Genomic DNA, 57,671 nt, shown 5'->3' on the forward strand with positions numbered 1-57,671 from the left:
CTCGCTTGAAGGACTTGAACAGCGGACTGGCGTCTTATACGGCGATTGCCCGCGCATCGTGGAAATTAGCGAAAATGGCTTGAAGATGGAAGTCGATATCGTGGAAGGCCAGAAGACGGGTTATTTCTTTGATCAACGGGAAAACCGGGCATCCATCGAACCGCTGATGAAGGGCTGGGGAGGTCGAAGCGGCATCCGTCTGGAGGAGCGTCCGGCAGAGGACACTGAAATTATGCAGCTCGTTCCCGTTAACGCGAATGGCAAGGAAGTGACTTTCCCTTATTGGGATGGCGCAACGGTGCTGGAATGCTTCGCGCACACGGGCAGCTTCACGCTGCATGCCTGCAAATACGGCGCAAAAAAAGTGACATGCCTCGATATTTCGGAGCATGCGATCGATACGGCGCGCCGGAACGTCGCACGCAATGGCTTCGATGACCGGGTAGAGTTCGTTGTGGCTGATGCCTTCGATTATTTGCGCCATCAAGCCAAAGGCGTCGATGACCGTCTTGCCCGCGCAGCGGTTAATCAGGAGGAAGGCCGCAAGGTCGATACGTCCAAGAAGCTGCAAGCAGGAGGCGGTCGGACTTGGGATGTCGTCGTGCTTGATCCGCCGGCGTTTACCAAAACGCGCGGTGCGGTGAGCGGTGCGGTACGCGGCTATAAAGACATTAACCTGCACGGCATGAAGCTGGTAAATGACGGCGGATATCTGGTGACGGCCAGCTGCTCATACCATATGAAACCGGAGCTGTTCTTGGAGACGATCCAAGAGGCAGCGCGGGATGCAGGCAAGCTGCTGCGTCTCGTGGAATGGCGTGCGGCTGGCAAGGACCATCCGCAGCTGCTCGGCGTCAGCGAAGGCCATTATTTGAAATTTGCTATCTTCGAAGTGCAAAGTCGGCGGTAAGCTGAAACAGCCTTCAAGCCGACGTCCGAGACGAAGGCTTGGAGGCTGTTTTTGTAGATTTGTGCTAGAATGGAGTCACTTATGCAATGATCGACATGCAAGGAAAAGGTGGTGCAAACGATGGCTCTTCGATTTGTTCTTGGCCGCTCCGGGGCGGGGAAAACCCGGCATAGCCTGGATGAAATCCGTGCCAAGCTGCTGACGAATCCCGATGGACCGCCGCTCATTATGCTCGTGCCTGAGCAAGCGACGTTCCAAACGGAGTATGAGCTGCTTCGGGAAGCGGGAAGCCGCCGAGGCACTGTGCGCGCACAGGCGCTCAGCTTTCGGAGGCTGGCGTTTCGCGTCATGCAGGAAACGGGCGGAACGGCGTTGGTGCCTATCGATGAGAATGGCAAGAACATGCTGCTGTACAAGCTCATGCATCGGCTGGAGCCCGAGCTTCGGCTATTCCAAGGCGCCGGAGGCCAGCCGGGATTTATAGAACGGTTAGGCGAGCTGCTGACCGAGTGGAAACGCTATGGCGTCGACAACGGTCGGTTAGCCGATCTGGTCGGGACCGCCAGCGCTTCTGAAGGCGGGGCGGCATCGCCGCTTCTCGTGCGCAAGCTTCATGACCTTAGGCTGATCTATGAGGCGATGGAGCTTGAGACGGCGCATCTCTACGCAGACGCAGAAGATTATTTGACTTATTTGGCTCGCGGCTATGCATTAAGCCCGTCCTTGCACGGCGCTGAAATATGGATCGACGGCTTTCACGGCTTTACGCCCAAGGAATACGAAGCGCTGGCTGCGATTATCGGTTCGGCCGCGAATGTTACCGTAAACTTGACGCTGGATCGGCCTTACGATGGCGGAGATCGCCCTCATGAGCTTGAGCTGTTCCATCCATCGGCACAAACCTATATCCAGTTAAGGGAGCTTGCTGAGGCAGGCGGCGTAGACATTGCTTCGGTCACATCGCTGGACGAAGCTCTGCCTCGCCTGCCGAGATTTGCCCATAGCCCGGTGCTGGCCCATGTCGAGCGGCACTATGCCACTCGTCGCCCGATGGCTGATACGAAGGCCTCGATGTTTGATCCGCAGCGACCAGAGGGCCAAATTTCGCTGCATGCAGCGCCGAATCGGCGGGCAGAAGCGGAAGCGGCTGTGCGCGACATGGTGCGGCGAGCGCGTGAAGAGGGCTACCGCTGGCGCGACATGGCCATAATGGTGCGGAATGCGACGGATTATACCGATTATTTGACTGAACTTATGCAGGATTATCAAATTCCTTATTTTTTGGATCAAAAACGTACCGCATCCCATCATCCGCTCGTTGAGTTTATCCGTTCTTCCCTTGAAACGGTGCTGCATGGCTGGAAGTACGATGCAGTGTTCCGGTGCATGAAGACGGAGCTGCTGTTCCCCGGCGAGAATGAGGCTTCGAGGCTGACGCGGGAGTCGTTCGATCTGCTCGAAAATTACGCGTTAGCCGCAGGCATTGACGGCTGGCGTTGGCTGGAGATCAAAAGCTGGAGGCCGCTCGTACGCGAGTCCCTTGAGCAAGCGGAGGCAGCGGAAGCGACCCGTACGGAGCTCGAACGGTTCCAAGTTGTGCTGGAAGCAAGGGAAGCGATCGTCGCGCCGCTGCGCCAGCTAAGCGATGCTTTGCAAGGAGCGCGAAATGTCCGAACGATGTGCGAGGCGCTATACGTGCTGCTGGACCAAGCTGGCGCGGCAGACCGGCTTGAGCGGTGGAGCCGTGCAGATGCGGAAGCGGGCCGCGTGCGACAGGCAAGGTCGCATCGTCAGCTATGGGATAGCGTGATGGCGCTGCTCGATCAATTGGTGGAGATGACCGGAGACGAGCCGCTTAGCCCGGAGCTTTTTGCAGGAATGATTACGACGGGGTTAGACAGCCTGAAATTAGCTTCGGTTCCGCCTTCCCTGGATCAAGTGCTGATCGGGAGCGTTGACCGAACGCGTTCCGGCGAAGTGAAGGTTTGTTATGTGCTGGGCGCCAATGACGGCGTTCTGCCGATGCGCATGCAAGAGGACGGCGTGCTGACCGAGCAGGAAAGAGATATGCTAGCGGATGCCGGCATGCAGCTTGCTCCAAGCGTGCGGCGCCGATTGTTGGACGAGCGGTTCATGATCTATAACGCCTTGTCGGCCCCGAGCCGCCATTTATGGGTCAGCTACGCGATGGCGGATGAGGAAGGGAAAAGCTTGCATCCCTCGGAGCTGATCCGCCACTTGCGGGCAATGTTTCCATCGCTTGCCGAGCGGGGGATTTACAGCGACCCTCTCGCAGCGATGTCGACAGAGGAGCAGCTTTCGTTCGCGACGCGTCCGCATGCGGCACTGCCGCATTTGATCGCCAAGCTGAGAGAATGGCGTCAAGGAGCCGCCATTCAGCCGCTTTGGTGGGATGTGTTCAGCTGGTATGCCATCCGGCCGGAGTGGCAGGAGGCGCTGCGCCGCCGAACGGCTTCGCTTGATTATCGCAACGAAGAGCCGCCATTGCCGCCAGAGACAGCCACTATGCTGTATGGCGAACGGCTCCGCGCCAGCGTTTCGCGCATGGAACGATTCGTATCGTGTCCGTTTCAGCATTTTGCGTCCTACGGGCTAAGGCTTCAAGAGCGTGCGGTCTATCGGATCGAAGCGCCGGATATCGGCCAGCTGTTCCACGCGGCCCTTAGCCGCGTTGCGGACAAGTTCGGCCGCCGCTGGGGCGCCGTTACGGATGAGCAGGCGGCAGCCGCCGCCTCTGAGGTTGTAGACGAGCTAGCGCCTCGGCTGCAGTCGGAAATTTTGCTCAGCAGCGGTCGCCATCGGTTTATGCTCGGACGGCTGAAAGCGATCATCTCGCAGGCCGCAATCATGCTGGGCGATCACGCAAGGCGGGCATCTTTCCACCCTGTTGGGCTGGAAATCGATTTTGGCCCGGAAGGCACGCTGCCTTCGCTCGTTGTTCCGCTGCCTGATGGCGGCGAAGTGGAGCTGGTGGGCCGGATTGACCGAGTGGATGCCGCAGAGACCGAGGATGGCCTGCTTCTGCGCGTGCTTGATTACAAATCGAGCGCTACGAGCTTGCGATTGGAGGAGGTTGCCTTCGGGCTGTCGCTCCAAATGCTCGCGTACTTGGATGTCATTCTGACGCATGGTTCGAATTGGCTAGGCAAAGAAGTGAAGCCCGCAGGCGTGCTTTATTTCCATGTGCACAATCCGCTGCTTCAAGCTTCGAGCGGCATCCAAGCAGCTGAAGCGCGCAAGCTTCGGCTTAAGAAATTCAAGACGAAGGGATTGCTTATCGCTGATGAACAGGTCGTTCGCTTAATGGATGGCGAGCTGGAATCCGGGCATTCGGAGGTGCTGCCGCTGGCGCTCAAAAAAGACGGCTCCTTCTACAGCAGCTCGTCGGTTGTGCCCGAGGAGGGCTGGGATACGCTTCGCCGAACGGTTCGCCGGACGATCGGGCAAATCGGCGGCGCGATCGGCTGCGGCACGGTGGCGATTTCACCGTATCGACTCGGGGGCAAATCGCCGTGCACGTTTTGCTCGTTCAAGCCGGTGTGTCAATTCGATCCGCTGTTTGATGGGAATGACTATGTAAAGCTGCCCAAGCCGGCGAAGGATGACATTTGGCGCATGCTCGATGCCGATGAATCCGGTGAAGATCGGATGGGCAGGGCAATGGCGGATACAGCAGAAGCATTCATGACGAGGAGGGACGCACATGACAGGCGTAACGTTTAGCCCCAAGCCGGCAGGCGCGTCCTGGACGGATGACCAATGGCGCGCGGTTTCGGCGGAGGGCGGCAACGTTTTGGTTGCTGCTGCTGCCGGCTCTGGCAAGACGGCCGTGCTGGTTGAGCGCATCATTCGCAAAATATCGGCGGATACCGATGTAGATCGGCTGCTCGTCGCAACGTTTACGAAGGCGGCGGCGTCCGAAATGAAGGAGCGGGTAAGGATCGCGCTGGAAGGCGCGCTTGCCCGCGACCCGGAATCGGAGCATTTGCGCAGGCAGCTGGCGTTGATTAACCGTTCCTCGATAACGACGCTTCACTCGTTCTGCCTTGAGGTGATTCGAAGCTATTATCCGTTAATCGGATTGGACCCCGGCTTTCGAATGGCGGGCGAGACGGAGAGCGAGCTGCTTCGCATGGAAGCGCTGGATGAGCTGTTTGAGCGCAAATATGCCGGTGAAGATGAAGACAGCGGCCAGTTTTTGAACCTCGCGGAGCGATATGGCGGAGAACGCGGAGATGAGCCGCTGTATCGGCTCGTCCAGAAGCTATATGATTTCTCGAGAAGCAATCCATGGCCGGAGCATTGGCTTCGCGCGACAGCGGTCAAATTCCGCCTTCCCTCCGATATGCCGCTCAGCGCAACGGATTGGGTGGAAGCAGCCCGGGCGGATGTTCATCTGGCGCTGCAGGGAGCGGCAGGGCTATTCGAGCAAGCGCTGGCGCTTACTCGGCTGCCTGCGGGGCCTGCGCCTTATGGTGATACGCTGGATGAAGACCGGAAGGTCGTTGCGCAATTGGCGAATGCCGTTGCGTCGGAGCCTTGGGAAGCTTGGCCGGAAGCGTTCGCTTCTGCTTCATTTGGCCGATTGAAGGCGATGCGGGGCGATGAATTCGACAAGCAGCTGCAGGAACGGGCGAAGGAGCTGCGGGACAAAGCCAAAACGCTCATCGCGGGACTGACGGACAAATGGTTCCGCCGCACGCCAGAGCAGCTGCGCGAAGATTTGGAAGAGCTTGCACCGCTCATGGAGGCGCTGTCTGAGCTCGTGATTGCATTCGGCCATCGTTATGACGAGCTGAAGCGGGAGAAGGGGCTGCTTGACTTCAGCGACCTTGAGCACAGCTGCCTGCGCATCCTTCGGGCTGCTGAATCTTCGCCTGAGCAAGAGTTGCCTTCCGCTGCGGCGCTGGAATACCAGCAGCGCTTTGTTGAAATTTTGCTGGACGAGTATCAGGATACGAACACGGTGCAGGAAGCGATCGTTTCGCTCATTGCGAAGCCTGGCAACCGGTTTATGGTTGGCGACGTAAAGCAGAGCATTTATCGTTTCCGACTAGCTGAGCCGAACCTGTTCCTCACCAAATATAAAACCTATGTGCCAGCCGATCAGATCGGGGAGACTGCAGATAGTCCATCTATTTCTACCGCTTCGCAATCAGGCGTCCGCATCGATCTGGCCCGCAATTTCCGCAGCCGAGCGGAAGTCGTCGATGGCGTGAATGGCATTTTTCGTGCGGTTATGCGGGAGACGGTCGGAGAGCTGGAGTATGATGAGCGAGCGGAGCTCGTATGCGGCGCAGCCTATCCTTCGCCTGACAGGGCGGATCGTTTTGCTGCAGAGCTTGTGCTGGTCGACCGCAAAGGCACAAGCGACGTCTCAGGCATGGATGCTGGCGAATCGCTGGCGGATGAGGATTCCAGCGGTGACGCAGATGGGGAGGGCTTAACGCCAGCGATGGAAGCGGCAGAGCTGCAGACGGCGCAGCTGGAGGCGCGGGTCATTGCAAGGCGGATACGCGAGCTGATGGACGAGGGATATCCCGTATGGGACGGCAGGCGCAAGGAAACGAGGCCGCTCCAGTTCCGCGATATCGTCATTTTGCTGCGCGCTACGCAGCAATGGGCGCCGATCATGATCGAGGAGCTGCAAACGTTCGATATTCCGGCTTACGCCGAGCTAGGCACCGGCTATTTTGATGCGACCGAGGTTGAGGTGATGATGTCGCTGCTGCGCATCATCGATAATCCGTATCAGGATATCCCCCTTGCAGGCGCATTGCGGTCGCCGATCTTCGGGCTTACGGCTGAAGAGCTGGCGAAGGTGCGCATTGCGCTGCGAAGCGGCAGCTTCTACGAGGCGATTCGTTATTCGGCTTCAGCTGAAGCGCTGCCAAGCGGCGTTCAGGCCAAGCTGGAGCAGTTTCTGAGCCAGTTGGACAGGTGGCGGGAGCTTGCCCGTAGAGGCTCGCTCGTTGAGCTGCTGGCGCTGCTGTATCGCGAAACTGGCTATTATGACTTCGTCGGCGGGCTGCCAGGTGGCGCACAGCGGCAGGCGAATCTGCGTGCGCTGATGGACCGTGCGCGGCAGTATGAAGCGACCTCGTTCCGGGGGCTGTTCCGATTTTTGCGCTTTATCGAGCGAATGCGCGATACCGGCGGCGATTTAGGCTCTGCCAGAGCGTTGGGCGAGCAGGAGGACGTCGTCCGGATCATGTCGATCCACAAGAGCAAAGGGCTGGAGTTTCCGGTCGTGTTCGTAGCGGGGCTTGGCAAAATGTTCAATATGCAGGATTTGAATGCGCCCTTCCTTCTCCATAAGGAACTGGGCTACGGGCCGAAATTCATCGATGCCCAGCTGCGCGTCAGCTACCCGACGTTGCCTTACTTGGCAATCGGACGACGCATGCGGATGGAACTGCTAGCGGAAGAGATGCGAGTGCTGTACGTAGCGGTGACGAGGCCGAAGGAGAAAATGATCCTGATCGGCTCCGTATCGGATGCGGAAGCCAAGCTGGCGAGCTGGAGCGGAGCCGCTGATTTGGAAGGGCGGCTGTCGGATGACCGGCTTGCTGCCGCGCGCGCCTATTTGGATTGGGTCGGTCCGCTTGCAGTCGGCAGCGGCATGCTGACGACGATAAGCGCAGAAGGCGTCACGGCGCTGAACGAGGTGGAGCAGATCGTGTCAGACGATCGTGCGGGCGCTGACGGGGCGAGACACGTCCCGACATTAGATGCGGTTAGGCCGCCGGCGTCAGAGCAATCGGCTGCCGCAGCCGTCATTCCGCTGCAAGGCTGGCGATTTGGCGTATTGCCTGCCTCCTTGTTCGTTGATGAAGCCGCTGTAAGCGCGGAGGAGGCTGTAAGCGAGCAAGAGCATGAACTAAAGGACAAGCTGGCTGCTATCGCAGAGCTTGCCGTTATGGAGCCGTCTGATGCGTCTGACGAGGTAAACCGTCTGTTGTCTTGGACATATGGGCACACCGCATCGACAATCGTCCCGGCCAAAACCTCGGTAACCGAAATGAAACGGCTCCACGCGGAGCGCGAAGCGCTCATTTATCCGGATGCGGAGAACCCCGCAATTGCGCCAATGCTTGGCGATAACCGATTCAATGGCGCGCCAGCGTCAGCCGTTTCATCAGCCGAGGATTATACGTTCAGGCTTCGCCGCCCTCGGTTTATGGAGGAGCGCGCGCTGACGGCTGCGGAACGAGGGACGGTCAGTCACTTGTTCATGCAGCATATTCCATTAAACGGCCCAATCGATGCTGCTCTGTTGCAGCAGACGCTTGATGGATTGATTGCAAGGCATATCATGACCGCCAAGCAAGCGTCGGTCATTGACCTGCCTGCTATAAGCAGCTTCTTCGAAAGCGCCATCGGACGCCGCCTGCTGTCAGCCAGATGGATGAAGCGCGAGCTGCCGTTCAGCTGCGCGCTGCCTGCGTCCCGCATTTATGAGCAGCAGGCGGATCTGACCGACGACGAGCCGATCCTTATTCAAGGGGTTGTAGACTGCCTCTTTGAGGACGAGGAAGGCATCGTGCTGCTTGACTACAAGACAGACCAAGTTTACGGCGGCCAATGGGAAGAAGCGGCGGAGCGCCATCGATTCCAGCTTGACGTATACGCAGAGGCGTTGGAGCTGTCGATTGGCAGGCCTATCGAGGAATGCCATGTCCATTTTCTAAGCGGAGGAACGACCGTTCGGCTGCGATAAACAACCATGGTGAGCAAGTCATGATCGGAGGACATTGAACGTGAACAAAGAAACGACGAAGAAAAGATCTTATACGGTACCTGTTTTGCTGGTGCTCCTTACCTTTTGCCTGATTGGCAACGTGCTTCTGTACTCGCTGAAGCTTCAGAACGGACAGGACGACAAGCGGGCTGAAGGCGAAGCCATTATCGCCGCAGGCATGGAAGCCAAGCAGCATGTCCAGTTGGTCGCGGCATCACTGGGGCAGCTGGCTGCATCGACGGATGCAGCGGACCGTACAGCGACGATGTACGCACTAGGACAAGCGTTCCAGCACGCACCGAAGCTTTCGGTGTTTATTGAAGCGGCGCAAGCGCGTACGCTGCCCCCGCATAAGCCGGCGGTGCAAACGGCTGAGGCGTTTGTCGCTGACGCGGAACAGTCGCTTTCGAAGCTGGGAACGCATGCGGGCGCTTTAACGGAGCAAGAGAAGCGGTACGTAGCTTCGTTAGCGGATGCTTATAAGCAGCTTGGCGCAATATTGGAGTCGTTCGACCTGAATCCAACGGATAAAATGGTGGCGATGTCCACGCAAAGCGGCGGAAGCTGGGTGGAGATTGGCCAGAAGCTGCAGCAAATTATTGATCAATCGAACCCGAAGCTGTAAGGTTCTTTACACCGCGGCAATGTTTCGGATAAACGCCTAGTCCAGTTGTAGCCGAACGCCTATTTCTGCATACAGTGTAGGAAATAGGAGGGTGATTCTGTATGGAGCTAGGAAAAACAATTCAGAAACTATCGCCGCTCAAAACGGATGCGTCAGCGAAGCCAGGCGCATCGGTGAAGCCAGCTGCAACTGGGAAGCAAGGCACGCACGTCAAAACGCCGACGAATGTTATGCCGATGCCTTTGCCAGCGCCTGTGAAGCCGGAGGTTACGGCGCCGGCAGCACCGAACAAAATGGAAATGAAGCACTGGTGCAATCAGCATATGCATCGTTATGTATTGGCACGGACGTATAATGGCTGGTGCACGGACGGCATTGTCGAGCATATCGATGATGAATTTGTTTGCTTGGCGGTGCCATGCGGAGTCATGATGGTTGATTCGCGCGGCTTTGGCCCTTTCAGCCCGTTTGGCGGACCGTTCGGCGGACCGTTCGGCGCACCATTTTACCCGTATCCGTACTACCCAAGACGCCGCTTCATTCGTCAGACGCTGCCGCTGGCTGCGCTTGTCGGCTTGTCGCTGCTTCCGTTTTATTGAGCTTGATAGCTTGATGCACAGCCCTTAAGTAGCGCCTAGTGCCTTCCGTGCGTGCAGTACGGCAGTGTGCTTGGCGCTTTTTGGTTGCTTAGGATTGGACGAGCGTTCCATATTTGAATTATGATAGAGATAACCATAATTGCCGCACAGGCAAAGGAAGGGAGTTTCGATCATGTGTATTTTTTGTAAAATTGTCCAAGGTGAAGTGCCGTCCCGTAAAGTGTATGAAAGCGAACAGGTTGTTGCCTTCCACGACATCACGCCGCAAGCGCCAGTACATATCATCATTATTCCGAAAAAGCATATTGTTACGATGAACGAAGTGGAGACAGGCACGGATGATGCGGTCATCGCCGAGCTGTTCGCTGCGGCCCGCAAAATCGCGCAAGAGCTTGGCATTGCTGAGTCTGGCTACCGTCTCGTGAACAACTGCAATGAGGATAGCGGCATGGAGGTTAGCCATCTGCACTTCCACTTGCTGGGCGGCAGAAAATTGGGATCGATTGTTTCGAATACTGTAAGTTGACACTGCCTTTCCTTTTCATCTATAATGAAATTTGATTACGGTCAAATTCTCTGGACGGTCTGTTTCGGAGGGAGGGAAAACTGGTGTCTGAAACGAAAGTTCGCAAAAATGAGACAATCGATGCTGCACTCCGCCGCTTCAAGCGCTCCATCGCGAAGGACGGCGTTCTTGCTGAGGTTAAGAAACGCAAGCATTACGAGAAGCCTAGCGTGAAACGCAAGAAGAAGTCCGAGGCTGCGCGTAAAAGAAAGTTTTAGGAGGATCATTCCACAATGAACCTTAGCGATCGATTGAACGACGATATGAAGCAAGCGATGAAGAATCAGGACAAGTTCAAGCTTACAACGATTCGCATGATTCGTGCTTCCGTCAAGAACGCAGAGATTGATTTGAAGCGTCCCTTGGAGGATAGCGAAGTGCTTGATATACTGAGTCGGGAGATCAAACAACGTAAAGATTCCCTCCAAGAATTTGAAAAAGCGGGCCGCGACGATCTTGCAACAACTGTTGCCGCAGAAATCGATATTATTGGTGTATACCTTCCCGAGCAGCTGACAGAAGTAGAAATCAAGTCAATTGTACTGCAGGCCATCCAGGAAACCGGTGCTTCTTCAAAAGCCGAGATGGGAAAAGTCATGAGCGCTCTCATGCCAAAGGTAAAAGGGCGAGCGGACGGTAAACTAGTAAACACGATTGTGCAACAATCATTGCAATAGCATTCGTACGGACAAGTAACACTCCCTATCTTAGGGAGTGTTTTTTCTATGCGCTCATGTATATCGAGCAGAAAACGCAACGTAATGGTAAAATATGCGTATGGATGGTTACGATGACGAGGCTATGCCATGAAGGGGGAATACAGGTTTGTTCCAACCAGGCAATAGGTTACAAGCGCTGCAGCTCGCCAAGGTCTGGGCAGTAGGGCTGCTGGCTATGCTGCTGCTGCCGTGGCTGTTTCAATCGGTTGCGCTTGCCGAGATGAAGCCTGCGCCTGCCGCAGGAGGCGCCGTGTATGTGATTCATGCCAAGCAAACGGTGCAGGCGGGGCTCCAATCTTTCTTGGAGCGCGCATACAAGGAGGCAGAGGAGGCGCGGGCTGAGCGAATCGTCCTCGTCTTGAACACGTATGGCGGACGCTTGGACAGCGCTGAGGAGATCGGCGGCTTAATAAAAGCAAGCAAGGTGCCGACTACGGTGTTCGTTGAAGGGAAAGCGGTATCGGCGGGGACGTATATCGCGCTGAACGCCGAGCAGATCGTTATGCAGCCAGGCAGCACGATCGGAGCGGCAGCCGTTGTAGATGGGTCAGGCGAGCTGGTCGACAATCCGAAGACGGTATCGTTCTGGACCAGCGAGATGATGGAGGCGGCTCGTCTTCATGGCCGTGATCCAAATTATGCAGCGGCGATGACGGATGTGAATGCTGAAATTAAGTTAACGGCAATCGGGCGGACGAAGGAAAGGGGAGATATCCTTACCCTTACCGCATCGGAAGCGTTAAAAGCAGGCTATGCCGAGCATCTCGCTGCGAATGTAGATGAAACGCTGAAGTGGCTGGGGTTGAATGAGCGCTCCTTAATTGATGTTTCGCCTTCAGCGGCGGAACGAATCGCGGGCTGGTTGACCTCGCCGCTAATGATCACCGTCCTGCTAGTACTGGGCATTGCGGGGATTGCGCTGGAAATGATTCTTCCAGGCTTCGGCATTCCGGGAATTATCGGCATCCTATCGTTCGTGCTGTTCTTTACGGGGCATTATATCGCAGGCTTCGCCGGCCGAGAGTCGGTGCTGCTCTTTATACTAGGCATCGTCCTGCTTGTGCTGGAGCTGTTTATTCCAAGCTTTGGCATACTAGGTATACTCGGGGCTATTGCTCTGGTCGCAGGCGTAGTCACCGCAGCCCAAAGCGCCCTCGTAGCGTTGTATGCGCTCATGATCGCTATGGCGGTAGCTGCTGCCATCGTGTACATCATTGCGAAGAAATACAGCCATCGCGGAATCTGGAACAAATTTATTCTTCGCGATAAGCTTTCGACCGAGGAAGGGTATGTATCCAGCCCTTCGCGCGTAACGTTAATCGGACAGCAGGGTCTGACCATAACGCCGCTGCGTCCGGCAGGCGCGATCGAGCTCAATGGCGAGCGCGTTGACGTTGTAACGGATGGGCAGTTCGTCCCTGCGGGCACGCCGGTCGAAGTTGTGCTGGCAGAAGGAACTCGAATCGTCGTCAAACCAACGTCCCACACATCTAATCCAAATGGAGGGGTTTAATTTCATGGAGCCGCAAGTGGTAACTTTTTTGGTCATAGCTGTAGTCGCTGTCATTTTGCTATCCATCTTTCTTAGTTTTTTCCCCATTATGCTATGGGTTTCGGCACTCGCATCGGGGGTTCGTATAAGCATCATTACGCTGGTTGCCATGCGCCTACGCCGCGTCGTGCCTAGCCGTATTGTGAATCCGCTCATTAAAGCGACCAAAGCAGGCTTGGGATTAACGATCAATCAGCTGGAAAGCCACTTCCTTGCAGGCGGTAACGTGGATCGCGTCGTCAACGCACTTATTGCTGCGCAGCGCGCGAACATTCCGCTCGTATTCGAGCGGGCAGCGGCGATCGACCTTGCAGGCCGTGATGTGCTGCAGGCTGTACAAATGAGCGTAAATCCGCGCGTCATCGAGACGCCGATTGTCGCGGCTGTCGCTAAGGATGGCATTGAGGTAAAGGTTAAAGCTCGGGTAACGGTTCGCGCGAACATCGAGCGGCTCGTCGGCGGCGCTGGCGAAGAGACGATTATCGCGCGCGTAGGCGAAGGGATCGTCACGACGGTAGGCTCCTCCAATTCGCATAAGGATGTATTGGAAAATCCGGATCTGATCTCCCGCACCGTTCTTGGCAAAGGCTTGGATGCAGGTACGGCATTCGAAATTTTGTCGATCGACATCGCGGATGTGGACGTAGGCAAAAACATTGGCGCACATTTGCAAACAGAGCAAGCGGAGGCAGACAAGCGGATTGCGCAGGCAAAAGCGGAGGAGCGCCGCGCAATGGCTGTCGCGCAAGAGCAAGAGATGAAAGCCAAGGTCGTAGAGATGCGCGCACGCGTGGTGGAATCGGAGTCTCAGGTTCCGCTGGCAATGGCTGATGCGCTGAAGAGCGGCAAGCTAGGCGTAATGGACTATATGAACATGAAAAACATTGAAGCCGATACCCATATGCGCAGCTCCATCGGCAAACCAGATTCGCAGCCTGACGATAAGGCGTAATGAGCGCGATGGAAGATTTAATTTCGTTCCTGCTTCATAACATTTACATCGTCGTGGTTGTCGTTGGCTTCTTATTCTCGATGTTGAACAAGAGCAATAAAAGCAAGGGAAGAAACAGAAGAATGCCGGATTTCGGCAATGGCGGGGACCAGCCTTCCGGTCAACCGGCTCGCACGGGGCGCGTGCAGCGGTCAGACGAGAGCGATCCGCGTCCAACGATGGCGCAGCCGCTCGCCGAGCCTAGACCCCAGCAGCGCCAGCCAGCGCCAGCAGAAGCGTATGAAGCGCCTGCGGCGGTTTCTGCTGGCGTAAGGGCGGCTGAACCCGTGCAGCGCGTTGGCGCACGGTCAGAGCGCCCGTCCCGCCTATCGACCGCAGCGGATTCCTCTCAGCCTCCCCTTGCTTCAAGGGAGCGGCAGAACGAGCTGAAGCCGACAGCGGAGACGCTCAGGCAAGCTGTTCTCTGGTCCGAGATATTAGGACCGCCGAGGGCGAAGCGTCCGTTTCGCCGATAATTCGTTTCACGATAGTCCGTGTTGATGCTGGATCTTGCGATCCTCTTCAGCACGGGCTTTTTTATTTGGCTTCATAATCCGAAGGGGTGCCGCATAGTTTGGTAAAGTACGGGAAGGGGGAACGGGAATCGGATGCGCCGCATGAACCGTAAGTTACAGAAGTTAACAGCCGATCTGTTAGAGCTGCCGCAGGATGTCGTTTACGACCTTCCCCGTCTGACGATGATCGGTGACCGGCAGCTCTATATCGAGAACCATCGCGGGGTGCTTCATTTCTCAAGCGACCGGTTGCGATTGGCGCTTAGCAAGGGCGAGCTGGAAGTGACGGGAGCGAATCTGATTATCCGGACAATCTGGACGGAGGAAGTATTCGTGGAAGGCGTCATTAAACATATCGAAGTGCACGGCATGTAAGGCGATCTGAACCGGCGAGCCTGCCGGTTCGCTATCGGGGGACAAGAGAGGAGAGGGCGGCGTGAAAGGGACTTGGATGCAATGGGTAAAAGGGATCGTGACGGTGCAGGTTCGCGGCGACGAGCCTGAGTCGTTCGTTAACCGAGCGCTCGCCGGCGGGCTGGAGCTGTGGTCGATTCGCCGGACAAGCGGGGGCGAACTGGAGTTCGAGACGACGGTAGGCCATTTTTTCCGTATGCGGCCTTATTTGAAGCGGACGAGCTGTCGTGTCCATGTCGCGGGGCGCGAAGGCATGCCCTTCTGGGTCGTTAAGCTTCGCCGCCGCGTATTTTTTGCGATGGGGCTGCTTATTTTCCTCATTGGCATGTATGTGCTCTCCTCTCTAGTCTGGAGCGTTCAGGTGAAAGGGAATATCCATATCTCGGATGATCAAATCTTGCAAGCGGCTGAAGCGGAAGGCATCCATCAGCTGCAATGGTCGTTCAAGCTCGAGGAGCCTGCTTTGCTCGCCAAGCGATTGGCAGCCCGGCTGCCTGATGCCGCGTGGGTTGGCGTACAGAAGAAGGGAACCTCGATCGTCATCAGCGTCGTCGAGTCGACCAAGCCGGAAGCGGGCCCTTTGCTTAACCCTCGACATCTTATCGCGTCGGCCAATGCGGTCATTACTGAAATTCAAGCGGATGCTGGAAGGCCTGTCGTCAAACGAAACATGCGCGTCCAGAAAGGGGATATTCTGATCTCCGGGACGATTGGCGGCGAAACGGACACGCAAACCGTCGTTGCGAAGGGCAAGGTCCGCGGGCTGGTTTGGCATGAATATACGATCGTTTCTCCTTTAACAGAAAAGGTTAAAGTATATACAGGGGAATCCAAAATCAAATGGCATCTCGTTCTTGGCGACCGCGCGCTGCAGGTCAGCGGGTTCGGAGACAGCCCCTTTGCAACATTCGAGACCGTGCAATTGGAAGAGAAGGCTTCATGGCGCGGGCTCCATCTGCCCGTAGGACGCTTGAAAGAAACGGTGCTGGAGGTGCGTCTGGATGAGCGCGTATTGTCCAAAGAGGAAGCGATATCCAAAGGGATCCAGCAGGCAAAAGCCGATTTGATGACCAAAGCGGGGTCGGATGCCGTCGTTCTAGCCGAAAAACTTTTGCATGAAAAGACGGAGAATGGTAAAGTTTATTTGAAAGTGCTTCTGGAAGTCGAACAATCAATTGTTGCAGAAATGCCACTAGTACCCATGCAAGGAGAATGAGTCTATTTGCACAATGAGACGAAGATCGTAAAATTGACGCTGCGCAACGCAGCGGAGGGACTTGCCGTATTCGGCCCCCAAGATCGGTACTTGCGGCTGATAGAAGGCCAAATGAACGCATCAATCCAGTCGAGAGATGCTGAGATCGTCATTACGGGCGAACCCGCGGAGGTTGAATCGCTGGAGCAATTGTTCAGCGTGTTGCTTCAGCTTATCCGCGGCGGCTTCACGCCAACAGAGCGGGACGTAACGTATGCGCTCGAGCTGGCTCGCCAGCTGCAGGCAGATCAGCTGCTAGACCTGCTGACCTATACGATTACGACAACTTACAAAGGAAAGCCGATTCGGGTTAAGACGATTGGCCAACGGCATTATATTCATACGATCAAAAAGAAAGATATCGTCTTTGGGATAGGGCCTGCGGGAACGGGCAAGACGTATCTGGCGGTAGTTTTGGCTGTCGCCTCGCTCAAGGAAGGCGCTGTTAAGAAAATCATGCTGACGCGCCCTGCCGTAGAGGCTGGCGAGAACCTAGGCTTCCTCCCTGGCGATCTGCAGGAGAAGGTAGACCCTTACTTGCGCCCGTTATATGATGCGCTGCATGATGTGCTCGGGCTGGAGCAGACGACGAAGCTGTTCGAGCGCGGCATGATTGAGGTAGCTCCACTGGCTTATATGCGCGGGCGTACGCTGGACGACTCTTTTATCATTTTGGACGAGGCGCAGAACACGACGCCCGAACAAATGAAAATGTTTTTAACACGCCTGGGCTTCGGCTCACGGATGGTAATCACAGGCGACGTAACGCAGATCGACTTGCCTCGGGGCAAGAAATCGGGCCTGATTGAAGCGTCGCGCATTTTGCAGGGCATTGACGAAATCGGATTCATTACCTTCTCGGAGCAGGATGTCGTACGCCACACCTTGGTGCAGAAAATTATAACGGCTTACAACCATGACGCGGAAAACCAAGCATAGAGAGGATTGTACGCTGCATGAACCGGAATAAGGACAACCGACCAGGATATTCTTCAAGGACGACAGGATGGAAGCAAAGCGCGGGCGTACGCTACGCGCTGCTTTTTCTGTTCATGCTGCTGTTTTATTTTAACTTGTCTCCTTATCTCGTGCCTCAGACGTACGATGTGAAGAAGGGGGCCGTAAGCGAAAAAACAATTGAGGCGCCTAAGCCGATTTTTGACGAGAAAGCGACGCTTCAAGCGCAGGAGAAAGCGGCCGAAGCGGTCGAGCCGATATACACATACGTCGCGCTTCGCGGCGATCAGCTGGTGGATCAAATATTCGCGCGCATGGATCAGTTGAATCTGGATGATGGCGTAAGCACTGCTGACAAGATCGAAATTTACCGCAATGAGATTCCCGGCAAATATGACGAGTACCTTGATCGGTTCGCAAAATCGAATAATGGTCTGGGCGCTTATAATGAATCGCTGCTGGAAGAAATGCTTCGCGCAGCGAAGGAGCAGCGGTATACGGTCCCGGAAGAGACCTATTATAAGCTGCCGAAGCTGTCGCAAGACCAGCTTGCCGATATGCGCGGCATCGCGATGGAAGTCGTCCGCAAGCTGATGTCGGATCAGCTTCGGGATGCAGAGACCGCTCGTACGCGAGTTGCGGAGCTGATCAATGCCAGCTCTCTCTCGAATCGTTCGGCACGGGAAATTGTGCAGGAGCTTGCTCGTTATGCGATCATGCCGAACAAGTTTTATGACAAGGAAGCGACCAACAACGCGAGAGCAGCGGCGCGCGAGCAGACGCAGCGGGTCGAGATCGCCGAAGGCGACGTGATCGTAGCCAAAGGCGAGTTAATAACGGCTGAGAAATATGAGCTGCTGGAAAATGCGGGGCTGCTTCAGGACAAACGTTCCTATTGGCCGCAGCTAGGCGCATTTCTGCTGGCGCTGTTATTCGTCGTCGTCCTGTTCAGCTACATGGCGCAATCCGGCGGAATAAGCGGTTCCAAACCTAAATTCGGCAATCCGCAGCTGCTGATGCTGCTGCTTATCTTTTTTATTAATTTGACGATTATGCAGATCGTCAGCCTGGCTCAGACATCTTCGACCTCGTTCGTGGGCTATCTTGCCCCGGTTGCAACGGGTACGATGCTCATCGCGCTGCTGCTCGATATGAACGTTGCAATTGTAAGCTCGTTTCTGTTTGCAATCGCTGGCAGCATCATTTTCAATGTAAGCCGGGAGCGCTTGTTTGATTTCAATTACGGGTTCGTGATTGCCGTGGTATCGTTTTCTGCTATTTTTGCGGTGCATCGCGCCAGTCAGCGCTCGACGATTTTGAAAGCGGGCATCATGGCGAGCTTATTCGGCGCAGTATCCGTGCTGGCTATTCAACTGCTAGGGGAAAAGATCGATCAAACGGAGCTCATATATGCGACGGGCTTCGCTTTCGCCAGCGGATTGATAACGGCCGTATTGGTGATTGGAATTGTGCCGTTCTTCGAGGTGACGTTTGGCATCTTGTCGGCGCTCAAGCTCATTGAGCTGTCGAGTCCGAATCATCCATTGCTGCGGAAGCTGCTGACCGAGACGCCGGGCACTTATCATCATAGCGTAATGGTCGGCAACCTGTCCGAAGCGGCAGCCGAGTCGATTGGAGCAGATGGGCTCCTATGCCGGGTCGGCTCCTTCTACCACGACATCGGCAAGACGAAACGGCCGAACTATTTTATCGAAAACCAGACCAATATCGAGAACCCGCATGATTCCATCGAGCCGAAGCTGAGCAAGTCGATCATTGTCGCGCATGCGCGCGATGGCGTGGACATGCTCAGAGGCTACAACATCCCGAAACCGATCCGGGACATTGCGGAGCAGCATCATGGCACGACTTTTTTGAAATACTTTTACCACAAAGCGTTGAAGCAAGCGGAGGAGCAAGGCGTAGAGGCGGATTTCACGGCTGACGATTTCCGTTATCCAGGACCGAAAGCGCAATCGAAGGAAGCGGCGATCGTCGGCATCGCGGATTGCGTGGAGGCAGCCGTTCGAAGCTTGCGCAAGCCTACGATGGAACAGATCGAAACGATGATCCACAAAATTATTAAGGACCGTTTGGATGACCATCAATTTAACGAATGCGACTTGACGATGAAAGAGCTCGATAAAATCGCGCAGACGCTGAAAGAAGCGGTAATCGGCATTTTCCATTCGCGGATTGAATACCCAGACGATGTCAAACCGAAGGAGCGGCTAGCATGAGCTTGCAATTGGATTGGAGCAACGAGCAGGACAAGATTGAAATTCCCGAGGCGTGGATTACTCGACTGGAGCAGCTTCTGCAGATCGCCGGCGAGCAGGAGGGACTGACCGAGGGCGATGTTTCGCTTACGTTTGTGGATGACGAGGAAATCCACCGGTTGAACCGCGATTTCCGACATATCGATCGGCCAACGGACGTGTTGTCGTTCGCGATGCAAGAGGATGGCGAGGATGAGCCGGAGATCGTATTCGAAGTGGAGTCGGAGGATGAACCGGACCCGTTCTCGGGCATGCTCGGCGATATTATCATTTCGACAGAGCGCGCGCTTGCGCAAAGCGAAGAGTACGGCCACTCGTTGGAGCGCGAAATCGGCTTTTTGTTCGTGCACGGTTTTTTGCATTTGATCGGTTATGACCACGAGGATGCAGAGGGTGAAGCGGAGATGACGGCGAAGCAGGAAGCGGTGCTCCAGAAGGCCGGCTTGCCGCGATAATGCGGACGTTTATGCGCAGCGTGCATTATGCGGTTGAAGGAATTGCATATGCCGTGCGTACACAGCGGCATATTCGAGTTCATCTTACAACAACCGTCATTGTCTGTATTGCAGCAGCGTGGGCGCGCCTATCGCCTCTGGAATGGACGGCGCTGCTCATCATGTGCGCTGTCGTTATCTCGCTTGAAATGCTGAATACGGCTATTGAGCTGACGGTTGATCGAATGGGATTGGAGCGACATCCGCTAGCTAAAGCCGCTAAGGATGTCGCAGCTGGCGCTGTGCTGTTAGCCGTTGTTTTTGCAATCGTAGTCGGCATCCTGCTGCTCGGTCCGCCAATTTGGCAGCGCGTATTCGGAGCCTGATCGGTTCGGCCAGAGACGGCGATGTGCGGAAGAAGAGGGGGAGCGGGCATGAGTGGAACGGAGGAACAGCTGATTAAGCCGGAATGGCGGCAGCTTATGAATGCGGCACGGGAGGCTCGCGAGCGGGCGTACGTGCCGTATTCCCATTTTCAAGTTGGGGCAGCTTTGCTGGATGCGAATGGCCACATCCACTATGGCTGCAATGTGGAAAACGCTGCGTACGGCCCGACGAATTGCGCGGAGAGAACGGCTTTGTTTCGGGCGATTGCAGATGGATGCGGGCCGCAATCGTTTCGCGCGATTGCAGTGATTGGCGATACGGCTGCGCCGATCACGCCATGCGGCGTTTGCCGACAGGTGCTTATTGAGCTTGGCGGGCCGGCACTGCCTGTTATTATGGGCAATTTGAACGGCGATATTGTCGTCAAAACCGTGGGCGAGCTGCTGCCTGGCGCTTTCACCTCTTCAGATTTGAATGAAAATACGAACTAATCGAGATACGACAGGAAGGAATTAACGAATTAATGAAACAGGACAATCAGAACGGGAAAAAGAAGTTTCACTCCGGCTTTGTAGCGATCGTAGGCCGCCCGAATGTAGGCAAATCGACGCTTATGAATCATATTATCGGTCAAAAGATCGCGATTATGTCGGACAAGCCACAGACAACTCGGAACAAAATCCATGGCGTGTACACGAAGGATGACAAGCAAATCGTATTTCTCGATACGCCAGGCATTCATAAGCCGCAATCCAAGCTAGGCAACTTCATGGTCAAGTCGGCCGTGAACGCCCTTGATGAGGTAGAAGCGGCGCTGTTCCTGATCGACGTGTCTGAAGGCATTGGCGGCGGCGACCGCTTTATTATTGAACAGTTGAAAAATGTGAAAAACACGCCGGTATTCCTCGTCATGAACAAAATCGACAAGGTAAAGCCGGAAGAGCTGCTCAAAATCATTACGCAGTATAAGGATTTGTATGATTTTGCCGAGATCATTCCGATCAGCGCGCTTCAAGGCAACAATGTCGAGACGCTGCTGGAGCAGCTTGGCCGTTACTTGCCGGAAGGGCCGCAGTATTATCCGGCTGACCAAATTACGGACCATCCGGAGCAATTCGTATGCGCGGAGCTCATTCGCGAGAAAATTTTGCACCAGACGCGGGAAGAAATCCCGCATTCCATTGCGGTTACGATTGAGGATATGCGCGTACAGGAGAATGGCGTCGTTTACATCGGCGCAGTCATCTTCGTGGAGCGTGATTCGCAGAAGGGGATTATTATCGGCAAGCAAGGCGCATTGCTGAAGGAAGTAGGCAAGCAAGCTCGCCGCGATATCGAAACGCTGCTGGGCTCGCGTACATTCCTTGAGCTATGGGTTAAGGTGAAGAAGGACTGGCGCAACTCGGAACGAACGCTGAAGGATCTCGGGTTCCGCCACGATTAGGCTGCCATCGCTCGATTAACGAATTTTGTCACGGATACCGTTTCACCCTTTATCGCATCCTACGAAGGTCAGGGCAATGTGTTTGCGATTTCTGACAGGGCGGAAAGGGTGAATACGGAATGCGAGATTTTTCGTGGAAGTATTTTGCGTTAACCGGCAATGTTGACGCGTTTTTGCTCTACAAGGAAATGCACCAATTCAGTCAAGATGAGCTAGCTAGTGACGGTATTCCAGACGAGTTGCAGGAACAGGGCGAGGAAGGAGCGCCGTCACTGGTGTAGTGACGTGCGGCAACGGGCATCCGCTGCTTGCGGCTGGAGAGGCGATAGCAGCGATTGCCTGCGATGGGGGAAATGGGGATGCTTTACCGGACCAACGCCATAATTATTCGAAGCATGGATTATGGGGAAGGCAACAAAATCGTGACCCTGCTGACAGAGGGCGGGAGCAAGGCCGGCGTCATTATTCGAGGCGCTAAGAAAGCTCGAAGCCGGCATGGCTCGCTCGCTCAGCCGTTTACATACGGTGAATTCGTTTTTTTTCGCGGCGGCGGAGGCGGGCTAGGCACGTTGAATCATGGGGAAATTATGGAGTCGAATCATTTGCTCCGAGAGCGGCTTGAATTAGCTGCTTACGCATCCTATGCGGCGGAGCTTGCGGATCGAACGCTGCAGGATGACGAGGCGGACCCGTTCCTATATGCGCAGCTCAAAGCGTGCTTTGAAGCGATGCAGCAGGATAAGGATCCGCAGATCGTCAGCCATCTTTTCGAGATGAAGGTGCTGCAGCGCGCAGGCTACGATCCACAGCTGAATGCATGTATTTCCTGCGAATCGGAGGAAGGGCCGTTTGCGGTAAGCGCAGGTGGCGGGGGCGTTTTATGCAGACGCTGTATGCATCGGGACCCTTACGCGATACGGCTATCCGAAGGCGCGATGAAGGTGCTCCGGCTGTTTCGTTCGCTTGATTTGCGTCGTCTAGGCAATGTGACGTTAAAGCAAGAAACGAAAACAGAAGTAAAGAAAGCGATGCGGCGACTGTTGGATACGCATATTGGGCTGCAGCTCAAATCGCGGAGCTTTTTGGATCAAATGGACAAATACGAGCTCTAAACAGAATAATAGGCTAAATGGAAGAGATGCCCGCATAATGCGGGTGTCTCTTTGTTTATTTCAGCGTTTTCCGTCTTATAAAGCGGAATTTGCTCGGATATGCGGTTTGACCAACGTTGGTTATGCGCTTACAATGGTTCGGAGACAGGGGGGCATTGACAGCATGGTTAATAAAAAGCAGTCGTCCGCCACGCTTCCATCTATATCCATATGGGCATTAACTTGGCCGATTATGATCGAGATGATGCTGCAATTTATGCTGGGAACAGCGGATACCGTTATGGTTAGCCGGATCTCAGATGATGCAGTTGCCGTGGTAGGGATATCGAATCAATTTTTTAATGCCGTCATTATGATGTTCTCGCTCGTATGCAGCGGAGCAGGCATTTTGATCGCTCAGAAGCTTGGTGCAAACAAACGCTATGAGGCGCGTCAAATTGGCATTATGTCCGTTTCCATAACAGCTATGTTAGGCGTCGTCATATCGCTTATTTTAATTTTTGCAACGAATCCGATTATCGCCATGCTCCAAGTGCCTGAAGCTATTCGGCCGCTGGCGCATACCTACATGTCGATCGTCGGCGGCGGCATGATCGTTACGGCGCTTAACCTGTCCTTCAGCACGGCGGTGCGCAATACGGGCGACACGCGCTCGCCTATGCTCATTGCAGTCGGCATGAATGTGCTGCATATTGCACTGAACTACGCGTTTATTTTTGGGGCGTTCGGGTTTCCGAAGTGGGGGCTGTTCGGCGTTGCCATCTCGATGATTATTGCACGGAGTACAGCCATGCTGTTTCAGTTCCGACTATTCCGTCATGCGTTCGGGGAACGGATACGGTTTGGCGAGTTTACTCGCTTCAACGGCAAGCTGTTGAAAGAAGTGCTGAAGCTGGGATGGCCGCTTAGCATGAACGGCGGCTCTTGGACGCTTTCGCAGCTGGTCATCTATTCGATTATTGCGTCGATGGGCGCGGAAGAGCTTGCCACACGTACGTATATGAATACGATTGAATCGTTTGCTTTTTTGTTCGGCTGGTCGCTTGCGATGGGCGTACAAATTCGAATCAGCCACCTGTTTGGCGCCGGTCGCTATCGCGAAGTTTATTATGATGCGTTCAAGGTACTCGGCTGGGGCGTTGTGATCGTGCTTGCGAACACGGTGCTTATGCTCTTATTCCGGCGACAGCTGTTAGGGCTGTTTACGGAGGATCAATGGATCATCGACACGGCGATGACGCTGCTCTGGCTTAATCTGGTGCTGCAGCCGGGGAAAATGCTGAATATGGCGCTGGGGCAATCGTTAAGCGCAATCGGCGATAGCCGAGTGATCATGCTCTACTCGCTGCCGATCATGTGGGCGCTGTCGGTCGGCTTATCCTATATGCTTGCTGTTCCTGTCGGGTTCGGCTTGCTTGGCATCTATGCGGGCATGATTGCGGACGAATATGTCCGGGGCATTTCAAGCCTATTCCGTTGGCGGCATCATCGTAAAAAAGCGTTTGCGAGCGAATTTCCCGAGCTGCAAAATGTGAAAGCTGCCAATACGGCATCGATTTGACATTGTGAACAAAAACGAATACTATATTTCAAGGCAATACGAAATAAGGACGTTTTATATGCGCGTTGAAGGAGAAAGTAATCGATCGTGATCGACAGCCAAGCGATTCGGGGACAGTGCGAGCCCGAGCGGATCAATCGATGAAAGGCGCTCTGGAGTGCACACGATTCAGCAAAAGAGGGCGTGAACGCACGGCAGCCGACGAGCTGGCGGTGGCGAACGGCCAAGTAGGGTGGAACCGCGGGAGCATGCTCTCGTCCCTACGTCTGATTTATCAGGCGTGGGGGCGGGAGCTTTTTGTGATCTTTACATACCGGCACCTCTTGCTTGCAATTACGGAAGAAGGAGAGAATTTCATGAAAATGAACTTTCAAAACATGATCTTGACGCTGCAGCAATTTTGGGCAGAGCAAAACTGCATTCTCGTACAGCCTTACGATGTTGAAAAAGGCGCGGGGACGCTGAATCCAATGACATTCCTTCGCGTTATCGGTCCAGAGCCGTGGAATGTAGCTTATGTAGAGCCTTCCCGCCGTCCGGCGGATGGCCGTTATGGCGAGAATCCGAACCGACTGTATCAGCATCACCAGTTCCAAGTTATTATGAAGCCTTCGCCAGACAATATCCAGGAGCTATATTTGGAAAGCTTGAAGCGTCTGGGCATCGATCCTGCGCATCATGATATCCGTTTCGTCGAAGACAACTGGGAGCATCCAGGCCTTGGCGCATGGGGCCTTGGCTGGGAAGTATGGCTGGACGGCATGGAGGTCACGCAGTTTACTTACTTCCAACAAGTTGGCGGCATCGATATGAATCCGGTCGCGGTCGAAATTACGTACGGCATGGAGCGCCTTGCTTCATATATTCAAGATAAAGAAAATGTATTCGACCTGGAGTGGGTTGGCGACGTGAAATACGGCGACGTATTCCTGCAGCCGGAGTTTGAGCATTCCAAATATACGTTCGAAACGTCAGACAGCGCGATGCTGTTCAAGCTGTTCGGCATGTACGAGGAAGAGTCGAAGCGCGCACTGGAGGGCAACCTCGTGTTCCCAGCGTATGATTATGCGCTCAAATGCTCGCACGCCTTTAACCTTCTGGATGCACGCGGGGCAATCAGCGTAACGGAACGAACGGGATACATTATCCGTGTCCGGAACCTTGCCCGCGCTTGTGCGGCGACGTACTTGGAAGAACGCGAACGGCTTGGATTCCCGCTGTTGAAGAAAGGGGATGAGCGCTAATGGCTAAGGATCTATTGTTCGAGATTGGCCTTGAAGAGGTGCCGGCGCGGTTTGTGCGCGCTGCCGTTAATCAATTGCGTGACAAGCTGGCCAAATGGCTGGATGAATCCCGTATTTCGCATGGCGAAGTTGAAGCGTACGCTACGCCTCGCCGATTGGCTGTCCTCGTGCGCGAGGTTGCCGAGAAGCAGTCCGATGTAAACGAGGAAGTAAAAGGCCCTTCGCGCAAAATCGCGCAGGATGCCGAAGGACAATGGAGCAAAGCTGCATTGGGCTTCGCCAAGAGCCAAGGCGTTGAGCCGGAGCAGCTCTTCTTTAAAGAGCTTGCTGGCGTTGAATATGTATATGGCAACAAAAGCAGCGTAGGCGTTGAGACCGCATCCGTGCTGACTGAAGGGCTGACGGCTATCGTAACGTCGATGACCTTCCCGAAAAGCATGCGTTGGGGCAGCTATGACTTGAAGTTCGTTCGTCCGATCAAATGGCTCGTTGCGATGTTCGGATCCCAGATTGTACCGCTAGAGCTTGCAGGCGTACAAAGCGGCAATGTGACGCGCGGACATCGCTTCCTAGGCGCCGAGACAACGATTGAAACGCCAAGCAGCTATGTAGAAGCGCTTCGTGCACAGCATGTTATTGCTGATATTGCAGAGCGCGAAGCAGAGATCGTTCGCCAGATCGAAGCACTGGCCCAAGAACAAGGCTGGGAGATCGCTGTTAAGGAAGATCTGCTCGAAGAGGTATTGTTCCTCGTAGAGACGCCTAGCGTTTTGTTCGGCACATTCGATCCTTCGTTCCTTCAAATTCCGCAGGAAGTGCTCATTACGTCGATGCGCGAGCATCAGCGGTACTTCCCGGTGCTGGATAAAGCAGGCAAACTGCTTCCATTCTTCGTAACGGTGCGCAACGGCGACCGTACTTCGCTGGATGTTGTAGCAAAAGGCAATGAGAAGGTGCTTCGCGCCCGTCTATCCGACGCTAAGTTCTTCTACGCTGAAGACCAGAAGCTCGCGATCTCTGATGCATTGCAGAAGCTGGAAACGATCGTGTACCACGAGGAACTCGGAACAGTGGCGGATAAGGTCCGCCGTATTCGCGCTATCGCTGACCAGATGGCTGCGCATGTGCAGGCAGACGCGTCGGCCGTAGCTGATATCAGCCGCGCTGCTGACATTAGCAAGTTCGATTTGGTAACCCAAATGGTCTATGAATTCCCTGAGCTTCAAGGCATTATGGGGGAAGATTATGCGAGAAAAGCTGGGGAACGCGAAGCGGTAGCCGTTGCGATCAACGAGCATTACCAGCCGAGGTTTGCCGGAGATCGCGCTCCTGCTTCACTGGCTGGCGCTGTGATCAGCCTTTCGGACAAAATCGATACGATTGTCGGCTGCTTCTCGATCGGCATTATCCCTACCGGCTCGCAGGATCCATACGCGCTTCGTCGTCAGGCGGCAGGCATCGTTCAAACGATTCTTGCGCAAGGGCTTCCGCTCGCGCTTGGTGATTTGTTCGATATCGCGCTCGCTGTGCACGAACAGCGCGGCTTGAAACGTCCGGCAGCGGAAGTGCGTAAGGAGCTGTATGAGTTCTTCGGTCTCCGCGTTAAAAACGTATTAACGGAGCAAGGGGTTCGTTATGATGTCGTTGACGCGGTCATGGCGGCAGGCTTTGATGATCTGAAGCTGACGGTCGAGCGGGCATCAGTATTGATCGGACGCGCTGCAGGCGAAGAGAAGAATGAGTTTAAGACGGTTGTTGAGGCCTTTAACCGCGTCAACAATCTTGCTGCTAAAGCCGAATCGGAGGTTGTGGATCCGGCGTTGTTCGCAGAACCGGCGGAGCAAGCTTTGTACGAAGCATGGAAAACGGCTCATCCCGCGTATGCGGAGCGTTTCCGGAACGGAGACATTGCAGGGGCGCTCGAACTGCTGGCCGCATTGAAGGAGCCGATCACGGCTTATTTCGATTCCGTCATGGTCATGGCTCAGCAAGAAGATGTGCGCCGCAATCGATTGGCGACCCTTGCAGGGCTTTCCAGCGATATCGTGAAGCTTGCGGATTTTGCTAAGCTGGTCTGGTAGTCTAGCGTTGCTTTAAACAGAGTGCAGGAGGGATGGAACATGGCAAGTGACGAACGCAGCTTAGTCGTATACGTCGTGTCTGATTCGGCAGGTGAAACAGGTGAATTCGTCGTTCGTGCGGCAGCCGCTCAGTTCCATCCGATCCATGCCGACATTAGGAGAGCGCCATTCATACAGGATGTTTCCGCTTTGGAACGGGTGGTGCTCCGCGCCAAGCAGACGGGCGGCATCATTTTATTTACTTTGGTTATTCCAGCGCTGCGAGATGAGCTGAAGAAGCTTAGTCAAACCTATGAAGTGGAGTGTATCGATCTGCTCGGATCGCTAGTGTCCAGCTTCGAGCGTCAGACGGGCCAATCCTCTCGTCAGGAGCCTGGACTTAATCACGTGCTGGATGCGGATTATTTTCGTAAAGTTGATGCGGTGGAGTTTGCCGTTAAGTACGACGATGCCCGCGATACGACAGGCGTTCTCAAAGCGGACATTGTGCTTGTCGGCGTTTCCCGAACATCGAAGACGCCATTATCCATGTACCTTGCGCATAAGAAATATAAAGTAGCCAATGTGCCATTGGTCCCCGAAATCAAGCCGCCTTCCGAGCTGTTCCATGTTAGGAAAGAAAAAATAGTCGGTCTGACCATCGGCGTGCCCTACTTGAATATCATTCGGAAGGAAAGGCTAAAGGCACTGGGCTTGCCGGACAGTGCAGCCTACGCATCGACAATGCGCATCGAACAAGAGCTGGCTTATGCAGAGCAAATTATGAAGCAGCTTGGGTGTGCGGTTATTGATGTTTCGTTCCGAGCAGTCGAGGAGACAGCAAGCCTCATCATGGAGCAAATTCGTCTGCAATCGTAACGAAGGCAGGAATTTGCATTTGCTTGCCGTATATACTTATCGAATATCATTTTCTGGAAAAAGGGAAATGGTGATGGTAGCGATGGGGGCACGATTTTGAATATGCCGGTAACAGGATTTACAATTTTGGTTGATGGCGATGCATGTCCTGTGAAACGAGAAATTACGACAACCGCAGCACAGTTCCATGTGCCTGTGTTAATGGTATCCTCTTATGACCATCGACTTGAGGCGGCTGAAGGGGTGCAAGTGCTGCAAGTGGATCGGGGCGCCGATTCGGTGGACCTGCATATCGTTAACCGAACCAAATCCGGTGATATTGTTGTGACACAGGATTTGGGCCTTGGGTCGCTTGCGTTGGCCAAAGGCGCAATCGTACTTTCCCCGCGAGGCGAGCAGATCGTCGAGGACGAGATTGGCCATTTGTTGGAGCGGCGCCATGAATCGGCCAGAAGGCGCAGAGCAGGCGGGAAAACGAAGGGGCCGAGAGCGCTTACGGAAGACGATCGTCGTCGATTTCAGCAAAAACTGACAAAACTTTTAATGGAACGGCAGGAGTTTAGTCAATTTTAGCGAATAGTTATTAGGTGTATTAAGATAAGGGTGAGTAATGTGGCATACGGAAGAATTCCGGACTCCGCCATCGATGCGGTACGCAATGCGCATGACATCGTGGAAACGGTAGGTAAATACGTTCATCTCACCAAAAACGGCAAATATATGAAAGGGCTTTGCCCGTTTCATTCTGAACGAACGCCGTCTTTTACCGTAACGCCTGAGCTGCAAATTTTTCATTGTTATGGCTGCGGCAAAAGCGGCAATGTCATCCGGTTTATCGCAGAAATCGAAGGGTATTCCTTCCCCGAAGCGGTACGCCTACTGGCAGAAGAAGCTGGTATTCCAGTCACTTGGTCAGATCCTGCCGATGCAGGTCCGCCAGCAGATCCGAATCGCGACAAGCAGATTGAGGCCCATGAGCTCGCGGCCAAGCTGTATCATTATTTGCTAATGAATACGGAGCAAGGCCGGTCAGCTTTAAGCTATTTGCGTGATCGCGGCATGTCGGATCGACTGATCGACCAGTTTTCGATTGGATATGCGCCAGAATCCTGGGATACATTAGCCCGTTTTCTCGAATCCAGGCAATTTGCTTTGCCGTTGATGGAGAAGGGCGGGTTGCTGTCTGCCAAGCAGGACGGAAGCGGATATGTCGACAGGTTTAGAGGGAGAGTCATGTTTCCGATTTGGAATCGTGACGGCAAAGTTATTGCGTTTGCTGGACGTGCTTTAGGCGATGGACAGCCTAAATATTTGAATTCGCCTGAATCACCGCTGTTTACGAAGAGCCGAACGTTGTACAACTTCAATAATGCGCGACCGGATATACGAAAGCGGCGCAAGGTTGTGTTGTTCGAAGGTTATATGGATGTCATTAAGTCATGGAGTGCAGGTGTCCATAACGGCATCGCTACGATGGGGACGGCGTTAACGGATGAGCATGCGGTCATCCTTAGTCGATCGGCTGAGGAGGTCATTATCTGTTACGACGGAGACAACGCTGGCCGAGCAGCTGCGATGAAAGCTATTCCAATGTTTGAGAAAGCGGGCATGACGGTAAGCGTAGCAATGCTTCCAGGCGGGATGGATCCGGATGAGACGATCGACGCATACGGTCCTGATGCCTTTTTGCGCGATGTCATGGATCACCCTGTGTCCGCCGTGAAATTTAAGCTTATATATTCGCGAAAAAACCATATGCTAGAAGAAGATGAGGGTTTGCGCAAATATTTGCTGGAAGCGGCGCGAATCATAGCGGAAGTGCCTTCTGCCATGGAGCGTGAAGTGTACATGAAAGAGCTTCATCGCGAATTCGAGGTTTCGCTCGATTCGTTGAAGCAAGATGTGCATGCTGTACGCGAAACGATGCAAAATTTGCAAGCCCCAAGGGATAATAACGGGTTTTCGTGGAATAATGGTAGGAATGAAAAGCGTTCCTCGTCCTCTGGGCCTCCTACGCTGCTTCCTGCATATCAGCAGGCAGAGCGGAAGTTGCTGTCCGTCATGATGCGGGATGTGGAAACAGCCCGAGTTGTACATGATCGATTGGGTGATGCTTTTAATGTGGAGGATCACGCAGCGCTTGCTGCTTATTTATATGCATTTTATGCGCAGGGTCATGATCCTGATGTCCAACGGTTCATCTCCACGCTCCAAGACGATCGGTTGGAAAGTACAGCCGCTTCGATTCTGTTAATGGACGGCGATTTCCCATTTAATGAGCAATTGCTGGATGATTTTATTCGGGAAATACGGAAGCTGCCGCGCATGCGCGAGCTTGAACAGAAGAAGGAGCAGTTGGTGCGAGCGGAGCGATCCGGAGACATTGCGCAAGCTGTGCAAATTGCAAGTGAGATTATAGCCCTAGAGAGACAGCTGAAAGGACGGCAGGACGATCGTTTCTAGGGAGGAGGGAGTCGGAATATGGCGAATGATCAACATACTGAACTAGATACGGAGCAAAAGCTGGAGCTCATAAAAGATCAACTGATCGAACATGGCAAGAAAAGATCCTCCTTAACCTACAAAGAAATTATGGAGAAACTGGCTCCATTCGATCAAGATCCGGAACAGATTGATGAATTTTTCGAACAGCTCGATGATCTTGGAATTGAAGTGGTCAACGAGAATGACGAGTCACCAATAAGCCGTGATGATCATGATCGAGATCGGGACCAGGAGAACGACGAGTTTAACTTCGATGACGACTTGGCATTGCCGCCGGGCATTAAAATTAATGATCCCGTTCGCATGTACTTGAAAGAAATCGGACGGGTACCCCTGTTGTCGGCTGATGATGAGGTGGAGCTTGCGAAGCGGATCGAGAAGGGTGACGAGGAAGCGAAGCGCCGTCTTGCTGAAGCGAACTTGCGTCTCGTCGTTAGTATTGCGAAGCGTTATGTCGGACGTGGCATGCTGTTCTTGGATCTAATCCAGGAAGGCAACATGGGTCTGATCAAAGCGGTTGAAAAGTTCGACCATACGAAAGGTTACAAATTCAGTACGTATGCAACGTGGTGGATTCGTCAGGCGATTACGCGGGCGATTGCAGACCAAGCACGTACGATTCGGATTCCGGTTCATATGGTGGAAACGATTAACAAGCTGATACGCGTTTCTCGTCAGCTGTTGCAGGAGCTTGGGCGTGAACCAGCGCCAGAGGAAATTGCGGCAGAGATGGAGCTTAGCACCGATAAAGTCCGTGAAATTATGAAAATCGCTCAAGAGCCTGTTTCCCTTGAAACACCAATTGGTGAAGAGGATGATTCGCATTTGGGGGATTTCATCGAGGACCAAGAGGCGCTTGCGCCTGCGGATGCGGCTGCTTACGAGTTATTGAAGGAACAGCTTGAGGATGTGCTGGACACGCTCACGGAACGGGAAGAAAACGTGCTTCGTCTCCGGTTCGGCCTTGACGATGGACGGACTCGCACGCTTGAGGAAGTCGGCAAAGTGTTCGGCGTTACGCGCGAACGGATTCGCCAAATCGAGGCTAAGGCGTTGCGCAAGCTGAGACATCCAAGCCGCAGCAAGCGTTTAAAAGATTTCTTAGAATAGATATAAGGGACCTTCTGCTTGTAGCAGCAAGGTCTTTTTTTCCAAATCTGAAGGGGAGCGGATTATGGACCAGCAACGAAGAAAAATCATCGTACATGAAATTGAGCATTGGCAGAAGAGTAAACTTCTTCCGGACCGTTATTGCGATTTTCTGCTGAATTTATATTTAGAAGAGCCTGAGCAGAAGCAGCCAGATCGATTATCCGGTCGTGCAGCGACTGCTGCGATGCGAGCTTCTGGCAAGAAATGGCTCCTTGCAATTGTCATTTTTTCCTTGATTTGCTTCGTTGTACTTCATTTTAACGCTTTTCATCCGCTATTGCAAATAGGCATAAGCGTCGTTTCATTCGCATTATTACTCGTTTACGGGCAGCGAATTCGCAAGCGAAATGAAGCCGCAGGGCTCGCATTTATCGGGTTTGATATGCTTGCTTTGTTAGGTGTTGGCACCTATATACTGAGGCTGAATGAATGGGACAACTGGGGAGCTAAAGCAGGATTGCTGGTTGGCTTTGCGGTTCTATGGATCGTTTACGGCATTTGGTCGCGCATATCGCTGCTTCATCTTGCAGGCTGGGCGGCTATCGTTTTGCTGTATGCGTGGGCGCTTTCACGTCGGGACATGGAGCCGTCTTGGTATGAAGTCCAATTGTACTGGGTGCCGATGACATTCGTGTTTGCTTGGCTGAGTTGGTTTGTCCAGCGGTGGTCGAAGCAGGTTGCGATGGTGCTGTTTGTAATCGGCGGCTTGATTTGGTTTATGCCGGAATTGTATGGGACTTTGTTTGTAGATATAGATGTGTCATGGTCACAGCTGCTTCTGTTCGCAAAAATCGCGATCGGAGGGAGCCTGCTGTTTGCTTTAAGAAAACAATGGATTGCGTGGGTAGCCTGATGAGTGTGAATGTTAAATTATCAGAGCGTCTTGAGATGATCGCTTCGCTCGTGACGACTGGAGCGCGAGTGGCAGATATTGGATCAGATCATGCGCTGCTTCCTGTTTTTTTGGTGTTATCGGAGAAATGCCCTTCTGCTATTGCAGGCGAATTGAATCTGGGACCGTTCGAGGCTGCCTCTAAACAGGTGAAGGAAGCTCAATTATCGGATCGTATCGACGTACGAAGAGGGAACGGCATGGCCGTGCTGTCTCCCGGAGATGCGGACACCGTAACGATAGCGGGAATGGGCGGCCAGCTGATTGCCACCATTTTGGAGGAAGGACGCGCACAAGGGAAGCTGGAAGGTGTTAAGGAGCTTGTGCTTCAGCCCAATGTCGGCGAAGATACGGTGCGTTATTGGCTTTCGGACAATCATTGGCTGTTGGTTGAAGAGCGTATATTGGAGGAAGACGGGAAAATATACGAGGTGCTTCGTGCTGTGCGAGCAGAAGCGGGACGAGCTGAGGAGCAAATCGCTGCGATCTATGACCCGGCTTTGCTGCCAATAGAGGTTGAGGCGGATGTAGCAGTAGGCCTGCTATACCGATTCGGGCCATGGCTGATTCAACAGCCTTCTGAGGTGCTCGTTCGGAAATGGGAGAGTGAATGGCGGAAGCTTGATCGGATCTGTGCTCAAATGGAACAATCCGACAATTCGGATGCAAGGATCAAAGCAATGGAATTCCGCAAGGATATGAAACGGATGGAGGAGGTGCTCGCGTGTTTGCGAACGGACAAACGATAGCTCAGCTTATGGAACAGCTTGCTCCTAAGCATTATGCGGTTGAAGGGGACCGGATCGGGCTGCAGCTCGGGACGCTGAATAAGCCGATCCCTAAAGTGCTGGTTGCGCTGGATGTAACGGATGAAGTTGTAGAGGAAGCAATCCGGGAAGGCGCTAACTTGATCGTTGCCCATCACGCGATTATTTTCCGGCCGCTTGCTAAGATCGATACTTCCACGCCAGCTGGCAAGCTGTATGAGAAGCTGATCAAGCATGACATTGCTGTGTACATTGCGCATACGAATCTCGACGTTACCGATGGCGGCATTAACGATTGGATGGCGGATCTGCTAGGCATTGCACAAGAAGGACGCGCAAGCCTCGAGGATGTCCATATGGACAAGCTGTTCAAGCTCGTTGTGTTCGTGCCGGAATCGCATAGCGAGAAGGTCCAGCAAGCGCTATGGAACGCTGGCGCAGGCACGATTGGCCATTACGATCATTGCAGCTTCGTTATTGAAGGAACAGGCACGTTCCGACCGGGTGAAGGTACGAATCCATTCATCGGCGAGCAGGGCAAGCTGGAGCGTGTAAAGGAAGTAAGAATTGAGATGATCGTTCCGCATAGCATTCATCGCGGTGCTATTCAAGCAATGCTTAAGGCGCATCCTTATGAAGAGGTTGCCTATGATTTATATCCAATCGACCTTAAAGGCCGTTCTGTTGGGCTGGGCCGTGTAGGCAAGCTAGAGCAGCCGGTTACGTTAGGCGAGTTAGCTGAGCGTGTCAAGGCTGCATTCGAGGTGCCGTTCGTTCGGGTAGTAGGCGAGCTGAAGGCTCCGGTACGTAAGCTCGCTGTACTGGGCGGCTCGGGTGCAAAATATGTCCGGCATTCGTCCTTTGCTGGCGCAGACGTGCTGGTAACAGGCGATATTGATTATCATACCGCCCATGATGCGCTTGCAGCGGGCATGATGATTATCGACCCTGGGCATAACGTCGAGAAAATCATGAAGACGCGCGTGGCGGAGTGGCTGACAGCAAAGCTGGCAGAACGCAAATCGACGACGGCGGTCGTGTATTCGGTGTTGTCGACGGAGCCTTTCCAATTGATCTGATGTAAATTAGTGGAAAAGTATGCGGATGTTGAAACGAATGCCATTACATAAGTGGTTGAGCTTTCGCACAAATCCGAGTATACTTACTAAGCACCGGAAAGTTTGACAGACAATCGCTGGCGGCTATGCCGCGAGAGGAAAGTCCGGGCTCCGCAAGGCAGGATGCTGGATAACGTCCAGTCAGCGCGAGCTGAAGGATAGTGCCACAGAAATGGACCGCCGATGGCCGGCTTTCGAGCCGGATCAGGTAAGGGTGGAACCGTGGTGTAAGAGACCACGAGGAACATGGGTGACTATGTTCCTGGTAAACCCCATCTGGAGCAAGACCGAGAGAATGCAGCGCCTTGCGCGCAGCCCTTGCCTGGGGCGCATTCGGGTTGGTTGCTTGAGCCGTACAGCAATGGACGGCCTAGATAGATGATTGTCGCTTTGTAGGTGGGAGGGTCGTTCCCGTTCGCACCACCGACAGCACAGAACCCGGCTTATGGCAAACTTTCCGCACGATCTTATGAACAAACAATAAGAGCTGGTCTACCGTCAGTTACGCTGACGGCATGACCAGCTCTTTTTTGTTGCGGAACCTTCTTATCGAACGCTAGTGGAGCTTTGCTAACCGCCGAGCTACGTTTTGCGGATAACGCTGCAGCGATACCGACGACTGCTTGGCTGCGTCAAGCGCTTTAACGATATCGATCTGCCCATAGCCAAAATATTTGTCTTTCCCTTTGGCTCCGAGATCCTTTGCGGTTTGACGCATAATATCCATCACTTCTTTATTTTTCAGCTCCGGATTAACGGAACGAATGAGCGCTGCAAGCGCCGCGACATGCGGGCTAGCCATCGAGGTGCCGGACAATGCTGCATACTGGTTGCCTGGATAGGTGCTGGCAATGCCATCGCCCGGCGCCGCAACATCGATATAGTCGCCGTAGTTGGAGAACGAGGCGCGTTTGCCGTGCTGATCCGTTGCGCCTACAGCAAGCACTTCCGGATAAGCAGCCGGATAGCCTGGACGCTCCGAATTGTCATTCCCGCTCGCGGCAACGATGACGACATCGTGATCGAAGGCGTATTTTACCGCATCGTGCAGGAAGTCAGCTTGGGCATAGTTGCCTAGGCTCATATTAATGACTTTAGCGCCATGATCAGTCGCCCAGATGACACCCTGAGCTACCGAATAGGTCGAGCCTGCGCCGCTGCTGTCGAGTACCTTAACCGGCATTATTTTGTTATACCATGTAAGGCCAGCTACGCCTTCTCCATTGTTAACCGAAGCTGCTATGATGCCGGAGACGTGCGTGCCATGACCAACGTCGTCGTCCGGTATGCTGCCATCATTCACGATGTTGATTCCCTTGATTAAACGACCTTGCAAATCCGGATGGTTTGCCTGCACGCCCGTGTCCAGCACGGCTACGACGACTGCATTGCTTCCTTTGCCAACGCTCCAGCCCTGTTCTGCATCGATTGAAGGCAAATTCCACTGATACTCTTCATATAATGCATCGTTCGGAATGACGGCATGATGCCCATCAGACTTCGCGGAAGGCTGCCCCGCCGCGGAATGGTTGTGCGAAGGCGAGACGCTATCCTTCTTAGTATTGGTCATATACAAATAGTGGGGCTCCACATACACGGGGTTCCAACGTTCCCGGAAATAAGCCATCATCGTTTTTGCTTCCATTTTGCTCGAACGGAATACATAGGTGTAGCCCAGCTTCTGAATCGTGTCCGCTTGAATGTCGCGCCGGATCGACGCTAATTGATGCGGGGTTGGATCTTGCCGGAATCGGACGACGACATCATTCACATGATAGTGGCTCGCGCCGCCGTTATCCTCGCCTGTACGTACCGTTGTTTCTTTAGTTGAATTTGCTTTGACCGATTCAATTTTGTAATGGCCCTCAGCAGGGTAGGGAACCAGCCGCAGGTTGCGCCGCTGATGGCGCTCGACTTGACCGACGACATCCTGCTTAACAAGGCCGATTACGCCGCTATTCGCATGGCGAGGCTCGGGAACCCCAAGGATGAAATAGCGATGTCCGCCATATAGAAAGGGTTTGGATATAAAGCGCTCGCCTTTGCCAGCCGCCTCTTTGGCTTGCTTAAGCAGCTTGTCCGCCTTTTCATGCAGGTCCGGGGGGACGCTGCCTCGTGCGACCGAGCGTTTGGCATTAAACCAACTGACATAGAGCATATGGGGATGCATGCCCATCATATGGCTGATTTTCTCGTTTTTTGTAGCCCCTTCGGACTGGCCCGAAGCAAGCTTGGTGAAATCTTTCGTGCATTCCGTCGTACACAGCATGGAGGTAGCATCCATGTCGCGCTGGAGCGTATGGAGCTTAAGCGTCTGTTCGGTTTTTACAGCTGCTGCCCGTTGCTTGGACGGGGTTTCGGTATGCCCGGATTTGTCCGGTGCGAACCAGGGCGTAAACGGAATAACCAGTATTGCGGCAACGGCAATTGCCAGCCATCCGATCCATTGTTTTCCTCGCATTCAAAGTCCTCCATCCCTCTTGGGCGGTACACGCCCTCATACGGTTAGATTAAGGCACAGAGCCATAAATTATACGAGATGAAATGAAGTCGGAGCAGTACCACTACAGGTTTGTTTATGGTACGATAAGAAAGATTAAGATTTTTTTGTTTTGTATCAAGAAAGGGGATCAACTTACTATGCCATCAACTAACATTAAATCGTTAAGCGAATCCACCCACTCTAAACTTAAAGAAGCAATCGTTCAATTGGAATCGTTTTTGAATGAACATGCAGTGCCGCAATTGCTTAACGGCGAACAGAACGAAGAAGCGGCGCTCTTCTATAGAGGCCTGCTTGCAGACCTTCGCCATTTGCTCGTATTCTCGGAGACGGTATACGAGAAAATCGGCATCGTGCTTCGCCGTCCGAATTTCGATACGGAAGCAGCGGAGCGCAGCCTGTATGACGCTTACCATCAAGCAGTGGCAGCATTCTTCTATCCGAAGAATGAGTGCTATTCGGAAGATGGTCGTTATGCATACACAGGCCAAGACGCGATCCGTTTCCGCTTCAAGCCGATTCGCCCAGCGCGCGAAATCGTATTGGCTGTTTCCAAGGTTTACGAGGAATTGCGTGATGACCTTTCTTACTATGAGAATGACTACATGACCCAGCGCCGGATGCAAGGGCAAAAATAACCTCGAATGTACTCACCTCCGTCATGGACAACCTAATGGCGGAGGTGATTGTTTATGCCGAATGGCGTAAAATGCAGCGTTGCTAACTGTGCCTTCTGGGCGAAGGGCAACAATTGTAATGCGGAAAGTATCTCGATCGATCTGGACAAGCATGCCTCATCCTTTTATGCCGAATTTGCTGACGAATCATTCCATGACCATCAAGACGAAGCGAGCAAATCGTCCGTCACCTGCTGCCAGACATTTCGTAAGGGGTGATCGGATATGGGGAACGATTGGGAAAACTGGTCGTCTCAACCTGATGAATCGTCACACGATCATGAGCAGCACCGTGTAACGCCGTTACCAAGACGAACGGCATGGCGTCGCAAACGTCGCGACGACGCGGAGATGTCCGCGGAAGCTGGTACGCTGCCAACAACCTCGGGTTATGTACCGAGCATGAAGCGGCATGAGTCGTATCATTATCGGGATTCCGAGAACAGCTCGCTGTCCTTCTCGTCGACGGTAGGCTGGATTGGCCTCGTATTCGCCATTGCTTCATGGTTTCTGTGGCCGGTCTTTCTGGGGCCGACTGCAGCGGCGCTCGGGGTATATGCCTATTACACCGGCAGCCGTGCGCTCGGCGTTTGGGCTATGACGTTAGGCTTAATTGCAGCCGCCGCCTATTTGGTGCTTATCCCGTTGTATTACGCTGCCATTCGATGAATACAAACAAACCAAAACCGCCGGTCCGCTTATGGGCACGGCGGTTTTGGTTTGTTTCGAACACGTTTGGGGCTGGCGAATTAGGCGTAAACCATGTAAAATAATATCGAATCCTGTATTATATAAAGCGCATTGCATGCCGTTATACATAGTAGTTATCGTTATTAAACCGATCTTCGGGAGTGTGAATATGAGCATAGATCCTCGCTTACTCAAAACCATGCTGCAATTGCAATGGATGAATAGCTTAGACAATAACGCTTCCACCTCGCCGCTCAGTTCAACTGACTCGACTGGCAGCCCATCTTTGTTTGATTCGATCTTAGCGCAATTCATGTCGACAGGCGGCCAAGCGACTGATATTAGCAGCTTGAGCGATTCGTTAAACGGATTACCGTCAATCGGTGATGCGATTGCCCCTCCATTAAGCGGAATTGGTTATGATGCTGCCAGCACACCATACAGCAATACCGCGCCAGCTGAATTAAACAGTATCATTCAAGCGGCAGCTACCAAGTACGGGGTAGACCCTAATCTGGTTCGAGCGGTCATTAACACGGAATCATCGTTCCGTACGGATGCGGTATCCTCTGTCGGAGCGAAGGGGCTTATGCAGCTGATGGACAGCACGGCGAAGAGCATGGGCGTAACGAATCCGTTCGATCCGATTCAAAATGTCGACGGCGGTACGCGTTACCTGTCTTATCTCATCAACAAATATAATGGCAATGAACAAGTTGCGTTGGCTGCATACAACGCTGGCCCTGGACGCATCGATCGTCTAGGAATCTCGACAGACGCTGAGCTGATAGCGAATTTGTCGAAGTTGCCTGTCGAGACGCAGCGATATGTTTCAAAAGTGCTTGCGGCACGTTAGCAAAGCAAGTAAACCAAACATGGCACGCATCGTGACATGTTCCATTCGTTGTCGAGAAGGCTCCGTAAGGAGCTTTTCTTGTTTGTAACGGTAAAATTGGTATACGCTATAGATAAGAAGGGGGCGCAGCTGGATGCGTTATTTTGATCATTGTGCCTCGACTCCTCCTCATGAAGATGTTATTGTTACGCTCGCAGAAGTGATGAGAATTCATTATGCGAACCCGTCATCCATTCATCAAGCGGGGGCGGATGCGGGGCAGCTTATCGAACGTGCACGCGCATTGATTGCCAAGCAGTTCGGCACGAAACCGGAGGAGTGGCTATTCACGTCCGGTGGGACGGAAAGCAACAATCTGGCGATTAAAGGGGCAGCTCGAAAATACGCCAACCGCGGCAAGCATCTGATTACGAGCGCTGTTGAGCATGCGTCGGTCTATGAGACGTTTCAGCAGCTGGAGAAGGAAGGCTTCCGCGTTACTTATTTGCCAGTGGATGCGCAAGGCGTCGTTTCTATAGAGGCCGTTGCAGCAGCTTTAACGGATGAGACGACTCTCGTCAGCATTATGCATGTGAATAACGAAGTGGGAGCGATCCAACCGATAGCTGCGATCGGCGAGCTGCTGGCCAGCCGTCCGAAGACGCTGTTTCACGTTGATGCTGTCCAGAGCATCGGCAAGCTGCCAATCGCGATTAAGGGCTGGGGCATTGACCTTCTTACGGGATCCGCCCATAAGGTGCGCGGTCCCAAAGGCGTCGGCGTTCTATATGTACGTGCAGGTGTCAGTCTTGAGCCGTTACTGACGGGTGGAGAACAGGAGCATGGTTGGCGGGCAGGCACGTCTAATACGCCTTCGATCATTGCTTCCGCAAAGGCGTTTCGTATGGCGATGGAGGAAACCGAAGCCGTATACGGGCAGCATATCGTCTTGCGTGAACGATTAACGCATCGTATCGCGCAAATGCCGGAATTAGTGCTGAATAGCTCTTCAGAGCGCTCGCAGGGCGCGCCGCACATCGTCCACTTCAGCTATCCTGGCATGAAGCCGGAAGTGATTGTGCACGCGTTGGAGAAGGAAGGCTTTATCGTCTCAACGAAGTCGGCATGCTCCTCGAAGGATGACAAGCCGAGCCGCGTGCTGATGGCGATGTCGAACGATCGAAGCCGAGCAACGAGCGGCATCCGAGTGAGCTTTGGCCATGAGCATACCATCGAAGATATAGACGCGTTGGCTGATGCCATTCGCAAGACCGTAAGCGGACTTAAGCTGCTGGAGAGGAGAATATAAGTGTCGAATATGATTTATGATATGGTGCTGCTGCGGCTTGGCGGCGAGATTACGGTAAAAGGGAAAAATCGGGCGAGATTCGAGAAGGTGCTCGCCGATCACGTGCGCAAAGCGCTCCGCGCTTTTGACAAAATCGTAGTGAATCAAACCTACGGACGCTTATATGTGGAGCTGAATGCTCATCCCTATGAAGAGGTTGCGAAGGCGCTGCGTGACGTATTCGGTCTCGTATCATTCAGCCCTGTTAAAAGGGCAGATGCCAATTTAGAAGCGATTCAAGCGACAGCGCTGGACGTATTCCGTGCGCATGGCAAACAGCCTGATACGTTCAAGGTTACGGTGAAACGGGGATGGAAGCAATTCCCTCACGATTCCATGGAAATGAATCATTTGGTGGCGTCGCATGTGCTGCGCGAGACGCCGGAGCTGAAGGTGAACATTCGGAATCCTGAAGTGGAGCTGCGCGTGGATATTCAGAAGGATGCCGCCTATGTGTACTGCGATACAGAAGCGGGAGCAGGCGGGTTTCCTTATGGGGCGAATGGCAAAGGCTTGCTCTTGCTCTCAGGCGGCATTGACAGCCCTGTAGCGGGATGGCTCGGCATGCGCAAGGGACTCGAGCTGGAGGCGGTCCATTTTTACTCCTACCCGTTTACAAGCGAACAGGCAAAGGAAAAGGTTGTGACGCTTGCGAAACGGCTGCTGCATTTCACAGGGGGGAAGTTCAAGCTTCACCTTGTGCCTTTTACTGAAATCCAGACACGCTTCGCTCAATCGAACCAAGAGCGGCTCATTATTACGTTAATGCGCAGGGCGATGCTGCGGATTACGGAAATTATCGCGGCACGCGAAAGCGCGCATGCGATTGTTACCGGAGACAGCCTGGGACAAGTAGCAAGCCAGACGTTAGGCAGCATGAATGTGATCGGACGGGCAACCGAGCTGCCGATTTTAAGGCCGCTAGTCATGATGGACAAAATCGAGATCATTCGCATTGCCGAACGGATCGGCACGTATGAAACGAGTATTTTGCCATTCGAGGATTGCTGCACGCTGTTCGTACCGAAGTCGCCAAGCACGAATCCAAATCTCTCGATCGTCGAGAGCGTTGAAGCAGGTATTGAGGACCTCGATGCGATGATTCAACAGGCGGTGAAGGACACGGTCACTGTGGTGATGAAGCAAGAAACAACGAAGGCGTTGCCAGACGGCAGAGGAATCGAGCAAAAAGAAGCGGGCTCCCAAACGGACGAGGACCGCTGGTTCTAAATAAATGACTACAAAGCAGGGACTCCTAAGCGGAGTCCCTGCTGCTGATTGCAGCTTGTTTATTGCGCTTGAGCAGGTTTGTCAGCAGCCCGGCCAGCACAACCACGACGATCATCACGGCGATGAATGACAGCGAGAAGAAGGTGCTGCGCTCGAAATATGGTTTGATTTCGGGCTCGTGCGTAATCATTTTGGCAGCGGTATAAGCAAGAACGCCTGAACCGATATAAACGATCCATGGAAACTTGTTAATGAGTTTGATGAAGAGCGTGCTGCCCCATACGACAATCGGTATGCTGATGAGCAGACCGAGGATAACAAGCAGGTCATTGCCATGGGCCGCGCCAGCTACGGCAATAACATTATCCAGCCCCATTGCCGCATCTGCGATGACGATGGTGCGAATCGCCTGCCACAAGGTGCCGCCGGGCTTAATGCTATCGTGGCCATCCTCCTGCACGAGCAGCTTATATGCGATGAACAGCAGCAGGAAACCTCCGACTAAGAGCAGCCACGGAATTTCAAGCAAATGAACGACGAGCAGCGTGGCCACTGCCCGAATGACGACCGCTCCGACAGTTCCCCATAAGACGGCTTGCCTTTGCTGCGATTTGGGCAGGTTGCGCGCCGACATGCCGATGACGATGGCGTTGTCCCCCGCGAGAACAAGGTCGATAAAGACAATCTGCATGAGTGCGACGGCGAAAGCCCAAGACAAGAACTCCAACTCCATGTTACGTTCCTCCTAATTGTCAGGCAGAATATGTTCTCCTTTACGAGCCTGTCGAGCAAGCGTTCCAAAATATATTCCTCTCATATTGGCGGCAATTTGGACATACAGCTTTTGAAGAGGGGAGCGTGTACAAGTTGGATAGCTTAATCGTGTTTATGCAAATCGTGTTGATCAATATGCTGCTAAGCGGAGATAATGCCGTCGTCATCGGAATGGCGAGCAATCAACTCCCTCCGGCACAGCGCAAACGAGCGGTCTGGTGGGGAAGCGCGGCGGCTGTGCTGCTGCGCTGCGTACTGACGATAGCGGCGGTTACGCTGCTGCAAATTCCGTATTTGCAGGCAGCAGGAGCAGTGCTGCTTGGCATCATTGCAGTCAAGCTGTTTAAGGATGCCTTTAACGGTACGGAGGACGAAGGCCACTCGTTGGGAAGCCGGAAGACGACATTGTTCGCTGCCATCCGGACGATCATTGCGGCAGATTTTGTGATGAGCTTGGATAATGTTCTCGCTATTGCTGCAGTGGCTGACGGCGAGCCTGTACTTATTATATTAGGCATTATTGTGAGCATTCCGATCATTATTTGGGGCAGCCATTTCATAGGAGCGCTGCTGCGTAAATATCCTCCGCTCGTCTATTTAGGAGCTGCATTGCTTGGCTATGCGGCGGGCGAGATGCTAGTCAACGACCCTGGGCTTGACCGTTTGCTGTTCCATGGGTCACAGGCGGTGCACGATGCAATTCCATTGTTTTGCGTGCCGTTTGTCGTCATTATTGGCCTTCTAATCCGTCCCAAAATGGCGCTGCGGTAATGAATCTGCCGAGCGAACGTCGTTCAATCCGCGAACAGCGGACAGGATGGCGTTCTTCTTTTTGTATTAAGACATTGTTTACACTGGTTTTTTATGCTCAGTTCCATTACACTAGAGGTTGCGAGAAGTTACGGGATCGTGTCGTCTTCCGTCGAATGGGGAAGGCATCGACGATACCGATTGTAACCGGAACGATCGGGGGGAGGCTTTTTGTCTAGACAACATTATGCGGGAATTGCTCTGCTCGGAGCAGGGCTTGTTATTCTGCTTGGCAAAATGGGCTTTTTCAGCTTTATTGGCAGCGTGTTATGGCCAGTCGCGCTGCTCGTTGGCGGCATATTGCTACATGTGCTGTACTTCGGAAGGCTTTTGCCTACGGCAACTTTAGTGCCAGCGGGCATACTTTCTGTATACGGGTTGCTCTTTTTGTTCTGCACGCTGTTCGGATGGTCGTTTATTCATCAGCTATGGCCGTTACTGGTGTTCGGTCCTGCAGCCGGGCTGTATGAATACTATGCGTTTGATCCGTTCAAGCCTCGTATGGCGCTTCAGTTGGCGATAGGCTTAGGCGTTGTGACAGCCGTGTCATTCGGATTTATTTTGATCACGAGCTGGAGCATCTACCTGATCGCGTTATTGCTGATCGGCGCTGGCGCTTGGCTAACGTTTGGGCGCGGGCGCAGATCGCAGTGGTAATTGCGCGCCCATCGATTGTTTACCGGTATATCCTATAGAAGAGAAATTGGAGTGGATGATGACAATGAAGGAAAGACAAAGTATTCGCAATATCGCAATTATCGCGCACGTTGACCACGGCAAAACGACGCTGGTTGACAAACTGCTGCAGCAATCCGGCACGTTCCGCGAGCATGAAGCCGTTCAAGAACGCGCAATGGACTCGAACGATATCGAGCGCGAACGCGGCATTACGATTTTGGCGAAAAACACGGCCATTAACTACAAAGACTACCTCATTAACATTGTGGACACGCCTGGACATGCTGACTTCGGCGGCGAGGTAGAACGGATTATGAAAATGGTTGACGGCGTATTGCTCGTCGTTGACGCATTCGAAGGCTGTATGCCGCAAACGAAATTCGTATTGCGCAAAGCGCTGGAGTCGAATTTGACGCCAATCGTCGTCGTGAACAAAATCGACCGTCCGAACGCTCGTCCGACGGAAGTTATCGACGAAGTGCTTGACCTGTTTATCGAGCTTGGCGCGAACGACGAGCAGCTCGAATTCCCAGTCGTTTACGCATCCGCGCTCATGGGCACTTCGAGCCTTGACCCGGACAAGCAAGACGAAAATATGCAAGCTCTGTATGACACGGTTGTTGAGCATATCCCTGCGCCAACGGAGAGCGTAGAGGAACCGCTGCAATTCCTCGTAACCCTGCTCGATTTCAATGAGTACTTGGGCCGTATCGCAATCGGCCGCGTTAACCGCGGTATCGTAAAACAAGGTCAAGCGATCGCGGTCATGACGCGTGAGGGCGCTGTGAAACAAGCGCGTATCGAGAAGCTGTTCGGCTTCCAAGGCCTCAAGCGCGTTGAGGTTGAAGAAGCGGGCGCAGGCGACATCGTTGCAATTGCCGGCATCAAAGACATCAACATCGGCGAAACGCTTGCTGATCCAGCAAATCCGGAAGCATTGCCAGTCCTCACAATCGACGAGCCTACGCTCCAAATGACGTTCCTCGTTAACAACAGTCCTTTCGCAGGCCGTGAAGGCAAATGGGTAACATCCCGCAAGCTTCGCGACCGCCTGTTCAAAGAACTGGAGACGGACGTGGCGCTTCGCGTAGAAGAAACGGATAGCCCGGATGCTTTCATCGTTTCGGGACGCGGCGAGCTTCACTTGGGCATTCTTATCGAGAACATGCGTCGTGAAGGCTACGAGCTGCAAGTATCGAAGCCTGAAGTTATCATCAAAGACATCGACGGCGTAAGATCCGAGCCATACGAGCGCCTGATCATCGACGTGCCAGAAGAGCATATGGGCGCTGTAATGGAAAGCCTCGGCTCGCGTAAGGCTGACATGGTGAACATGGTCAACAATGGTACGGGACAAGTGCGCTTGGAATTCATCATTCCAGCACGCGGCTTGATTGGCTACCGTACGAACTTCCTGACGCTTACGCGCGGCTATGGCATCATGAACCATGCGTTCGACAGCTATGGTCCAGTGGCAGGCGCGCAGGTTGGCGGACGTCACCAAGGCGTGCTCGTATCGAGCGAAAACGGCACGTCGACGTTCTACGGCATGATGGGTGTTGAGGATCGCGGTATCCTGTTCATGGAACCGGGCATGGAAGTATACGAGGGCATGATCGTCGGCGAGCATAACCGCGACAATGATATCATCGTCAACATTTGCAAAGAAAAAGCGTTGACTAACGTACGTTCGGCTGGCAAAGATGATACGGTTAAGCTCAAAACACCGATCCTGTTCTCGCTAGAGGCAGCGCTCGAGTACCTGAATGACGACGAGTATTGCGAAATTACGCCGAAGACGATTCGCCTTCGGAAAAAAATATTGAACAAGAGCGAGCGCGAGCGTGCGGAGAAACAACGCAAAACGGCGCAAGCCGGCGTTTAAGACGCTCGGGCTGAGGGAGGTCTTGCGCGATGCAGGATTGGTTCGGCAACCATCCGGTCATTACGTACGTCTTAATATTGGCGTGTATTCTTTACATCTTTAATGCGGTGTTCCGCGTGCAGCGGCTGCCGATTTTGAAGGAAGTTCTCGTGCACATCATTATGATGATCGGCGCGTTCGTGCTGTTTATTCTGCAAGTCGATAAGCTGCCGATCATCCAATGTATGTCCGTCGCTATTATCATGATGCTGATGCTTCGTGGGCGGCAATTGTACGATAAGCTGCGCAGCAAGAACGGCAAGACGGAGACCAATACGGAAACCGGACAGTCCTAAGGGCGTAGCGTTCGGGACAAGGAGCGGATCAGATGAAGCTCGAGGATGCTCTCTTCAACTGGTTACAGATTGATCGTGTAGCAGAGGCGCGCCCGGACGACCGGGCTGCCCTCGATACGCGGGACTTTTTCCTGCAAGTGCTGCAAGAGGATCACGGTGTCGTCCGCGTCAGCGTCTCAGCAGAGGATGCGACAATGATACATGTTCGAGTCGAGAAGGAGAGCGGAATGAAGCTCTTCTTTTTCGATAGGGAAGCAGCTGAAGGGCTGCTGCATGACATTGTCGCCAACCCTCGATATCAAGGTTGAACGACATGGATTGAAGGTGACAGACAATGGATTCGAATACTCCGCTGCCGCCTCGGTCATCCAGCAAGCGTGGAGCCGGGAGCGTACAGCAGAACAAACCGGTTAAACCGGGCAAGCCCGTGAAGAAACGGCGGCGTGTCCGATGGGGAAGAATCATTCTTCTTCTAGTTGTAGCCGTCGTATTATTTGTGGGCTGGTTCGTCGTTGATTTGTACTTCAAGGCAGATAAGGCGATTGGCGAGATTGCTCTTCCCGGCCAGGAAGTGACGGTTCCGCCAGACCAATCCGTAAAAGTGAAGCCAACGGCTGTCCTGCTTCTTGGACTTGATTCGCGGGAAGCGACAGGTACGATGAATACCGATGTTATCATGATTGCGGCGATGAATCCGCATACGAAGAAATCATCGATCGTCACCGTGCCTCGCGACACCAAAATTGAGCTCAACGGATATTCAGCCCATAAAGCGAACAGCTATTATGCTGCTTTCTATCGGCAAGCGTTGAAGGAAACGAAGGATAAGGACAAGGCTAGGCTTGATGCGCTTGATGAGATGAAGACGATGTTCGGCAGATATTTTGGAATTGAAATCAGTTATGCCGGCATCATAAACTTCCAAGGGTTCTCTGATGTGGTCGACGCGCTGGGCGGCGTTGAGGTTGACGTCGATATGGATATGCATTATGTCGATAATGCGGACGGTACGAATATCAATCTAACCAAAGGCCGTCATACGCTGGATGGGGACGATGCTCTCGATTTTGTACGTTATCGCAAATCGAACGACGGCAAAAACATGTCGAGCGATTTTGACCGCAATAAGCGACAGGGTGAAGTCATCGGGGAGATCGTCGATCGGCTGAAATCGCTCGGAGGAGCGACGAAGATCGGGTCGGTGATCGAAGCGGTAAGCGGCAATATGAGGACGGATATTCCGGAATCGGAACTGCGGCAATTTATGTTTACCTACTTCGGCATGGGCCGCGGCGATGTTGCCTTCAAGCCGCTTGAAGGTAAATGGGTTAGCCCTTATGTTCGGGTCAACGAACAAAGCTTGGCAGACACGCGTCAGGCGCTTCGTACACAATTGTCCGATTAGCTGTAGTAGGAACGAAGTGGACTATGGTATACTGGACATACGCACAGGTCGTAACAGAAGATAAGGAGGTCATGCGGATGACCGAACCGATCGCGGTAATGTCCGAGTCGTTGTTCGCGCACATGCAGCAAGAGGCTTTCATTTTCCTTCATACGATTGATGATGCGGTGTCTGCCGAAGCGATGGCGACAGCCGTGTATGGCAATGCTGTGCTTGAAAGCAATCTGATCGAACATAAATCTGCGGCAGATAACGGAGATGGACGAGTTTCTGCTGCAATGAAAAAAGCCTAGCGGTGATCGCTAGGCTTTTTGTGTACTTTTCATGAATGTAAGACCCCTGCTTCTACAGATGCTTTTTCATTTTGGGGCCTTGATCCTTGCCAGGCTCGGGCTCGCGAGGGATCGTATCACGTGGCATCTGAGGCACGATGCGACCAATGATATCGGACATTTCTTCAGCGAAGCCAGCGAACGGACGACCGCGTCGGATGTCTGCGCCAATCTCTCGCAGGCGTTGAGACAAATCCATGTCAGCTGTTACAACTGCATCGATGCCATACGGGTCCTTGCGGAAAGCCTCTGCGACCGAATACTTGATCGTGCCAATCCGGGCGCGATCAAGCGTACTATCCACGTCTATGCCGACGACGGCGAGGTTGCCGGCAATGACGCAGTGAGCATTTTTAACGCCGTGAATGCCCTTTGCTAGCTCTTCGAGATGCACCTGTACTTGCTTGGGATCGCTGATTTGCTTGGCTCTAGGCTCTGTCTGCTGAGCTTTAACGCGATTATTATTCTGAGGAGAGGGTGATGTTTCGTTGCGTGCAACGGTACCGCATCCTGCCACCAGCAGGCAGATGACTGTCGCCGACGCAAGGCAACTGAGGAACGAGCGCATATCGCCACCAGACCTTTCACTAGTCACTTTTTGTCGTCGCTGCATAGTTTGCCCGAAGTTGAATATGGTTATGTATGCCTCTCGTTACCAGTTCTATTTCCGGCGCCAGGAGGGTCCGCGATGAAAAAAATTTTCGTGCTCGATACGAACGTGCTGCTGCATGATCCGCAAGCGATCTTCGCCTTCGACGACAATGAGGTCATAATACCGGCGGTGGTACTCGAGGAGATCGACTCTAAGAAGCGGCTCGCCGATGAGCTTGGCCGTAATGCGCGCTCCGTCTCTCGTCTGCTTGACGGGATGCGTGAGGAAGGTCATCTGCATGAAGGAATCGTATTGAAGAACGGTGGTCTGCTTAAGGTGGAGTTAAACCATCGCAGCTTCGTCCGCGTCCAAGAGATGTTCGGTGAAATGTCCAACGATAACCGGATACTCGCGGTCGCGTTGAATTACCATTTGGAGGAGCTAGAGAAGGGCACGAACGCCCACACCGTACTGGTCAGCAAAGACGTGTTGGTTCGCATTAAAGCGGATGTGCTCGGTTTGGAGGCCCAAGATTATTTGTCAGACCGGACAGTTTCCGCTACCGATCTGTATGCAGGGTATTCGACACTGCATGTTCATCCGTCTGTCATTGATGAATTTTATACGTACCGGTTTTTATCCGTTAAAAGCTTGCAGCTCTCGTCCCGATTGTACCCTAACGAGTTTATCATCCTCCGTGACGAGATGGGAACCTCGAAGTCGGCGCTGCTGAAGGTTAGCCAAGACGGCGTTCGGCTCGAGCCTTTATACCTCAGCAACGATGCGATATGGGGCATTACGGCGCGCAATGCACAGCAGCGCATGGCCCTTGAGCTGCTTCTAAATGACGATGTGCCGCTCGTTACCCTCACGGGTAAGGCAGGGACGGGCAAGACGCTCCTCGCGCTTGCTGCGGGGCTGCTGAAGGTCGAGGATGATCATAAATACAAGAAGCTGCTTATCGCTCGCCCAGTCGTGCCGATGGGCAAGGATATCGGCTATCTGCCGGGGGAGAAAGAGGAGAAGCTGCGGCCTTGGATGCAACCGATCTACGATAATCTGGAATATTTATTCGATACGAAGAAGAGCGGCGATATCGATAAAATTTTGATGGGATTGGGCAGCATTCAGGTCGAAGCGCTCACCTACATTCGCGGGCGTTCGATTCCTGGGCAGTTCATCATCATTGACGAGGCGCAAAATCTGACCAAGCATGAGGTGAAAACCATCGTGTCTCGGGTTGGGGAAGGAAGTAAAATCGTGCTGATGGGCGATCCGGAGCAGATTGACCACCCTTATCTGGATTCCATCAGCAACGGGTTGACGCATATCGTGGAACGCTTCAAGGCTGAGGGGATTAGCGGCCATATGACGCTGGAGAAGGGCGAGCGCTCCAAGCTGGCGCAGCTGGCAGCGGACTTGTTATAGGAAGGAACGGGGAAGGCGGACGCAGGCGATGCGTTCGTCTTCTTTTTGTTAGAGACAACGAACGCTGCCGTTTGCTATGATGGGTAGAGCAGGATTACAAATATACGACAAATTAGGAAAGGAAGGTAGCCGTGTATCGCAAATCTTCGATGCTGCTGCTGATTGTGTCGGTAGTGGCTGTCATCATCGTGCTGCTATCGCTACTAAGGCTTCCGGTTGGGCCGACCCCCGATTCGAAGGCTGGAGGCAAGCAGGCCGTGCTGCCCCCTTCGGGCGAGAAAGCAAGCGAGCCTCAAACGATTACCGTAAGCGTTTCCTTGCCAAAGGATCAATTTCAGGACTTGGAAAAGTCAGCAGAGCGATTCATGGAGCAGAATCCATCGATCACCGTCGAGCTGTCGAATATAGAACAAAACGATGCCTATGACCAGTGGAAGAAGGATGGCCAGCTAGGGAACGGCCCCGATGCAGCGCTCATGGATAATGCATGGGTGAGGGAGTTTGCCGTGCTGGGCTATTTGAAGCCGTTGGATGCCATGATGTCGAGCATGACGGATGCGTGGCTGGACGGGCTGGCTGATGCCGTGAACTGGAACGGTTATTGGTGGGGAATCCCGAAGGACGCCGATCCGCTCGTATCGGTATGGAGCTTGCCGCTGCTTGATACGTTAACCAGTAAGGGGGTTCCGGGCAACTGGGGCTCATTCGTTCAATTAGCGGTCTCGGCAGGGACGTCTGCGCCGAAGGTGCCGATCGTTCATTGGGAGGACGATCAGAGCGAGCAAATGCTCGTATGGCTCGATTCCTTCGCGACGGACGGGCAGAAGGCGGAGCAGCTTAAGCCATTTGATGAGGGAATGCTGAAACGATTGGATTTTCTCGCAAAAGGGGATGGGACAGCGTTCACGATCAGTCGTTCGCATGATTCAAAACTAGCGGACAAGCTGGCTGACGGCAAACTATTGTCGGCCGTTATGCGTTGGTCGGACTACGAGCACTTGTCGCCAGAGCTTCAATCGTTAATCGGAGTAGGCTACCCGCATGGGTGGTATGGCGGCCGCAGCTTTGTTGTTTTCGCGCATAGCGAAGGCAAGGAAGAGGCGTTAAAGCGCTGGATGCATCATATGGCGAGCGAGCCGGAACAGCAGGCCACATTCGATCAGTACGGGCTTCTGCCGGTGATCAAGCCGATCTATACGCAGTTCCAAGGTCAGCAGCAAGATTTAGAAGGCAGCAGAAGGGGAAGCAAGTTGTGGCTGGATGATTTGAGCCTGAAGCCTTCCCAAACGCCTGACCCAGCTTGGCCGAGGCGTCTTGAGCGCTGGCAGGAGCTGTGGGAGGGCAGCGATGGCGCGGGAGACTGGCTGGAACGGTTAGTTCAGCAGTGGCGCGTGCTTGAGCCAGAAGGTAATCTGAGCGATGGAGAGCAGGCTAACCGGAACCATACAGAAAACTCCAGCGCGATCTCGTCCTAATCGACGAGAATGGGCTGGAGCTTCCGGCAGCCGAGCTATAGTTTTACTTTTAGGATGAGGATCAGTTCGCCGTTCTCGATGCTGACGCTTTTGGCGGTCAGGAAGGAAACGATTTTTTGTGGATAGAAATTCAGGTCAAACTGCTTCTCCAGGTCTTGACGGGTCGTGTCAGGGAGCGCAAGGTCGTTGAATGTTAACGATTGGACGTGGAATTGGATGCTGCTCGGCTCCGTCTCGATCGTATAGCTGCCAGCAACCTCAACGGAGATGCCGTCTCTTTCGCCGCTTGCGATAACCTGACCGTCCTTGAATTGGAAGGCGAACTTGTTGAATAGCTCATTCTGTTCGCGCAAGAAATCATTGAGCGCTTGCTCGGGTATGCGAAGCGTGTATTCGAAGCCGTCGATTTCTAGCATCTCTTTATGATCCTGCACCCAGTCAGGCAGATGCTGCATCGCATCCGATAACGCTTTGAAGTAGGTCCGAACTTCGGAAAGCCCGACATTATTCCAATACTGGTTCATCTCTTCCATCATAAGCCGCAGCTTATCCGCATCCGAACGTCCTTCAAGTGTAATGTCCATTTCCTGCTGCAATTTCTCCACGCGTTCCCGCTGCTTGCGAAGAACGGCCTCTGTCTCGGCCAGCTTGTCCTTTTCTTCGGCTTGTCGGTCATATTGTTTGCGCAGCGCCAACGTCTGCTCGGCATACCGTTCAAGCACTTCGCGATCTCGGGATAAAATGAGATCCATATAGTCCAGCAGCATAAACCATTGCTGCAGCGAGTGAAATGAAAATAATGCGGCCAGCAGCCAATCGCGCTCGCCCATGTAATAAGAGCGAAGCACTTTGCCAGCTTGCTCACGCTGCTTGGCAGCGGACTGTTCTTGTTGGCTTATTCGTGCAGAGGTATCCGATAAGGATGCCTCAAGCTGGGTTTGCTTTGTTTGCACGCGAGCGATCTCTTTGTCAATTTCTACCACGGACAGGCTCTTTTCGAGCAATTCCTTGATGGCTTGTTCAGCGGGCGTTAGTGCAGCGGCTGCTCCGACCGTTTGGCCAAAAAATACAATAATGGCTAGAGCGAGCACGGCGGCACGACGCAGTAAAGCAGGCATGTCAGAACCCCCTTATTGCAGACATCATTGCACACATGAACGAGACGAGCTTCAGTTCAATGTATGCTTCCAGTTCTCCTATTATATCTCATAAGGCCCAAGGGGGAAGTGCAAATATGAGCGATAGATTGGAGCCGCCAACGGCGATCGCGGCCAAAATAGCAGAAGTCATTCAGAGGGAAGGCGCAGCAGCTGCGCCGAGCAAGGCGATTTCCTTTCAACGGTATATGGAGATTTGCTTATATGACGAGCAATGGGGGTATTATCGCAGCGGCGAGATTCGTACAGGCGTTGACGGTGATTTCTATACAAGCGCTGCGATCGGCGGCCTTATGGGGGAGCTGTGGGCGAGAGGCTTACGCGATCAGGCCATCGGCCAGCAGCGTGAAGCGGCCAGTCTTCATATTGGCGAGTGGGGAGCGGGTGCGGGCGCGATGGCAGCGCGTATGCTGCAATGCTGGGCGAGCGAATCGCCCGAATGGCTTTCGAAGCTTCATTTTCTGACTGTCGACGACCATCCCAAGCACGTTGCGGCTACGCGTTCGCGAATCGTGCAAGCGGTGACGGACACCGGCCATGCGCCTTTATCGATGTTTCATTTTAGTTCAACCGAAGCGTTTGATTATTTGAAAAATGTTGCGAACGATGCATCCGTAATGATCGTTGCGAATGAGCTGCTCGATGCGATGCCCGTTCATCGGGTCGTCAGGCATGAGGGAGCCCTTATGGAGCTGGGCGTATGCGTACAGGAGAATGAGCCGGGGATAGGATTTGGCTATGCCTATATGCCGCTGAGCACGCCGGCGCTTGCGGCGTCGCTTGAAGCGGACGGCATACCGCTCGCGGAAGGGCAGGAAACGGAAATCAATTTGGCCGCTGAAGCATGGCTTGCCCAGATGGGTCGAGTGATTCAGAGCGGCATGCTGCTCATTATGGATTACGGGCATGAAGCGGATGAATATCGAGCCGAGCATCGGATGCAGGGGACGCTGCTTTGTTATAAGAACCATGTAGCGCATAATAATCCTTTTCTCGCGCCAAGCGAGCAGGATTTGACGGCACATGTGAATTTCACTGCGATGCAGCGCGCCGCGCGTCGCGCAGGGTGGGAGGTTGCTTATATGGAGACGCAGAAGCAGTTTCTCATTGATCACGGCATATTGGAACTTTTGGCGGAGGATGCGGGCCGAGATCCGTTCAGCGCGACAGCCAAGCGGAACCGGGCAATTCGACAGCTGCTTCTATCGGATAATATGAGCGAGGCTTTCAAGGTGATGATTGTAACGAAGGGTTCGTTTCGATGGAAGGCGATTGACCTTCAAGACTAGCGTATAGCAAAAAACAGCCGGAATCTGAAGATTCCGGCTGTTTTTCTATGGTGTCACTCGTCTGAAGTTGTATTAGAACGGGAGTCCCATTTTGAATACGGTCCAGTAACTGAAGCCTACAAACGAAACGACCATGTATCCCCAGAACATCAATATGTATGTACGTTCCGAGAAGTTCAGATAGCCGAGCAAGATGAACGCGGCGGCTTGCATGAAGAACAAGAGCGACATTTCGGTCATGTCTCCTGCAAACGACATTAGCGCAATAACTAACGTCCAAAAGCCGAGAACTCGAAACATGCGTGCCATTCCCCATCCCCCTCTCTTTCATTCGACCTTTTTTTTCTATTGCCAATTATAACGTCACGTACAAGCAGTGTAAACAGTATCCACGACAATCCGCAAACTTTTTTGTGGATGAGCGTTAGGCGTGTTTGCTTTAAGTTTGTGCAATAACCGCAACAATCATGTATGAGCACAGAAAAAAATGGATATAAGAAATAGTATCCGATAGATTCTATGAATTCTACCAAGGGCATAGAGATAACTAAGCGCCTTTAACGTTAGGAGGTTTGGGTAGCATGACAGCAGTCAGACAAGATGCGTGGAGTGCGGATGATGACATCATCCTTGCTGAGGTAACGCTGCGGCATATTCGTGAAGGGGGCACACAATTAGGTGCCTTCGAGGAGGTCGGAGAGCGGATCGGAAGAACCTCGGCTGCTTGCGGGTTCCGTTGGAATAGCTGTGTACGCAAGCGTTACGAAGATGCGATCCAGATTGCGAAGCAGCAGCGGCAGAAACGCAATTATTTAAAGAAGCAATCGCTTGTAGCGTCACCGCATGTCTCGTCTCTATCGATTGTAGACGAGGATTCGAAAGCGATAAAGCATCACGAGACGCTTTCCGAAGAGAGTATAACGATAGAGGGCATTATTCGGTTTTTGCGGCAATGGCGCGGAGCCTATCAAGAGCTGCAACGCCAAGTGAAGCTATTGGAGAAAGATTTGCTTGACCGAGAGGAAGAGCTTGCTGATCTTCGCGATGAGAATCAACGGCTTTCAAGCGAAGTCTCGAATGTACAGACGGACTATCGGACCGTTAACGATGATTACAAGACCCTTATTCAAATTATGGACCGCGCGCGTCGGTTAACCGTACTGAGTGAGGAAGAGGAACAGAAGCAGCGGTTCAAAATGGATGCGAACGGGAATTTGGAACGCATTGAATAATGGATTGGCTTTGCATAGGAAGCGCCCCTCGCATGAGTAGATGCGGAGGGCGCTTTTGCGTTAGGATAGAAGGAGTTGGAGGGGCTGAAAGGGGGCATTAGCCATGCATGTATCGATCGTAGGCGGCGGAGCGATTGGGCTCTTATATGGCGCTAGACTAGCGATGGCGGCGTACGATGTCGCGATATGGACAAGAACGGGCAGGCAAGCAGAATTGCTGAATGAAGAGGGGATCGAATTCGTTGCACGAGATCGTTTGGCAGTCGTTCCGGTCGCGGCTTATGCGGTAGCCGATGGGGCTCAGCAAGACAATTATGCGTTATCGCATGACCGCAGCGTTGTATTCGTAACGGTAAAACAGCCGCAGCTTACAGATGCTTTGGTCGATCATGTTGCTTCCATAACTCGCAGCGGTGATTTCGTCATTGGCATGCAAAATGGTATTGGGCATATGGACCGTTTGATGCGAGCGTTGCCCGGACGGGTGGTGCTGGCAGGCGTTACGACGGAGGGAGCCCTTCGCCATCATCCTCGGACCGTCGAATTTACGGGGGAAGGACAGCTTCATGTTGGAAGCATAGCGCCTAGCCATCCTTCGATTCGCGACGAATCGACGCAAGAAGTGGAGAAGGTACGGGAATCAGGGCAAAAAATGTTGATGGACATGCTGGCGAAGGCAGGAATTACAGCCATTCTGTCGAATGACATGAGTAATCGGATTTACCAAAAATTGCTCATCAATGCAGTGATCAATCCGTTAACGGCTATTTTTGATCTATCGAATGGCATGCTTCCTGCACACGCTGCGCGGCGGGCGCTCATGCGTGCGCTCCACGAGGAGACCTTCACGGCGTTAAATGCTGCTGGCTATCAAGAAGAGGGAAGCGAAGAGAGCTGGGAACGGCTGCTTCAGGTTTGCGAGCGGACAGCGAGCAACATTTCTTCTATGCTGGCGGATGTGAGGCGCGGCTCGATGACAGAAGTGGATTGGATCAATGGCGGCGTATGCGAAGTGGCAGCCCGCTATGGACAAGCTGCTCCATTGAATGCGGCGGCTGTGTCGTTGGTGAAAGCATTAATGAAGTAAGAGGAGGGGGCGGCAGGCATGTGGTTATGGGAGAGCGTTAGGCACATTTATGCGTTCCTTGCGGTCATACCGGTCGTTCCGTTTGCAATTATTTATTGGGCGTACGGCGCGTACAGCAACAACCGCAAAAAAGCGTTCGGATTGGCGATGGACGTTACGACTGCATTGTTGATCGGTTGCGTTGCTGTGCTATTCGACCGTATTTTTAACATCCAATTCGGCATATATTTAATTTTGTTAGTGATGCTGCTGCTTGGCGGGTTTATCGGCAATATGCAGTTCAGGAAACGCGGCGTTGTCGATACGAAAAAGGTCGTTCGGGCGGTCTGGCGAATCGGATTTTTGTTTATGAGCGTGCTTTATGTGCTGTTTATGTTTATTGGGATCGGCAAGGTGCTGCTCACGCCGATGTAATCGAAATTGCAGCATAGCGGTTAGCCGTATCGACCGCTCATGAGCGAGCCTTCCTGCGGGAAGGCTTTTTAATTGGGCATCGGGATGGGCAATCGCTTTGACGCTTCGCCGCTCGATTGTGTACAATGAGATTTATGGTGCGCCAATTGCAGGGAAATAAACGCGAATGCGTACTGTGTGGATGACCACCCATTCTGACGCGGATCGAGGGCTGATTAGAGATGACATCTACGGTTTATTATGAGCTTCCTTCATCACAGCCGCTGAGCGAAGCTTATGGGAAGCGTACGGACAGCCGGTTGGAGTCGTTGCTGCACAGCGGCCACCCGTCTGACGAGCAAGCGTGGTTCGCGCGAGCGGAGAAGCTGGACCACATGTTAGGAATGCGCGCTCCAGCAGCAAGGATTGCAGAGGCGCTTCGGAGCTATAATGCTCGAATTGGCATGTCTCCCGAAACAGAATCTCAACTAGATGCAATCGAACAAGGTGCGTATGTCGTCGTAGGCGGCCAACAGGCCGGCTTATGGACAGGACCTCTACTAGTTATACATAAGGCCGTTACGATCATAAGTGCGGCTAAGCATGCGTCGGCCATACTCGGGAAGACTGTCGTCCCTGTATTTTGGATCGCGGGCGAGGATCATGACTGGGATGAAGCCAATCATATTAACGTGTCATCTGAGCAAGGTGTCCGGAAGCTCGCGATCGCTAGGCCGGAAGGGGCTAGAACGTCGGTGAGCCGCACGGCGCTGGATCTAGAAGCTTGGGAAAAGGCGCTAGCTGACCTTGAAGCCCAA

The 57,671-nt window shown here is 53.3% G+C and carries 56 protein-coding genes and 1 other RNA gene (2 of these 57 only partly in view); 52 read left to right on the forward strand and 5 right to left on the reverse strand.

The window, feature by feature from the left end:
• The 32 genes from PAECUDRAFT_RS01305 to rnpB all read left to right on the forward strand — a co-directional run.
• A protein-coding gene (locus PAECUDRAFT_RS01305; RefSeq protein WP_006036282.1) for a class I SAM-dependent rRNA methyltransferase crosses the window boundary here: on the forward strand, positions 1–910 show its 3' portion. Its footprint begins 485 nt before the window's first position; only the last 910 of its 1,395 coding nucleotides appear in the window; its start codon lies beyond the left edge, outside the window; its stop codon occupies positions 908–910.
• A 120-nt stretch (positions 911–1,030) separates the two neighbouring features.
• Positions 1,031–4,654, forward strand: a complete 3,624-nt coding sequence (gene addB, locus PAECUDRAFT_RS01310) for a helicase-exonuclease AddAB subunit AddB (RefSeq protein ID WP_006036283.1) — start codon at positions 1,031–1,033, stop codon at positions 4,652–4,654.
• Positions 4,635–8,651: a helicase-exonuclease AddAB subunit AddA gene (gene addA / locus PAECUDRAFT_RS01315; protein WP_006036284.1), complete on the forward strand. Its 4,017-nt coding sequence runs from the start codon at positions 4,635–4,637 to the stop codon at positions 8,649–8,651. Before addB ends, addA begins: the two co-directional genes overlap by 20 nt.
• Positions 8,652–8,691: 40 nt before the next feature.
• Complete coding sequence (locus tag PAECUDRAFT_RS01320) at positions 8,692–9,297, forward strand: hypothetical protein (protein WP_006036285.1); 606 nt, start codon at positions 8,692–8,694, stop codon at positions 9,295–9,297.
• 101 nt (positions 9,298–9,398) lie between these two features.
• A complete protein-coding gene (locus PAECUDRAFT_RS26240) occupies positions 9,399–9,896 on the forward strand; it encodes a hypothetical protein (RefSeq protein WP_006036286.1) in 498 nt (165 codons plus the stop codon).
• 172 nt (positions 9,897–10,068) lie between these two features.
• Entirely contained in the window at positions 10,069–10,422 is a 354-nt protein-coding gene (locus PAECUDRAFT_RS01330) for a histidine triad nucleotide-binding protein (protein ID WP_006036287.1), read from the forward strand.
• An 83-nt stretch (positions 10,423–10,505) separates the two neighbouring features.
• Positions 10,506–10,679, forward strand: coding sequence for a 30S ribosomal protein S21 (gene rpsU, locus PAECUDRAFT_RS01335; protein WP_005547957.1), 174 nt, complete (start codon positions 10,506–10,508; stop codon positions 10,677–10,679).
• Positions 10,680–10,694: 15 nt separating this feature from the next.
• Positions 10,695–11,138: a GatB/YqeY domain-containing protein gene (locus PAECUDRAFT_RS01340; protein ID WP_006036288.1), complete on the forward strand. Its 444-nt coding sequence runs from the start codon at positions 10,695–10,697 to the stop codon at positions 11,136–11,138.
• A gap of 148 nt (positions 11,139–11,286) precedes the next feature.
• Positions 11,287–12,693: an NfeD family protein gene (locus PAECUDRAFT_RS01345; protein WP_006036289.1), complete on the forward strand. Its 1,407-nt coding sequence runs from the start codon at positions 11,287–11,289 to the stop codon at positions 12,691–12,693.
• Positions 12,694–12,697: 4 nt separating this feature from the next.
• Positions 12,698–13,684: a flotillin-like protein FloA gene (gene floA, locus PAECUDRAFT_RS01350; RefSeq protein ID WP_006036290.1), complete on the forward strand. Its 987-nt coding sequence runs from the start codon at positions 12,698–12,700 to the stop codon at positions 13,682–13,684.
• 8 nt (positions 13,685–13,692) lie between these two features.
• On the forward strand, positions 13,693–14,199 hold the full coding sequence (locus tag PAECUDRAFT_RS01355) for a hypothetical protein (protein ID WP_144266417.1): 507 nt from the start codon (positions 13,693–13,695) through the stop codon (positions 14,197–14,199).
• 132 nt (positions 14,200–14,331) lie between these two features.
• Entirely contained in the window at positions 14,332–14,613 is a 282-nt protein-coding gene (gene yqfC / locus PAECUDRAFT_RS01360) for a sporulation protein YqfC (RefSeq protein WP_006036292.1), read from the forward strand.
• Between the two features lie 61 nt (positions 14,614–14,674).
• Positions 14,675–15,868 (forward strand): sporulation protein YqfD, encoded by a 1,194-nt coding sequence (gene yqfD, locus PAECUDRAFT_RS01365; RefSeq protein WP_006036293.1) that lies wholly within the window; start codon positions 14,675–14,677, stop codon positions 15,866–15,868.
• 6 nt (positions 15,869–15,874) lie between these two features.
• Positions 15,875–16,846 (forward strand): PhoH family protein, encoded by a 972-nt coding sequence (locus PAECUDRAFT_RS01370; protein WP_006036294.1) that lies wholly within the window; start codon positions 15,875–15,877, stop codon positions 16,844–16,846.
• Between the two features lie 17 nt (positions 16,847–16,863).
• Positions 16,864–19,104, forward strand: a complete 2,241-nt coding sequence (locus PAECUDRAFT_RS01375) for an HD family phosphohydrolase (RefSeq protein WP_006036295.1) — start codon at positions 16,864–16,866, stop codon at positions 19,102–19,104.
• A complete protein-coding gene (gene ybeY, locus PAECUDRAFT_RS01380) occupies positions 19,101–19,598 on the forward strand; it encodes an rRNA maturation RNase YbeY (RefSeq protein ID WP_006036296.1) in 498 nt (165 codons plus the stop codon). Before PAECUDRAFT_RS01375 ends, ybeY begins: the two co-directional genes overlap by 4 nt.
• Positions 19,599–19,609: 11 nt before the next feature.
• On the forward strand, positions 19,610–19,963 hold the full coding sequence (locus PAECUDRAFT_RS01385) for a diacylglycerol kinase family protein (RefSeq protein WP_233516704.1): 354 nt from the start codon (positions 19,610–19,612) through the stop codon (positions 19,961–19,963).
• A gap of 48 nt (positions 19,964–20,011) precedes the next feature.
• A complete protein-coding gene (locus PAECUDRAFT_RS01390) occupies positions 20,012–20,455 on the forward strand; it encodes a cytidine deaminase (RefSeq protein ID WP_006036298.1) in 444 nt (147 codons plus the stop codon).
• Between the two features lie 32 nt (positions 20,456–20,487).
• On the forward strand, positions 20,488–21,408 hold the full coding sequence (era, locus tag PAECUDRAFT_RS01395; protein ID WP_006036299.1) for a GTPase Era: 921 nt from the start codon (positions 20,488–20,490) through the stop codon (positions 21,406–21,408).
• A gap of 119 nt (positions 21,409–21,527) precedes the next feature.
• Entirely contained in the window at positions 21,528–21,689 is a 162-nt protein-coding gene (locus PAECUDRAFT_RS25135; RefSeq protein WP_006036300.1) for a YqzL family protein, read from the forward strand.
• Between the two features lie 78 nt (positions 21,690–21,767).
• Entirely contained in the window at positions 21,768–22,520 is a 753-nt protein-coding gene (gene recO, locus PAECUDRAFT_RS01400) for a DNA repair protein RecO (RefSeq protein ID WP_006036301.1), read from the forward strand.
• Positions 22,521–22,683: 163 nt separating this feature from the next.
• On the forward strand, positions 22,684–24,081 hold the full coding sequence (locus PAECUDRAFT_RS01405) for an MATE family efflux transporter (RefSeq protein WP_144266418.1): 1,398 nt from the start codon (positions 22,684–22,686) through the stop codon (positions 24,079–24,081).
• A gap of 362 nt (positions 24,082–24,443) precedes the next feature.
• Entirely contained in the window at positions 24,444–25,325 is an 882-nt protein-coding gene (glyQ, locus tag PAECUDRAFT_RS01410) for a glycine--tRNA ligase subunit alpha (RefSeq protein WP_083814060.1), read from the forward strand.
• Complete coding sequence (gene glyS, locus PAECUDRAFT_RS01415; RefSeq protein WP_006036304.1) at positions 25,325–27,406, forward strand: glycine--tRNA ligase subunit beta; 2,082 nt, start codon at positions 25,325–25,327, stop codon at positions 27,404–27,406. Before glyQ ends, glyS begins: the two co-directional genes overlap by 1 nt.
• Before the next feature lie 39 nt (positions 27,407–27,445).
• Entirely contained in the window at positions 27,446–28,264 is an 819-nt protein-coding gene (locus tag PAECUDRAFT_RS01420; protein ID WP_006036305.1) for a pyruvate, water dikinase regulatory protein, read from the forward strand.
• Positions 28,265–28,366: 102 nt separating this feature from the next.
• A complete protein-coding gene (locus PAECUDRAFT_RS01425) occupies positions 28,367–28,837 on the forward strand; it encodes a YaiI/YqxD family protein (protein WP_040710782.1) in 471 nt (156 codons plus the stop codon).
• 39 nt (positions 28,838–28,876) lie between these two features.
• The gene (gene dnaG, locus PAECUDRAFT_RS01430; protein ID WP_006036307.1) at positions 28,877–30,727 is read left to right on the forward strand and encodes a DNA primase; all 1,851 of its coding nucleotides are present in this window, start codon (positions 28,877–28,879) and stop codon (positions 30,725–30,727) included.
• Between the two features lie 18 nt (positions 30,728–30,745).
• On the forward strand, positions 30,746–31,879 hold the full coding sequence (gene rpoD / locus PAECUDRAFT_RS01435; RefSeq protein WP_006036308.1) for an RNA polymerase sigma factor RpoD: 1,134 nt from the start codon (positions 30,746–30,748) through the stop codon (positions 31,877–31,879).
• Positions 31,880–31,943: 64 nt separating this feature from the next.
• The gene (locus PAECUDRAFT_RS01440; RefSeq protein ID WP_006036309.1) at positions 31,944–32,774 is read left to right on the forward strand and encodes a hypothetical protein; all 831 of its coding nucleotides are present in this window, start codon (positions 31,944–31,946) and stop codon (positions 32,772–32,774) included.
• Positions 32,774–33,562, forward strand: coding sequence for a tRNA (adenine(22)-N(1))-methyltransferase (locus PAECUDRAFT_RS01445; protein ID WP_006036310.1), 789 nt, complete (start codon positions 32,774–32,776; stop codon positions 33,560–33,562). The genes PAECUDRAFT_RS01440 and PAECUDRAFT_RS01445 overlap by 1 nt, the downstream gene beginning before the upstream one ends.
• Positions 33,538–34,659 carry a Nif3-like dinuclear metal center hexameric protein gene (locus PAECUDRAFT_RS01450; protein WP_006036311.1) on the forward strand — a complete coding sequence of 374 codons (1,122 nt, stop codon included), beginning with the start codon at positions 33,538–33,540 and terminating at the stop codon, positions 34,657–34,659. The genes PAECUDRAFT_RS01445 and PAECUDRAFT_RS01450 overlap by 25 nt, the downstream gene beginning before the upstream one ends.
• Positions 34,660–34,756: 97 nt before the next feature.
• An RNA gene (gene rnpB / locus PAECUDRAFT_RS24405) (RNase P RNA component class A) lies at positions 34,757–35,159 on the forward strand.
• Between the two features lie 95 nt (positions 35,160–35,254).
• Here rnpB and PAECUDRAFT_RS01455 read toward each other — a convergent pair.
• Positions 35,255–37,159 (reverse strand): S8 family peptidase, encoded by a 1,905-nt coding sequence (locus PAECUDRAFT_RS01455; protein ID WP_006036312.1) that lies wholly within the window; start codon positions 37,157–37,159, stop codon positions 35,255–35,257.
• A 179-nt stretch (positions 37,160–37,338) separates the two neighbouring features.
• On the opposite strand from PAECUDRAFT_RS01455, the gene PAECUDRAFT_RS01460 reads away from it, so the two are divergent.
• The 6 genes from PAECUDRAFT_RS01460 (at position 37,339) to thiI (ending at position 41,981) form a co-directional block, all read left to right on the forward strand.
• Complete coding sequence (locus PAECUDRAFT_RS01460) at positions 37,339–37,839, forward strand: DUF3907 family protein (RefSeq protein ID WP_040710804.1); 501 nt, start codon at positions 37,339–37,341, stop codon at positions 37,837–37,839.
• 54 nt (positions 37,840–37,893) lie between these two features.
• Entirely contained in the window at positions 37,894–38,097 is a 204-nt protein-coding gene (locus tag PAECUDRAFT_RS01465; protein WP_006036314.1) for a DUF1540 domain-containing protein, read from the forward strand.
• A gap of 6 nt (positions 38,098–38,103) precedes the next feature.
• Positions 38,104–38,547: a hypothetical protein gene (locus PAECUDRAFT_RS24395; protein ID WP_006036315.1), complete on the forward strand. Its 444-nt coding sequence runs from the start codon at positions 38,104–38,106 to the stop codon at positions 38,545–38,547.
• 190 nt (positions 38,548–38,737) lie between these two features.
• Positions 38,738–39,424, forward strand: coding sequence for a lytic transglycosylase domain-containing protein (locus PAECUDRAFT_RS01475; RefSeq protein WP_006036316.1), 687 nt, complete (start codon positions 38,738–38,740; stop codon positions 39,422–39,424).
• 133 nt (positions 39,425–39,557) lie between these two features.
• Entirely contained in the window at positions 39,558–40,712 is a 1,155-nt protein-coding gene (locus PAECUDRAFT_RS01480) for a cysteine desulfurase family protein (RefSeq protein ID WP_006036317.1), read from the forward strand.
• A 9-nt stretch (positions 40,713–40,721) separates the two neighbouring features.
• Positions 40,722–41,981, forward strand: a complete 1,260-nt coding sequence (thiI, locus tag PAECUDRAFT_RS01485) for a tRNA uracil 4-sulfurtransferase ThiI (protein WP_040711289.1) — start codon at positions 40,722–40,724, stop codon at positions 41,979–41,981.
• A gap of 25 nt (positions 41,982–42,006) precedes the next feature.
• On the opposite strand, the gene PAECUDRAFT_RS01490 is transcribed toward thiI, so the two are convergent.
• On the reverse strand, positions 42,007–42,714 hold the full coding sequence (locus PAECUDRAFT_RS01490) for a TerC family protein (protein ID WP_006036319.1): 708 nt from the start codon (positions 42,712–42,714) through the stop codon (positions 42,007–42,009).
• Positions 42,715–42,848: 134 nt separating this feature from the next.
• On the opposite strand from PAECUDRAFT_RS01490, the gene PAECUDRAFT_RS01495 reads away from it, so the two are divergent.
• From PAECUDRAFT_RS01495 to PAECUDRAFT_RS01525, 7 genes are all read left to right on the forward strand, one after another.
• A complete protein-coding gene (locus PAECUDRAFT_RS01495) occupies positions 42,849–43,526 on the forward strand; it encodes a TerC family protein (RefSeq protein ID WP_040711293.1) in 678 nt (225 codons plus the stop codon).
• A gap of 210 nt (positions 43,527–43,736) precedes the next feature.
• Entirely contained in the window at positions 43,737–44,222 is a 486-nt protein-coding gene (locus PAECUDRAFT_RS01500) for a hypothetical protein (RefSeq protein ID WP_006036321.1), read from the forward strand.
• Between the two features lie 64 nt (positions 44,223–44,286).
• The gene (gene typA / locus PAECUDRAFT_RS01505; protein ID WP_040711295.1) at positions 44,287–46,128 is read left to right on the forward strand and encodes a translational GTPase TypA; all 1,842 of its coding nucleotides are present in this window, start codon (positions 44,287–44,289) and stop codon (positions 46,126–46,128) included.
• A gap of 29 nt (positions 46,129–46,157) precedes the next feature.
• Positions 46,158–46,463: a YlaH-like family protein gene (locus PAECUDRAFT_RS01510; protein WP_006036323.1), complete on the forward strand. Its 306-nt coding sequence runs from the start codon at positions 46,158–46,160 to the stop codon at positions 46,461–46,463.
• 32 nt (positions 46,464–46,495) lie between these two features.
• Complete coding sequence (locus PAECUDRAFT_RS01515; protein WP_006036324.1) at positions 46,496–46,771, forward strand: hypothetical protein; 276 nt, start codon at positions 46,496–46,498, stop codon at positions 46,769–46,771.
• A gap of 26 nt (positions 46,772–46,797) precedes the next feature.
• Positions 46,798–47,868: an LCP family protein gene (locus tag PAECUDRAFT_RS01520; protein WP_006036325.1), complete on the forward strand. Its 1,071-nt coding sequence runs from the start codon at positions 46,798–46,800 to the stop codon at positions 47,866–47,868.
• Positions 47,869–47,945: 77 nt separating this feature from the next.
• Positions 47,946–48,161: a hypothetical protein gene (locus tag PAECUDRAFT_RS01525; protein WP_040710807.1), complete on the forward strand. Its 216-nt coding sequence runs from the start codon at positions 47,946–47,948 to the stop codon at positions 48,159–48,161.
• A gap of 52 nt (positions 48,162–48,213) precedes the next feature.
• Here PAECUDRAFT_RS01525 and PAECUDRAFT_RS01530 read toward each other — a convergent pair whose 3' ends face one another.
• Positions 48,214–48,768 carry a YhcN/YlaJ family sporulation lipoprotein gene (locus PAECUDRAFT_RS01530; RefSeq protein ID WP_006036327.1) on the reverse strand — a complete coding sequence of 185 codons (555 nt, stop codon included), beginning with the start codon at positions 48,766–48,768 and terminating at the stop codon, positions 48,214–48,216.
• Positions 48,769–48,888: 120 nt separating this feature from the next.
• Here PAECUDRAFT_RS01530 and PAECUDRAFT_RS01535 point away from each other — a divergent pair, with 120 nt between their 5' ends.
• Both PAECUDRAFT_RS01535 and PAECUDRAFT_RS01540 read left to right on the forward strand, forming a co-directional pair.
• Entirely contained in the window at positions 48,889–50,220 is a 1,332-nt protein-coding gene (locus tag PAECUDRAFT_RS01535) for a PhoH family protein (RefSeq protein ID WP_006036328.1), read from the forward strand.
• 131 nt (positions 50,221–50,351) lie between these two features.
• Complete coding sequence (locus PAECUDRAFT_RS01540) at positions 50,352–51,695, forward strand: ABC transporter substrate-binding protein (RefSeq protein WP_006036329.1); 1,344 nt, start codon at positions 50,352–50,354, stop codon at positions 51,693–51,695.
• Positions 51,696–51,730: 35 nt separating this feature from the next.
• Here PAECUDRAFT_RS01540 and PAECUDRAFT_RS01545 read toward each other — a convergent pair whose 3' ends face one another.
• Positions 51,731–52,813, reverse strand: a complete 1,083-nt coding sequence (locus PAECUDRAFT_RS01545; RefSeq protein ID WP_006036330.1) for a hypothetical protein — start codon at positions 52,811–52,813, stop codon at positions 51,731–51,733.
• Positions 52,814–52,929: 116 nt separating this feature from the next.
• On the opposite strand from PAECUDRAFT_RS01545, the gene PAECUDRAFT_RS01550 reads away from it, so the two are divergent.
• Entirely contained in the window at positions 52,930–54,141 is a 1,212-nt protein-coding gene (locus PAECUDRAFT_RS01550) for a class I SAM-dependent methyltransferase (protein ID WP_006036331.1), read from the forward strand.
• A gap of 72 nt (positions 54,142–54,213) precedes the next feature.
• Here the strand turns inward: PAECUDRAFT_RS01550 and PAECUDRAFT_RS01555 are convergent, their stop codons facing one another.
• Complete coding sequence (locus PAECUDRAFT_RS01555) at positions 54,214–54,450, reverse strand: DUF2626 domain-containing protein (RefSeq protein WP_006036332.1); 237 nt, start codon at positions 54,448–54,450, stop codon at positions 54,214–54,216.
• Positions 54,451–54,722: 272 nt separating this feature from the next.
• On the opposite strand from PAECUDRAFT_RS01555, the gene PAECUDRAFT_RS01560 reads away from it, so the two are divergent.
• From PAECUDRAFT_RS01560 to bshC, 4 genes are all read left to right on the forward strand, one after another.
• Positions 54,723–55,373 carry an RsfA family transcriptional regulator gene (locus tag PAECUDRAFT_RS01560; RefSeq protein ID WP_006036333.1) on the forward strand — a complete coding sequence of 217 codons (651 nt, stop codon included), beginning with the start codon at positions 54,723–54,725 and terminating at the stop codon, positions 55,371–55,373.
• 103 nt (positions 55,374–55,476) lie between these two features.
• The gene (locus PAECUDRAFT_RS01565; RefSeq protein WP_006036334.1) at positions 55,477–56,460 is read left to right on the forward strand and encodes a ketopantoate reductase family protein; all 984 of its coding nucleotides are present in this window, start codon (positions 55,477–55,479) and stop codon (positions 56,458–56,460) included.
• 18 nt (positions 56,461–56,478) lie between these two features.
• Positions 56,479–56,874, forward strand: a complete 396-nt coding sequence (locus PAECUDRAFT_RS01570; protein WP_006036335.1) for a DUF3397 domain-containing protein — start codon at positions 56,479–56,481, stop codon at positions 56,872–56,874.
• Between the two features lie 221 nt (positions 56,875–57,095).
• A protein-coding gene (bshC, locus tag PAECUDRAFT_RS01575) for a bacillithiol biosynthesis cysteine-adding enzyme BshC (RefSeq protein WP_006036336.1) crosses the window boundary here: on the forward strand, positions 57,096–57,671 show its 5' portion. It continues 1,083 nt past the right edge of the window; only the first 576 of its 1,659 coding nucleotides appear in the window; its start codon is at positions 57,096–57,098; its stop codon lies off the right edge, out of view.

The sequence above is a fragment of the Paenibacillus curdlanolyticus YK9 genome, from assembly GCF_000179615.1.
In the GTDB taxonomy this organism is placed as follows: domain Bacteria; phylum Bacillota; class Bacilli; order Paenibacillales; family Paenibacillaceae; genus Paenibacillus_T; species Paenibacillus_T curdlanolyticus.

Excerpts from the sequence above, each read along its gene's own strand:
- PAECUDRAFT_RS01555 (WP_006036332.1), bottom strand. The coding sequence starts at position 54,450 with ATGGCACGCATGTTTCGAGTTCTCGGCTTTTGGACGTTAGTTATTGCG.
- PAECUDRAFT_RS01455 (WP_006036312.1), bottom strand. The coding sequence starts at position 37,159 with ATGCGAGGAAAACAATGGATCGGATGGCTGGCAATTGCCGTTGCCGCA.
- PAECUDRAFT_RS01330 (WP_006036287.1), top strand. The coding sequence starts at position 10,069 with ATGTGTATTTTTTGTAAAATTGTCCAAGGTGAAGTGCCGTCCCGTAAA.
- era (WP_006036299.1), top strand. The coding sequence starts at position 20,488 with ATGAAACAGGACAATCAGAACGGGAAAAAGAAGTTTCACTCCGGCTTT.
- PAECUDRAFT_RS24395 (WP_006036315.1), top strand. The coding sequence starts at position 38,104 with ATGGGGAACGATTGGGAAAACTGGTCGTCTCAACCTGATGAATCGTCA.
- PAECUDRAFT_RS01565 (WP_006036334.1), top strand. The coding sequence starts at position 55,477 with ATGCATGTATCGATCGTAGGCGGCGGAGCGATTGGGCTCTTATATGGC.
- PAECUDRAFT_RS01480 (WP_006036317.1), top strand. The coding sequence starts at position 39,558 with ATGCGTTATTTTGATCATTGTGCCTCGACTCCTCCTCATGAAGATGTT.
- PAECUDRAFT_RS01490 (WP_006036319.1), bottom strand. The coding sequence starts at position 42,714 with ATGGAGTTGGAGTTCTTGTCTTGGGCTTTCGCCGTCGCACTCATGCAG.
- PAECUDRAFT_RS01570 (WP_006036335.1), top strand. The coding sequence starts at position 56,479 with ATGTGGTTATGGGAGAGCGTTAGGCACATTTATGCGTTCCTTGCGGTC.
- PAECUDRAFT_RS01535 (WP_006036328.1), top strand. The coding sequence starts at position 48,889 with ATGAAAAAAATTTTCGTGCTCGATACGAACGTGCTGCTGCATGATCCG.
- PAECUDRAFT_RS01545 (WP_006036330.1), bottom strand. The coding sequence starts at position 52,813 with ATGCCTGCTTTACTGCGTCGTGCCGCCGTGCTCGCTCTAGCCATTATT.
- PAECUDRAFT_RS01525 (WP_040710807.1), top strand. The coding sequence starts at position 47,946 with ATGACCGAACCGATCGCGGTAATGTCCGAGTCGTTGTTCGCGCACATG.
- recO (WP_006036301.1), top strand. The coding sequence starts at position 21,768 with ATGCTTTACCGGACCAACGCCATAATTATTCGAAGCATGGATTATGGG.
- ybeY (WP_006036296.1), top strand. The coding sequence starts at position 19,101 with ATGAGCTTGCAATTGGATTGGAGCAACGAGCAGGACAAGATTGAAATT.
- PAECUDRAFT_RS01355 (WP_144266417.1), top strand. The coding sequence starts at position 13,693 with ATGGAAGATTTAATTTCGTTCCTGCTTCATAACATTTACATCGTCGTG.
- PAECUDRAFT_RS01510 (WP_006036323.1), top strand. The coding sequence starts at position 46,158 with ATGCAGGATTGGTTCGGCAACCATCCGGTCATTACGTACGTCTTAATA.
- PAECUDRAFT_RS25135 (WP_006036300.1), top strand. The coding sequence starts at position 21,528 with ATGCGAGATTTTTCGTGGAAGTATTTTGCGTTAACCGGCAATGTTGAC.
- PAECUDRAFT_RS26240 (WP_006036286.1), top strand. The coding sequence starts at position 9,399 with ATGGAGCTAGGAAAAACAATTCAGAAACTATCGCCGCTCAAAACGGAT.
- thiI (WP_040711289.1), top strand. The coding sequence starts at position 40,722 with ATGATTTATGATATGGTGCTGCTGCGGCTTGGCGGCGAGATTACGGTA.
- PAECUDRAFT_RS01460 (WP_040710804.1), top strand. The coding sequence starts at position 37,339 with ATGCCATCAACTAACATTAAATCGTTAAGCGAATCCACCCACTCTAAA.
- glyQ (WP_083814060.1), top strand. The coding sequence starts at position 24,444 with ATGAACTTTCAAAACATGATCTTGACGCTGCAGCAATTTTGGGCAGAG.
- PAECUDRAFT_RS01515 (WP_006036324.1), top strand. The coding sequence starts at position 46,496 with ATGAAGCTCGAGGATGCTCTCTTCAACTGGTTACAGATTGATCGTGTA.
- PAECUDRAFT_RS01445 (WP_006036310.1), top strand. The coding sequence starts at position 32,774 with ATGAGTGTGAATGTTAAATTATCAGAGCGTCTTGAGATGATCGCTTCG.
- addA (WP_006036284.1), top strand. The coding sequence starts at position 4,635 with ATGACAGGCGTAACGTTTAGCCCCAAGCCGGCAGGCGCGTCCTGGACG.
- glyS (WP_006036304.1), top strand. The coding sequence starts at position 25,325 with ATGGCTAAGGATCTATTGTTCGAGATTGGCCTTGAAGAGGTGCCGGCG.
- PAECUDRAFT_RS01440 (WP_006036309.1), top strand. The coding sequence starts at position 31,944 with ATGGACCAGCAACGAAGAAAAATCATCGTACATGAAATTGAGCATTGG.
- PAECUDRAFT_RS01530 (WP_006036327.1), bottom strand. The coding sequence starts at position 48,768 with ATGCGCTCGTTCCTCAGTTGCCTTGCGTCGGCGACAGTCATCTGCCTG.
- typA (WP_040711295.1), top strand. The coding sequence starts at position 44,287 with ATGAAGGAAAGACAAAGTATTCGCAATATCGCAATTATCGCGCACGTT.
- PAECUDRAFT_RS01475 (WP_006036316.1), top strand. The coding sequence starts at position 38,738 with ATGAGCATAGATCCTCGCTTACTCAAAACCATGCTGCAATTGCAATGG.
- floA (WP_006036290.1), top strand. The coding sequence starts at position 12,698 with ATGGAGCCGCAAGTGGTAACTTTTTTGGTCATAGCTGTAGTCGCTGTC.
- yqfC (WP_006036292.1), top strand. The coding sequence starts at position 14,332 with ATGCGCCGCATGAACCGTAAGTTACAGAAGTTAACAGCCGATCTGTTA.
- PAECUDRAFT_RS01465 (WP_006036314.1), top strand. The coding sequence starts at position 37,894 with ATGCCGAATGGCGTAAAATGCAGCGTTGCTAACTGTGCCTTCTGGGCG.
- PAECUDRAFT_RS01385 (WP_233516704.1), top strand. The coding sequence starts at position 19,610 with ATGCGCAGCGTGCATTATGCGGTTGAAGGAATTGCATATGCCGTGCGT.
- addB (WP_006036283.1), top strand. The coding sequence starts at position 1,031 with ATGGCTCTTCGATTTGTTCTTGGCCGCTCCGGGGCGGGGAAAACCCGG.
- PAECUDRAFT_RS01520 (WP_006036325.1), top strand. The coding sequence starts at position 46,798 with ATGGATTCGAATACTCCGCTGCCGCCTCGGTCATCCAGCAAGCGTGGA.
- PAECUDRAFT_RS01420 (WP_006036305.1), top strand. The coding sequence starts at position 27,446 with ATGGCAAGTGACGAACGCAGCTTAGTCGTATACGTCGTGTCTGATTCG.
- rpoD (WP_006036308.1), top strand. The coding sequence starts at position 30,746 with ATGGCGAATGATCAACATACTGAACTAGATACGGAGCAAAAGCTGGAG.
- PAECUDRAFT_RS01390 (WP_006036298.1), top strand. The coding sequence starts at position 20,012 with ATGAGTGGAACGGAGGAACAGCTGATTAAGCCGGAATGGCGGCAGCTT.
- PAECUDRAFT_RS01340 (WP_006036288.1), top strand. The coding sequence starts at position 10,695 with ATGAACCTTAGCGATCGATTGAACGACGATATGAAGCAAGCGATGAAG.
- PAECUDRAFT_RS01550 (WP_006036331.1), top strand. The coding sequence starts at position 52,930 with ATGAGCGATAGATTGGAGCCGCCAACGGCGATCGCGGCCAAAATAGCA.
- PAECUDRAFT_RS01560 (WP_006036333.1), top strand. The coding sequence starts at position 54,723 with ATGACAGCAGTCAGACAAGATGCGTGGAGTGCGGATGATGACATCATC.
- PAECUDRAFT_RS01375 (WP_006036295.1), top strand. The coding sequence starts at position 16,864 with ATGAACCGGAATAAGGACAACCGACCAGGATATTCTTCAAGGACGACA.
- PAECUDRAFT_RS01425 (WP_040710782.1), top strand. The coding sequence starts at position 28,367 with ATGCCGGTAACAGGATTTACAATTTTGGTTGATGGCGATGCATGTCCT.
- PAECUDRAFT_RS01405 (WP_144266418.1), top strand. The coding sequence starts at position 22,684 with ATGGTTAATAAAAAGCAGTCGTCCGCCACGCTTCCATCTATATCCATA.